The organism is Agarivorans sp. JK6 (genome assembly GCF_045277145.1).
GTDB classification, from domain to species: Bacteria; Pseudomonadota; Gammaproteobacteria; order Enterobacterales; family Celerinatantimonadaceae; genus Agarivorans; species Agarivorans albus.
This window is the reverse complement of the sequence record NZ_CP113525.1, coordinates 3575414-3632966: the sequence shown is the minus strand read 5'-3', so window position 1 is coordinate 3632966 and position 57553 is coordinate 3575414. Positions and strand designations below refer to the sequence as shown.

Below are 57553 nucleotides of genomic sequence, written 5' to 3'. Positions count from 1 at the left end.
TAAGCCGTAAAGCCGCAGGTGGTTTACTCGCGCTAACTCTATTCTCAGGCGCTTCTTTTGCAAGCTCCGATTTAGCCGTTCCCTATGTCGTAGGGGGAGAAGACGCCCCTAAAGGTGCTTATCCGTGGATGGCTCAACTTAAAGCGGGTAGCAGCCACTGTGGTGCTGTGTTAATTAACGAGCAATGGCTGTTAAGTGCTGCGCATTGTACTTTCGATCAATATGAAGAAGGGCAGCATACCCAAGCTGAAGATATCATCGCTTTTATTGGCGAAGATGAATTCAATTATTCTTATGATGACGGTTTGCCGATGGCAGAGGTATGCCAACATCCAGATTACGTTGATTTTGATAACACTGATGAAGGCAAGATTATTGGAGACTATGATCTAGTGTTGATACGTTTAGCTGACGCTACTTCTATTACGCCAATAACGATTAATCAAAGTGCTATTTTTGACCAATACTCACCGGGTTTTGGCGTGCGAGTAATAGGTTACGGCCGAGTAAACAATGATGCTGATAACCCCGAGTATCTTGATGAGCTTCAACAAGCCGATCTCTCTTTAACATCGGCCTCAGAATGTAGCCAGTTTTATGGCGCGGAGTGGTTAAGCGACCAAATGTTTTGTGCGGATAGTGATATAGCCGCCTCATGTTCTGGCGACAGTGGTGGTCCATTGTTTATTGATGAGGGCACCCAATACAAGCTGGCAGGCATTGTTAGCTGGGGAACACGCAGTTGTGCTAATGCGCCTGGGGTTTACGCAGATGTTGGCAAATTGTCAGGCTGGATTAACCAAGTAATCCTAGCCAGCGAAGCAGAGCGAGCAGACCCAAGTTTGTGCTCTCAACTAGCTGCGGTTCCTCGGCCTAGCTCTGGTGGTGGAGGGGCTGCTGGCGGTCTAGGTTTAATTGCTTTGCTGGTGTTACGCCGCTTTAGAAAAGCTAAAAATTAGATTTTTCAATTAGTTAATTAACGGAACAATTCTTCCGTAAAATTGTTTGAAAAATCCTCATGCATCGGCGGGCGTTTTCTGGTAGATTACGCCCGCATTTTTATATGCCACTAACAAGCTGTCTCATGGAGTGCTGTTAAACAGTTGAGAACGTCCACCCCAAGGATTGGGCCAGCAATTTGGACGAACATTTTTGCTTGTTAATGAGAATTTTATGCAAAGTATTTTTGCCGATATCGTTGGACTACTTGGTACTGCCTTAGTGGTAGGTTCGTTTTTTCTTTTACAGTTAGAGCGTTTAAACCCCAAGCAACTTGCCTACAACCTAATGAACTTAAGCGGTGCGATTTTACTGCTAATTAGTTTGTGCATTAATTTTAACCTAGCTAGCTTTGTTATTGAGCTATTCTGGATTGGTGCATCAGTGGTAGGTATTGTTAAGTACTTCAAACGAGAGCCTGCTGTCGCTCAAGCATAGTTTAAAATGACTTCGCGATAATTTAAGAGCTATTGCCTTTATTCGATGGTGATAGTTCTTAATAAACGATTGAAACTTTGTTTTTCCCTCCTGTAACTTACTCTGATACTTCCCGTTCAATTTGGCTAACTAAGCGCTGGCATATAAGCAACGAAAAGTGGCCTCTATGTGATAGCTGCCATCGAGGTTCTCAAATGGCGACAAGGCCTTACGATGCGCTTTGTCTAACGCATGATGACTAGTATTTTCAATGGCTTTTGCTGCAACTCCAGATGACGCTAAGCCGCGCAAGGCTGTTTCTAAATCAGCGTATTGCCAGGGGGACTCAACGTCGAAAATGTCTATAGGTTTTAGCCCAGATTCAAGGGCAAATTCACGCAATAAGGTTTTGTTGGATAGGGCAAAAGGCCCCGGAGCGCCTTTGGGAGGTGCTGGTAACAATGGTTTTAATGCTGCCACTAAAGAGGCCGCTTGCATTCCTTCTGGTTCACCCCAAGTCATAATTATTACTTTGGCGCCAGGCTTGGCAACGCGTTTGGCTTCGCTCAAGGCTGCAACAGGATCCCCCGCATATTGAAATGAGTTAAAGCCGGTAATACAAGAAAAACTGCCATCTTTAAATGGCAGCGTTTCTATATCAGACACATGAAACGATCCTTTTGGAGATCGCTGCTCGGCGATTTCTATTAAGGCTTGTGAAGCATCAACTCCATGCACAGTAGCACCTTGCTCACAGGCCAAAGCGGCGGCCATGCCAGAGCCACATCCAACGTCCAAGTAGTAGCTGGTCTCGTTGATGGCCAGTTTATCAAATGCTGCTAGATATACCGGGCGACAGGTTTGCTCTTGAATATTGGCCCAGTCTTGAGATGACAATCCCCATAAGCGCCCATTAGCCTTACCCGTTGTTGCGTGTTGGTGAGTATTCATCTCAAACTCCGCCATTTAACCTGCTTAGACTTTAGTCTAGTACGCTAGTCTTACAGTTAAACAAGGCAATAACGACAGTGGCTTGTGCAGCATTATCTTTACAGTTAAGGCTTTGGGTGGTTTGGCTGACTATGCCTTAGAGGGAAGTAGATAGTGGGCTTTCGGGCATCAATATTAGGTGAACTCCTCACAACAAATTTTCGACAAGAGCGATAAGTTTGACGACTTTGCCTGCACAAATGAGCAAAAGCTTTGTATGCTAGAGCGACTAAAAATAGGGCCTTTACTTATATGAATCAAATACATCCTCAATTAGCGCCAATTTGTGATTACCTTGAGCAACAATTGCTTGGCAAACCCAAAGCAGTGCGTTTGGCTTTGAGCTGTTTATTGGCCTCTGGCCATTTGCTGATTGAAGATCTGCCGGGTGCTGGGAAAACCAGTTTAGCTAAATGGCTTGCTGCTGGTTTTGGCTTAAGTTTTCAGCGAATTCAATTTACTAGCGATTTATTGCCTGCTGATATTATCGGTGTGTCGGTATTTGAACCGCCTACTCAGCAGTTTAAGTTTCATCCTGGGCCTATTTTTCACCATCTAGTTTTGGCTGATGAACTTAATCGCGCCAGCCCTCGCACCCAAAGTGCTTTGCTCGAAGCCATGGAAGAGCAACAAGTGAGTACCGACGGTGAGAGCTATCCTTTAAAAGCGCCGTTCTTTGTTATCGCCACCCAAAACCCGCGCGAACAACTTGGTACCTTTGACTTACCCGAGTCTCAGTTAGATCGCTTTGCCATGCGTTTAAGCATTGGCTTTCCTGATCTAGATTCAGAAATGGCAATGCTTAAACGAGGCAATCACCCTCCACAATCTTTAGCAGCGCTTTCGGTAGAGCAACTGTTGGAGTTGCAACAGCAAGTGAACGCACTGCATTGCAGTGATGCTTTGTTAGATTATTTATTGCGTTTGGTGCACTGCAGCCGAGTGCTGGAAGGGGCTAGTCCTTTGTCGCCGCGTTGCAGCTTAACCTTACTTGCTTGCGCCAAGGCGTGGGCATTTGTTCATCATAAGCAGCACGTTTCTCCAGAGGATGTGCAAGCGGTGTTTAGTGCGGTGAGTGCTCACCGTTTAGGGCGAGGAGATAGCGGTGAAGCCTATGCCAAACAAATATTGGCCGAAGTAGACCCCTATAGTGATTTGACTTAGGCATGAGACTCAAATTGCTAAAAGCGTTTAAACAGTGGAAGGGCGTGCGCAGCGAGGCTTGGTTAGCTAAACGCGTGCCTAGCAGTAGTAGTTTACGTTTAACTCGAAAAAATCTGTTTATTCTGCCCACTCGCTTTGGTTGGGTTTTTTTAGTCGCCTTAGTGGTGATGTTGATGATGGGCAGCAATTATCAAAATAACTTAATTATTGCCTTGGGCCTATGGTTGTTGGCGCTTTGGTTAGTGTGCTTGGTGTTATGCCATCAAAACATGTCGGGAAATACCGTGAGTTTATTGCAGCGGCCAGAAGGGCAATGTGACAAGCCGCTGCGTTTATTACTTAACATAGTTAACAACAAACAGCCCCAAGCCTTAGCTGCAGAAATAAAGAACTGGCCCAGTAAGCAAGCCTATCAACAACTCGATGGTCAGTTGGCGTTAGATCTAGAAGTACAGCAACGTGGGCGTCAACTACTGCCTCGAATAAGTCTCTCTAGTATCTTTCCACTAGGTTTATTTAGATGTTGGACGGTGGCTGATTTTAATTGTGAATTGCTGGCTTATCCTGCACCGCTGGCCGGTTTTGCTTGCCCTTCTCAAGAATGGGTAGAAGCCCATGATGTTGAGCGTGCGGCTAGTGATAGCCAGTTGCAAAGTGAATTTTCGGGCCTTAAGGCTTATCGTAGCGGCGAGCGAAAAAGCTTATTGGCTTGGAAGCAGTTTGCTGCGGGGCGTGGTTTACAGACTAAGGCATTTACTGGCAACCCTAGTATTGATTTACACCTTAGTGATCGCAGGCACAGCGGTTTGAATTATGAACAAACTCTTTCGGTATTGGCTTTTTGGTTGCGCCAGTTGGCGCAGCAACAACAGAGTTTTAGCTTACAAGTTGGTGCAAAGCAACTGGCCAGCGGTAGCGGTCAAACGCAACTAAAAGTGGGTTTAAGATTACTTGCAGAGGCGCCGAGCAGTGATGAATAGTCTCAACAGTTCGCATATTCGCATGTCGTTGTTGTGTTATTCGGCAACAGCCTTGTTATTGCTACAACAAGTGCCATGGCTGCTAGTGCTTGTAGGCTTGGCTGCGGGGTGGTGGCGCTTGCGGGTGATGCAAGGCTTAGCCACTTTACCTAAACCACGCTGGGTAAAGCTAAGCTTAGTGCTACTTATTGCGCTGGTGCTGTGGTTGGCGCGCTCCTTTGAGTTGTTTGATAAGCTGGTGAGCCTAGTAATGCTCGGCTACAGCTTAAAGTATATTGAGCTGCATAAGCGGCGTGATGTGGAAATGTTTAGTCTTACTGGCTTATTTTTGGTGGCATTTTCATTGGTTTTTTCAAGCCAGCCTTTAGCTGTTTTGTTGGCAGCGCTAGTGGCATTTTTACACTTGCTACTCTTGCTTAGCTTAGATGTGAAAATAAGCTTTAACTGGGCTAAGCGATTAGGATTATGGTTATTGGCAATTGCTCCCTTAGCTATCGCGCTATTTATTGTTGCTCCACGCTTAGCGCCTTTGTGGAAAATGCCTACCCCGAGCAGCGCGCAAACCGGTTTGTCTGATGTGGTTCGCCCTGGCGATATCAGCCAATTGATTCGCTCAGATAAGTTAGTGTTTCGGGCGGAGTTTAGTCGCGCGCCAGAACCCGATGAGCTGTATTGGCGAGCCATGGTCTTAGACGAATTTGATGGTGAGCAATGGACCCGCAGCCAGATAGCTCAACAGAAACAAGCTCCCGATAGCTCAAGTGCTATTAACCAGTATCAACTCTTGTTAGAACCCGCCGGCCAAGCGTGGTTAGCCACCTTAAACCCTAGCCAAGTTCGTGGTGGTGGCGCTAACTACGTGACCGATGGTAGCTGGCAGCGCGAAGGCGAGAGCTTTCCACGACAAATTCTAAATTTTAGTCAATTAGAGCCGCCTACCAGCAGCACAGTTCCACCTGCTTATTTGCACTTTCTCACCCGTTTACCGCAAAACATTACACCCAAAGTTAGCGAGCTTAGTGAGCACTTGGGGTCCGGCTTAAGCCCTCGAGCACCTGATTACCCAAAGCAAGTGATGACACGCGTGCAGCAGTGGTTCTTAAGTCAGCAGTTTAGTTATACCCTCAGTCCGCCGGCTTACCCTGGGCTGTTAGGCGTCGAGCGTTTTTTATTAGATCAGCAAAGCGGCTTTTGTGTTCATTATGCGCAAAGTGTGGTGATATTGGCGCGTTTACAAGGGATACCCGCTCGCATGGTTACCGGCTTTTTAGGTGGAGAGTGGGAGCAACAAGACAGCTTACTGGCTGTGCGTAACTACGATGCTCATGCTTGGATGGAGTATTGGGATGGCCAAGGCTGGGTGCGGCTTGATCCCACTGCCTGGATCGCCCCTGACCGGGTGGAAAATAATCTACAGCAAAGCCAAGCTACCGCTCAGCAGTGGCAAAGCATTAGCGGTTGGGGCCAAAAGATTTGGTACACCCAAGGCTTTAACCAACTGCGCTTATGGCTTGCCCAAGCCGATTATTGGTGGGCTAAGTGGGTACTTAACTTTGACCACAAACGTCAGTTAAGTCTGTTTTCTCAATTGCTGGCTTGGCTGCCGGGCAGCTCCTTAATAATGTTAACCGCCGGGATGATTTTGCTGGGTTTACTTGCCACTGTTTTACTTATGGCTAAACCTTGGCAATGGCGTCTGCCCAATAAACAAGTTGTCTCGCTTAAATGGCAGTGTTGGCTATTGGCAAGGCGGGGAGTTGTTCGGGCTAAAGGGGAAAGCTTTAGTCACTTCTTAAAGCGTGTAGAGCAGCAAGCTCCGCAGCGAGCATTGGCGTTAGACCGCGCTATTAATAACTATAATCAAAAGCGCTATCTACCTTAGGCTCCAATTTAGCTATAAACGAGCTACTCGTTGTGGTGGCTCGCTTAAGTTTTTGATTCCTTTCTATCACTCAGTTTCTCGCTAATCATTTGTGTTTATTCACTAGTTCTTTTCAACAAATACAGTGAGTTTCCTTAATTAAGGCTAATTTATTTGTCAATTTGTGTGAGCTAACCAGATTATTAGCATCGCTGCTCGTAAAGTGAGCGACACTAAAAGCTCAGGCAAAAGGAGATGATAATGGATTGGATTGAGTGGTTTGGTTACTTGGCGTCGGTGGTGGTGGCCATTTCGTTAACCATGAGTTCGATTGTAAAGCTGCGCTGGTTAAACATGGTTGGGGCGGCGCTGTTTTCTACTTACGGGTTTATTATTGGTGCTATGCCAGTGGCTTTGTTAAACCTATTTATTGTATTTGCTAACGTCTATTACTTGCAGGGTATTTACCGTAGCAAGGACCAGTTTAAACTAGTGGTAGTGGAAGCTAGCAGCCCATTGCTTGGTTTTTGGATTGAGCATTATCAATCTGATATCGAGAAGTATTTTCCGCAATTTTCGACAGATAGTTTGCTTGGGCAGGGCTGTTACATGCTAATGCGTAATAGTGAACCTGCAGGTATATTGGTGGGCAAACAGCAATTGTATGAGTTTGAAATAAAGCTCGACTACGTTTTCCCCGCTTATCGCGACTTTAAAACCGGCGATTACCTTTACCATAGCTCTGGTTTTTTTGAGGCCTTAGGTGTTAAGCAGCTAATTAGCTATACGGCGGTAGCGAGTCACCAGCAGTATTTAGTTAAAATGGGCTTCAAAGCTTCGGCGGATAACGCTGCTCTATATCAATATAAACTTAGCTAGCATTACGGCAGCAGAACAGCGCAACATGCTGTTAATTTTATGCTAGGGTGAGTTTTTTGATTTGCCTTTAGGTAACTGTAATATGCGTTTGAAATTGCTGCCATTTTTATTTCTGCCTTTGTTGTTTGCTTGTGTATCTGCTGAGCAAACTCGTGCTCCTGAAACACGTTCAACCACGGTGGTAACTGGGGACACCGAGTATTTGGAAAGCTCGAGTGGCCGATATGCTTGGCACCCAAGTTTAGGCCAAGCCCATCTCAATAAAGCTGAAAACGAAGACTTACTAATATCTGAGCTACGTAAAAGCATTAGCAAAGCGATGGCTGAAAAAGGTTATACGCAAGTCTCCTTACAGCAGCAACCCGACTTTTTAATTGGCGTGGGCGCAGCGCTTGAATCTCAAATGAGTGACCAGCAAATATTAGAACGCGCTGGTATGATGGCGGGGATGTCTAGTGATTCAATAGATCCGGAGCTCTACCAAAAAGGCTCAATTATGGTGGCGCTATTTCAAGCAGAAGATACTGGCCCATTTTGGCGGGTATTAGGCCAAGGTATGGCACCTACCGACATTCCACTTAGCGAACGAAAGTTGCGTATCGAATCAGCCATTGAGCGTTTGCTGCAATATCTACCTCAGCGATGAGTCGCTTTGGCAAATAGTTGACTAAGTTAGTGACTTAAGGACAAAAGCGATGGCCGAGAATACACCAAGTAGTTTTAGCGTAAAGCAAGCAGCAGAATTAGCAGGCATAAGCAGCGACACTTTGCGGTTTTACGAGAAAAAGGGGCTGCTGTTTACGGTTAATCGCTCACCTAGTGGCCATCGTCGTTTTAGTTCGCAAAACATAGAATGGCTGCGTTTTATTGTTTGTTTGAAGTCTACCGGTATGTCGCTTGATGCGATTAAGCAATATCGCGATATGCTGGACGAAGGCCCTAGCACCGAGCAACAGCGTTTGCAGTTGTTGCTCGATCATAAACAACAAACCGAACAACAAATAGCCTGCCTAAATCGAAATTTAGAACACGTACAGCGGAAAATAGAGCACTACCAAACCGGTAGCGAATTAAGCATTAAACTTAAGTCGCTTTAAACCGATTCAATCAAGGCGATGTCTTGTTTATCGAGGTTAAGGCTAGCGCCTTTTATTACCCCATCAGCTTGCTCAGGGCTACGCATGCCAACAATGGCGCCGGTAATTGCCGGGTGTTTTAAGGTCCATGCAATTGCAACTTCTGCTGCCGATACTTGATGTTTTTCTGCAACTTGCTGCAGGGCAGCAACTATTTTTAAGTTATGACTTAGCTTTGGTTCGTTGAAGTCATCGGCTTTTTTGCGCCAATCATCACCACCCATTGCAGCGATCCGTTCAGCGGTCACTTTCCCAGTAAGTAAGCCAGATCCCATTGGTGAGTAACAAATCACCCCGGCATTGTGTTGCTGGCAATAGGGCAGTAACTCAGTTTCACACTCCCGGTTTATTAGGCTATATGGTGGCTGCATACTGTTAATAGGGGCTATTTTTTGTAGGCTTTGCATCTGTTCGATGGAGTGATTAGAAACGCCTAAATATCGAATCTTCCCCTGCTGTTTTAACTCAAGCATGGCTTGCCAAGCTTCTTCAATGTCCTCGGCTGGGTTAGGCCAGTGAATTTGGTATAAATCGATGGTTTCTACTTGCAGACGTTTTAGGCTGTTTTCTACTTCCTGTTTAACGCTGGCTGCTTTAAGACACGGCTCAATATTATTTTGTGCATCCCAGTTAAAGCCACATTTGCTAAAGATAAGTGGTTTTTCACTCAAGCTTTTAATGGCTTTACCTACTACTTCTTCGCTGTGCCCAAGCCCATAAACGGGCGCAGTATCTATCCAATTAATGCCTAATGACAAGGCGTGTTGAATGGTAGCAATGGAGTCTTCATCTTGCTGAGCTCCCCAGCCCCACTGCCACTTTCCACCCATTGCCCAAGCGCCTAAACCAATACGAGAGATATCTAAATTGCTGTTGCCCAAACGTGCCAATTCCATGTTGACTCCTCAAAAGCCTGGTTGATTACTATGTAAACAAATAACTTAGGCGTGAGTGTAAATCTTGGAGTTAACTCCAAGTCAAGTGCTAATACTGAGTCGGTGAAATATCGCTTTGACTAGTGATATTTCAACACATTCGGCTAGGATTAAATTAAGCCCTAAACTTATTGAAAAAGAAGGCCTTATTTCGGTTAATCTAATTTGGCTTGCGACCTTGTGCTGACTACACTGAGGCGATAAATAAGTTATAAAAACGATGCAGGAATCTTCATGTTAAAACAATACCCAGTTACCGATTTACACCGCCACTTAGATGGCACCATTCGCGCAGAAACCATTTTGGAATTGGGTCGGAAGTTTAACGTAAGTTTGCCTGCTAACTCGCTACAAGAATTAATCCCTCATGTGCAAATTACCAAGCAAGAGCCTAACTTGGTGGCCTTCCTTTCTAAGTTAGATTGGGGAGTCAATGTATTAGGTGATTACGATGCTTGTGCGCGGGTGGCTGAAGAGAACGTTGAAGATTTAGTTAAAGCGCAGATCGACTATGCCGAATTACGTTTTAGCCCAGGCTATATGGCGATGAGCCACAAGCTTAATCCAGAAGGGGTGGTTGAAGCAGTTATCGAAGGTGTGCGCCGTGGCATGCAAAAGCATGATGTGCAAGTAAACTTAATAGGCATTATGAGCCGCACTTTTGGTCAGCAAAGTTGTAGCGATGAATTAGCTGCTTGTATGGCGTTTCGCGATCAAATCGTGGCGGTAGATTTGGCGGGTGACGAGTTAGGTCATCCGGGTAGTTTATTTGTGGAGCAGTTTTCACGTGCTCGAGATGCAGGTTTTGCTATTACGGTGCACGCTGGCGAAGCCGCTGGTTCAGAGAGTGTGTGGCAAGCGATTCGCGAACTAGGTGCAACCCGTATTGGTCATGGCGTTAAGATTGCCGACGATCCAGAATTAATGGACTATGTAGCAAAACATAAGATTGGTGTTGAGTCTTGTTTATCATCTAATTTCCAAACCAATACCACGCCAGACTTAAGCCAGCATCCACTCAAACGCTTTTTAGAACATGGTATTCGAGCTAGCTTAAATACCGATGATCCTGGCGTATCGGCGATTGATTTACCCGACGAATACCGCATTGCACGCGAGCAGTTGGGTTTTGGAGATGAACAGATCGCCAAACTGCAAAGCAATGGTTTAAAAATGGCCTTTATTAGTGAAAGTGCGCGTCAGGCCTTGCGGGAAAAAGCCTCAAAACGCTAAAGGAACCAAGCAAAAGCCCGTGTATTAGCACGGGCTTTTTTATGGGCGCCGCACACCCAAGCTTATCTGTGGGCCGGGGCAATCCATTACTGCTGCTATGCAGCGGATCATTTCGTTTTCTAGTACGGTAAGTTGTTTATCTAAACAAACACAGGCTACCAAGGCGCGCAAAATACGCTGCTTAATTTGCGGGTAGGCGTTGGCGAGCTTTTTCACTGCTGGGCCAAAATGCTCAACCTGACATTGCTCCAGAGGCAACAAGGTAATGGTATATAAACCAATGCTGTTGGCGCCTATCCCAAAGGCGCGCTGAGTCTCGGTATCATTATCATGGCCAAAGTAAGCGAGGCTCGATAATACGACTGAAAACGGCTCAGATAACGCTGGAATACTGCTATAGATCGGTTTGCTGTGCGTAACTTTTTCAAATTGATGAGATAAGTAGTGTTTTACCAAGTGGTACAAACACCATTCATACATATCCACTTGTTGGTCTGCCTTAATTAGGCTGCGTAGGTTGTCCATAAAACGCTGATATTGCTTAGCCGACATACACTTAAGCGCAGGAAAAGATAGTTCAAGCAAGGGTAAGCGGTAGCTTTTGTCCACCGAATTTATCCAATTCCATGCTTGGAGTGTTTCTTCAATTCTTGAAGATTTACTCAGGTTGTCTTTAATATCGTCTAGCTGTTTAGCGCGTTGTGCTTCGTCGTTGCTAAGCAGCAAGGCATAAACCACACTAATAACGCCACAAGGATCATGAGCCAAACTCAGCAATCCATCGGGTAAGTGGGCTAATTCGCCACTTACCGTTACAGTATTCTCTGACAGGGTAAACTCAGCTTTTTCAGATTTGTTATCTAGTGCGTCTATGGCCGCTTCTGCTGCCGCAGCTACAAACACGGTTTTTTTGAGTTGCTCCTGGCGTTGTTGTTTGGCTTGTTGTTGGCTGTTTTTACTGTAAATAGGTTTGGCTACTTTTTTAATATCGCGCTTGATTAGTGCACCATCCCAACGAGGAAGAATCCGTTTTATCCGTGATTTAATGGCTGGATGAGTAGCAAAAAAACTGCCTAAACGGCGAGCATCACCTATAAACATATGGCTGGTTTCTTGGCTAAGTGGGGTACGTAAACCCGAACCCGCATCATAACCGCCGATAATTTTTAGCGCATCGGCGATGCCATTAGGATTACGAGTAAACTGCACAGCCGATGCATCCGCCAAATACTCGCGCTGGCGACTGATGGCTGCTTTGATCATATTTGCAAAGAATAAACCTATCCACCCTAGAGCCAGTAAGCCAAATCCTGCAGCCGCCACCCGAGCGTCATTATTGTTAGAACGGCTCGATGAACGGTGGCTATAACGCTGAGTATGTAGAATAAATTCACCAAGGTTAGCGATAAAAACTATCCCGCTAAGCAAGGCAATTAAGCGCACATTTAGGCGCATATCACCATTTAGAATATGACTAAACTCGTGGGCGACTACACCTTGCAACTGCTCTCTATTAAGCTGTTCAAGTGCGCCTTGAGTAATGCCAATCACTGCGTCGGCAGGGGTGTGGCCTGCTGCAAAAGCATTAATGCCAATTTCATCTTTGAGCAAATATACCGAAGGCACCGGCATGCCAGAGGCTAGTGCCATTTCTTCAACAACATTGAGTATTTGTTGCTGCTCTGGGTGCTGGCTATTTGGTGGAATACGCTGACCACCTAAAGATTCAGCTATTCTTCTGCCGCCATCTTTTAACTGAAACCACTTAAAAGCAATCGCGCAGATAATGACGCTAGTCATTACCAAGCTAACAAATACCAAAATATCGGCAGAGAAGAAGCTGCGATTGTCTGGCAAGTTTAACTCACTGGTAGAGTCAAACATCCACAAACACGCTGCGATCAAAATATTACTTAGGCCAATTAAAATGATCACCGCGATAACAAATAATAAGATCAACCACTTGCTGTTACGACGAGCATGATCTTGTTCGGCAAAAAAGTTCATGGTGCTCCCCGGTGCTTAAAAAGACACTTTAGGGGCGTTTTGTATCTCGGCACTGTCGGCAAACTCGAGTAAGCTTGCATCTTTTTTATGGCCAAATTGGGCAGCAAAAAATACCGGTGGGAAAGATTGACGGTATTCGTTGTATTCGGTTACCGAGTCATTAAAGGCTTGGCGTGAAAACGCAACACGGTTTTCTGTAGTAGTAAGCTCTTCACTCACTTGCATCATGTTATCGCTGGCTTTTAGGTCGGGGTAGTTCTCCATCACAATGTTCATTTTGCTCATGGCACCTTGTAACGCCCCTTCGGCGCTGGCTAATTTGCTAAGCGTTGCACCAGTGGGATCACTTGCTGCAGCACGCAATAATGCCGAAGCATCGTTACGGGCGCTAATCACCGCCTCTAAGGTGTCTTTTTCATGTGCCATATAAGCTTTGGCTGTTTCAACTAAATTAGGGATAAGGTCGTAACGACGTTTTAGCTGAACTTCTATTTGAGCAAAGGCGTTTTGGTAGCGATTACGCAAGCTAACTAAACGGTTGTAGATACCAACAACATAAAAAATTAGTGCCGCAATAATTACCAAAATTACGATTAGTGATACATCCATTTGCCTAAGTTCCTTTATTTATTAAACACTTAATATCTGCATGATACGGATTTAGCCTAACAATGCTATGGCTTAACTAGCAGTTTACGCTTAAATGATTAAGTTAATTTTTACCAAGGTGTAAGTAAATGCTGCCAATACTTATTTGGTGAAAGCTGTGGAGCTGGGCTTGTTGTTTAGGCGTTCGCTAGCTTGGTGAAGTTGGCCACGTAAATAGAGCCGTTAAAGCTAGCTACAAAGCCACTGCATTGGCAAAAAAGCATTTTAGTTTAGCGACTAAAGCTGCGATGCTAGGTGAACACAAGGATGAAAATAATTGGGTAGATATCACCATGCATGAATTGGCGACACTCGCTATAACCGTATTTATGGGCTTTTTTGCGATGATGAACCCTATCGCAAATACTGCTGTGTTTGTTGGCCTAACAGGCGGCCAAAGTGCTGCTGAGCGCAAGCGAACTGCATTTCGCTCACTTGCAACGGCCTTTTGCATCGTGGCAGCTTTTTGTTTACTGGGAAAAGGGATATTTGAATTATTTGGTATTACTTTGCCTGCGCTGCGTTTAGCCGGCGGTATATTGGTTTTTCTGGTGGGCTACCATATGTTGCAAGGTGCGAGCTCTAAATTGCATTCTCACACTCCCAGCAATGATAGTGACGATGAGGAAAAAGACATTGCTGTATCTCCATTAGCGTTGCCTATTTTAGCCGGACCAGGAACCATTGCTACGGCGATGAATTATTCAGCTTCTGGAGGCGTTATAAACATCATCGTTACTGTTATCGCATTTGCCTTACTGTGTTTAATTACATTTATCTGCTTTTTATATGGCCCAAAATTGGTAGATAAAGTGGGCAAGGATGGGATAAACATTACTACCCGATTGATGGGGCTAATTCTTACCGTTATTGGCATGCAAATGCTAATTCAAGGCGTGCACGATGCCTATATGTTGTTCTCTAAATGATTTGCATAGAGTAAAAGCAAAAAACCAAGGCCTAGCCTTGGTTTTTTCACATTAGATGTTTTTAAGCGGGAATGTGTTCTGGTTTGGTTGAAAGTACAGCTAATAAACGTTGAGCGTGCTCGGCCACTTCAATGCCTAAGTCGGTGAGGTAACCGCCGTCGGGTAGGGTGCTTAAACCTTTATCAAACAGGCTTTGTGCTGCAGCGATAACTTCGGGTGCTGCATCATGGTGAACCTTAATCCCGGTTTGCAAACTGCTCATATCAAATTGCAGCAGTAAGTTGAGTTCGGCGATCGTATTGGGAGTAAATTTCATCGTGCCATCCTTTATGTTTTTGTTATCTCCACATTAGAAAGCCCACTCTTATTGCGCAAGCGGTCAGGATAAGAACTGATACCTTACGCACTGTTTTGTTTGCTTACGTGATGCCGCAAAAATCTCTCAATGACCTAGCGCAATTTTGTTCAATAAAGTTTATCGATGAATGCATATAGTTTGGTTTTGTTAGAAATACGGAGATCATAGTGAGTATATTTTTATCGATGTTGGTATTTGCATTTATTGGTGCTGTATCTCCGGGACCAGTTAATATTATTGCTACAGGTGCTGGCGCTAATTTTGGTTTTCGGCAAGCCTTGCCACATGTAGTTGGGGCAAGTGTTAGTTATAGCTTAGTGGTGCTTACAACGGGTTTAGCGCTAAATGCGCTGTTGTATTGGCTTCCCAGTTTAACGGAAGCTTTAAAATACTTAGGGGGCGCATTTTTATTGTATATCGCGGTGAAAATTGCTTGTTCACCAGTTGCTACTCAGGCGGAGCAGGCTCTGGTTAAGCCCCCTAGTTTATTACAAGGAGCGCTGGCACAAGGTTTAAACCCTAAGGCTTGGTTGGTTGCAATGTCTGGAGTAAGTTTATTTGTATCGGCACAGCAGCCAGCATGGTTATATCTGTTGGTTTTTTGCAGCATCTCTCTTATTGTTTGTTTGGCGGGAGTGGGAACATGGGCCGCGATAGGTTCGCTTATTGCCCGTTATTTGCAATCTCCAATGCGCATGCGAGTATTTAATGTGCTAATGGCGCTGCTATTGGCTGTTTCGGTATTGTCGCTTTTTGTGTAGCTCTATGAGTGAGGCTTTATGACAACTATTGCAAAGCATTTATTAAAGCGAAGTGCCCAGCTGCCATTTGTTGAGCTGCGCCAAGCTGAACATTCTGAAGCTTGTTACCATAGCCATTCTCACGATGAGTTTTCCTTTGGCATTATTGATACTGGCGAAGCCATCTATAAAAACATGCAACGCCAGCATCATATTAGCCAAGGACATAGCGTAACCATTAACCCAGGAGATGTGCATTCTTGTAATCCAAAACAAGGTGCTTGGTCTTATCGAATGTTGTTTGTGGAAACGGCTTGGGTAGCGCAACTGCAACAAGAGATGTTTGCGCGTTCTGCCAGTGACTATTTTGCATTCGAGAAGCATTACTTAAGTCATAAACAAGGCTACCGCTTATTAGAAAACTTATTTAATAGCATTAAACTAGAGCGAAATTCACTAGAGCAAGAAAGCTTGTTGATAGCTTTTTTTGAACAACAGTTTGCGGCAAAACACCCATTACGAGCAGACTTACGTTGTTTAGCTAAACCGCAATTGAAAAGGGTGAAAGAGTGTATTTCTGACCAGCTAGATAGTCAGCTAAGCTTGGGTGAACTTGCGGAAGTGGCCGAGCTTAGTCGTTTTCATTTAGTGCGCAGTTTCAAGCAGGTTTACGGATTGTCTCCGCATGCCTTTCAACTTAATCAGCGAATTAATCGCGCCAAAGCGTTGTTGCGCGAAGGAAGCAGTATTGCCGACACTGCCTTAGATTTAGGCTTTGCTGATCAAAGTCACTTTCAACGAAATTTTAAAAAGCGCTTGGCGCTTACACCTAAGCAGTACCAAGGCTTTTTTGTGTAGCATGCTCACCCTTGTAGGAGCACTGCAGAGTTAGTTCTTTAACGATTCCAACACTGGTAATAAATCACTCGGCTCTTGGCGCTTGGTGTAGTCTGGGTCGACAAAGGCACTCGCGATAGAACCATCTTGGGCAATGACATAGGTTACCGCTAGCGGTAAGTTAAATTGTCCTGCGCCGTTATGTTGTTCTACTTCAATACCAAATGATGAGTAAATAGGGCGTAGCTCTTCGGGTAGGGCAAAAACGATACCTAAGCTTTTGGCGTATTCTGCATTTTCATCACTTAACACCTGAAACTCCAACTCATTTTTCTCGGCGGTGCTTAACGATGCATCTGGTAGCTCAGGGGTGATCGCCACTAGGTTTGCTCCTAAGGCTTTAATTTTCGGCAAAATTTGCTGGTAGGCGCGTAGCTCTAAGTTGCAGTAGGGACACCAGCCACCACGGTAAAAAGTCACAATGGCCGGCCCTTGCTTGAGTAATTCAGCCAAACTAACCGAGTCACCATTTTGATTCGGTAAGGTAAACGCTGGTAGTTGTTGCCCTTGTTGAGGTGCCTTGGCTGCAATGCCACTCTCGGCTAAGTTTTTGGTGGCTTGTTTCATTAGTTGCTGCACCTCTAGTGGTGCTTTCGCTACAAAAGAAGCAATGTAATCGGCGATCTCTGTTTGTAAACTCATGGTCAATCCTTAGAAGTGTTAGCTTATTTTTGAATGTTCATTCAAGCAGTGTTTGAATGAACATTCAAGTTAATTTTGAATAAACGTTCAAAAAGATGTTTAATTGTTTACCTAAAGGTATACTTACACCGAGTTACCTAAGTAGAGTGGATAGATAAATGGCTAAGATGCAGTTTCAGCGTGACCAGGTATTGGAGCAGTCGGCTAACTTGTTTTGGCGAGTGGGTTATAACGCCACTTCTATGCAACAGGTGTTCAAACATACTGGTTTAAAGCCGGGTAGTGTTTACTTAGCTTTTGGTAACAAAGAGGCACTATTTAAAGAGTCTTTAAGCCATTATGCAGAAGCCTCTAAAGCGGGAATTACCAAAAGTTTAGATGCAGCAGAGTCGGTTGAATTGGGCATCTGTGAAATACTTGATGGCATGGTGTCCCAATCTGCTGCGACGGACTACTGCAGCTGCTTTTTGGTAAAAAGTCAGCTTGAGCTAAGTGATGAGCCAAACTTACAAAGTTTTGTGAGTGAGCAACTACAGCAAATAGAGCAGCTTTATGCTGGCTATTTACAAGCAAAGTATGGTGAACAAGACGCTAAAGCCAAAGCGTGTTGTATTATGCTTCACATCTTTGGCATTCGAGTTTATAGCTACCACCAAGGTAGTGAGTTAGCCATGCGCCAAGCCTTGCGTACCGGGCTTGCTTGGTTGCCGTGGCATGGCTTGAGCCACTAAACTTAGCTGTTAGCCAGTTAGTTATTACCAACTTAGCTCTTGGTCATCCCAAGACCAAAACTTGCCGCTTTGCTCTGGACTTAGTTGATATATTCTCTTCAGCAGCAATGTTGCACTGCGTTCGCTGGTTAACAGCTTGTGTTTGGCAACATTGGCTTGAAATGGTTTCGATAAGGCTGTGTCGGTAGTACCGGGATGCCAAGCCGCTACACATACCTTAGGGTGAGTGCGTTGCCATTCTATGGCGATATTTTTTAAGGCCATATTGAGTGCGGCTTTAGCGCAGCGATAACTATGCCAACCACCAATGCGATTGTCGCTAATTGATGCCAGCTTGGCCGAGATACTTAAAAATACGCCGGATTGGCTATGTTTTAGCGCCTTAGCGGCATGTTTTGCCAGTAGCAAACTGGGCAAGGCATTTAGCTGCATGCTCAGCATAAAGCTAGCCGCTTGGCATTGGCTTAAGCTTTTTTCAGGCTTTAACTGAGGCGAGTGTAATACTCCGGCGCAATTTATTAGCCAATCCAGTTGGTAAATATTGGCCATTAGCGCCGCTATCTCTGTTTCATCACTAAGGTCTAGTTGCTGCCAATTAAGCTTAGGATGCTGCAAGGCAGGTTTATTCGAATGCCAAGTGGCAGTGACACTTGTAATCGTTGCTTGTTCGAGCAGTTGTTTTACTAAAGCGAGGCCTATGCCGCCGCTGCCGCCAGTTACCAATACTTTCATGGGTAGAACTTTGTGGTTGGTTTTAGTTGGTTACGTGGCGAAGCGTAAATTAGTTTACAAATGCGAGTATTAACAGAGGGCTAGCGGAGCAAAAACGGTGAGAATTTTAGTGGCAAGCAGGCGCTTGCCACTGTTAGCCATGCTTAGAAAAGGTGGCTGTATTGCATAGAGTAGTAGATGGCGTCTGAGCGGGTATGGCCTACCACTGTGTTAGGGAAAGGGGTTTGACCTATTACTGCACTATCTTCTAATACTTCAACATCTTTACCGCGAACAAAGGCTAGGCCAAAGTCGATGCTTGAGTTTTTATTTATGTGATAACTGGCACCAGCGGTATACCAGTTACGATCTGAGTCTGGGATAGACAGTGAGCTAATCTCATCCACTACACCTTTGTCATGCATGTAACCGGCACGGGCGGTCCAGTTCTGATTGATAGTGTAAGTACCACCTACACTAAATAACCAAGAGTTTTTCCATTGGTAGCTTTTAACAATCGCGTCTGGGTTTGAACCGGTAACGGTAATATGTTCAAAATCACCCCAGCTAGTATGTTGCGCGGTGTAGTGCACCGCCCAACTTGGGCTTAACTCGTGATAACCAGCAAATTGGAAAATGTTGGGTAGAGGAATATGAATTTCATCATAATTTTGTGTTTGGTACTCTACTTTGCCATCAGCCTTAAAGGTTGGGCTAATACGGTAGCTCATGCCTAAGCGGTTTTTATCGTTGATCTCGTAGGTAGCACCCACTATACCACCCAAGGCCCAACCGTCGGCTTCGACATCCACCAAAGTAGCTTGGCTTAATGGGTCTGGAGTGATTTGACCGCTGCGTTTCAGTTTACCTTCTCCGTAAATCAAATCTACACCGGCACCAATGCTAAACTGTTGGTTAATCCGGTAAGACACGCTGGCATTGAAGTTAGAAGTAATAATCTCTGTTTCGCCAAATAAGTCCACAGGAGTGACAGGGGCTTCCCCTTTGTTTAACGAGCTAATATCAGTGCCCGTACCAAAGTTAGAAAAGGCACCTACACCAACGGCAAAGGAGTCGTTAATTGGGTGGATATAGTAGATGTTAGGAATAACTTTGTTGTCCGCTGCGTCTGGTTCGCTACCGTATTGAATGGTGCCACCTACAGCACTTACGTCCTTAATAGTTACATCAACGTCTGCGTAGGTTAAACCTAATGACAGCGCTTTGCGGTCGAACATCGCCATGGCTGCTGGGTTACGTGATAATACCGATGCATTATCAGCAATAACTGCGTCACCAGAAAACGCACGACCAATACCGGTGGCCGATTGGCTATTTAATTGAAAACCTGCCGCTAAACTTTGGCCAGTAAGTAATGAGGCGCTAATTGCAACTAGACTTAATTTACGTTTATCCATAACTTCTAATCTCTCGAATAAGTGTCTCAGTTCGCATGGCGTAACTGAATTGTTTTATTTTTGTAATATTTTCCGCATCTTAGGCAAGTGATCGGTCCTCTACAACTCCGACCAGAGCGAATATTCTAATGTTGAAATTGTTAAAAGCGGTGGTCTGACCTGAATGTTGCAAGCTAAGCGTCTGGTTTATAGTGCATAATTTTGTTAATTGATGGTGAAACTTAAATTACTGTTAGATTACTTGAGGTAGGAAGGAGTAAAACTAATGTTTAAAAATGAGAGCTTTATTCGCGGGAGCAAGCCATGATAAGACATATTCTTTTGATTAAGTTTAAGGCTGAAGTGAGTGATGCAAACATTCAGCAAGCTCGGCAAAATTTTTTAGATATTCCAAATAAAATCGAAGGAGTACTAGAGGTTGAATGGGGGCGAAACGATAGCCCTGAAGCCTTAAACAAAAACTATCAATACAGTGTAATAATGACCTTTGCTGATGAAGCAGCGCGCCAATACTATTTACCTCACCCAGAGCATGAGCGTCTTAAACACCATTTTGTTCCTTTGCTCGAAGACATCATTGTTTTTGATTTCACTCTATAAAGCATTTTAACGGCTGTAGTTTTTTGTGAGCAAACCTTAGCGACTAATGTGTAATAACCATTGTTTTAGGTCTAACCAGCTTAGATTAACTTGTTGCTGTGTTTTTAATCAATTATGCTTGGTTTATTAAACAACACCTTTGGTGTTGCTAATTTATGCGAGTAAATGCGTTGTTGTATGAGGCTTAGTTTGCAAATGAAAGTTGTAGTTGTTGGTCTGCTAGTCACTTGGTTGGTGGCCTGCGGTTCAGAGCAGGAAGAATCTGCCTCTGTAAGTATGGCTAATCCCGCATCAGTATATTGTGTAGAACAAGGTGGAGACCCACAGATTAAGAAAACTGCTGAAGGGGAGGTGGGCTATTGCCACTTTACTGACGGGCGGGTTGTTGAGCAATGGGACTTTTATCGCGCCAGTTTGGAGTGACAATAGCTTGGTCTAGCACTTTAGATGTTTAACCAGTTAATTTAGGTTTTTTACTTCGATTTTTACTGAGTTACAAGATATCTTACAACAATCGATGCGTGGCTGAACAAGCCTGTTTTATGTAGGTTGGAAATGATAAAGCTAAGTGCAACGGCAATGCTTATTGGCAGTGTGTTAAGCCTTACTGCTTGTGGAGAAAAGCCCAAGGTATATAGCGGGCGTTTTATTTTTGGTCATGAGGTGAGAGAGTTTATACCTTGCGGTCGCTCGGCATTATGGTGGCAAGCCGATCAAGACCTAGTAGCCGATCTCATCGAATTCTACCAACTCAATACCACTGAACCTTACCAAGCCATTTACGTTCAAGCCGAAGCTAAACTGCTTCCAGCCGCGACCGATGGATATGCACAAGACTACCCCGCAGTGTTACGTTTGGATAAAATACTCGATTGGCAACAGGCTGTGCCCGACAGTTGTAATGCCCCCTCTTCGTAATAAAGGATCGTCGTTTTGCTTGCGCGTTTATTTTTTTCTATTTGTACTGCGGTAACCAGTTTAAGCAGTTTGGTTATTTTTGGTTTGAGCTGGTGGCCGTCGTTGTTTTTGGCGCTAGCTTCTTTTGTCATCTTATCTTTGTATTTTAAAGGCTTAGATTACATAGCGATATTATTAGCAAGAATTTGCGGCGCATTAGCGCTGTTAGGTTTAGCCTTGTTAATGTTAGCGGCTACCGTAGGCGGCAGTTTTCATTTATCGCCTAGTAATTGGTTAATGGCGGGCTTAATGCTTACGATGAGTCTTTCGGGCCTTAGTGCCTTCTTTTGGCAACAGTCTGAGCCATCTATTACCGAGGAATAACCATGTTTAAGGCTTTTCATCATGTGGCGATAATCTGCTCCAACTATGCCCGTTCAAAACACTTTTATTGTGAGTTATTGGGCCTTCAAGTAATTGCTGAGCACTACCGAGAACAGCGAGATTCTTATAAATTGGATTTAGCCTTGCCCAGCGGCGAACAAATAGAGTTGTTTTCTTTTGCTAATGCACCTGCAAGGCCAAGTTACCCAGAGGCGCAAGGTTTGCGCCACTTAGCGTTTGTTGTGGAAGATGTAGAGCAAACGGCTGCTTTGTTAATAGCAAAAGGGATAGAGCTGGAGCCGGTAAGAATTGACCCTTATACCGGCAAAAAATTCACCTTCTTTAGTGACCCAGACGGCCTGCCTTTAGAGCTGTATCAACAATAGCTGTACCTTTAGCCACAGCCACAGCCACAGCTATTGTTGAATGCCCAGCAGTAGTTTAGTTTCTCCCGGCCATTACTCCGCCGTCTACATCCCAAATTGCTCCTGTTACCCAATCTGCTTTATCACTGAGTAAAAAGCTTACGGTGTTAGCTACATCCTCTACTTGGCCAATCCGACCAATTGGATGAAAGCCATCAAAAGAGGCTAGACTCTCATCTAAGGCTTCCGGCTCAATAAAAGCGTGGTAAATAGGGGTTTTAACTACCGCGGGCGCAACAGCGTTAACTCGAATCTTGTGTTCGGCTAATTCCATCGCTAGGTGTTGAGTTAGTGCATGTAATCCTGCTTTGGCCATTGAATAAGCCGAAGATGGGGTCGCTTTAATCGCTTGCTGGGCCCACATCGAGCCGATGTTTACAATACTACCGCCTTGATGTTTTATCATGTTTTTCGCCACGGCTTGGGTAATGAAAAACAAGGCTTGGTTAAGCTGCATGTATTGTTGGTAGTCGCTTTCGCTGTGTTGCAAAAAGGCAGTGGGCTTAAAGTAGCCAGCAGCATTCACTAGTTGCTTGATGGCACCAAAATTACTAATTTTTTGTTGTAGCTCGGCGACTTGTTCTGGCTGATATAAATCAAACTGCCAAGTGATAACCTCACCTAATGATGATAGCTCTTGCTTTGCTTTAGCCAGCTTTTGTAGCGAACGCCCAACAAGAATAACTGCTTTTTCTTTTGCTAAAAGCTGCTTGGCTGTGGCGTACCCAATTCCACTAGAACCACCAATAATTAAGCTATAAGACTGAGTAGGTTGTGTCATGATAAATCCTTTACAAGTGTTTGAGTTCAGGCTCATCTTATGGAACATTGAGTTATCAAGAAAAGTAGGCACAAACCAGTACCCTAGGTACTTTTGAGTACATCTTAATGAAAAATAAAGAATTATTATTTTCCCGAAAATCGGCACCTGAACGTAGTGCTCGTATGGTTGAAACTATTTATGGCTGTAAATGGTCGTTAACGGTGTATCAATTATTGGCAAATGGAATAAATCGTCCCGGAGAAATGGTGCGCAATGTGGAGGGTTTATCAACAAAAGTACTTAATGAATGCCTGCGAAAGAATCTCGAGTTTGGCATCTTACAGCGAATTGAATATGCAGAAGTGCCACCGCGAGTAGAGTATCAAGTGACGGCATTTGGCGATAAGTTCTTACGCATACTAGAGCAACTTGAAGAGCTGCAGCAAGAATTGGCTCAGTAGCTTAATTAATTGATCCCTTTAGCTTTTAGCTACGTTATAAGCAAGTTGACAAGATTATTATAGGTAGCCAATGAGCACGCAATTACTGTGGTTTAGAAACGATTTACGCAGCAAAGATAACCAAGCACTAAGCGCTGCGGTGGCTAGCGGAAAAGCCGTGTTAGCAGTGTATACGTTATGCAGTAAACAATGGCAGCAGCATGATTTAGCACCGATTCAAGCCGAGCTTATTCTGCGTCGCTTAACTCAATTACGCGAAGACTTAGCCGCGCTTAATATCCCTTTGTTGGTGCTTGAGTTAGAGGGCTACCAGCAGGTGCCAGAAAGTTTGATATCACTATGTCAGCAATACCAAATCACAGAGGTTTATTGCCATTATCAATACGAGCTAAACGAACAGCGCCGTGATCAAGCTGTTGAACAGGCTTTAAGCCAGCAAGCTATTGGCTTTCATCGTTACCACGGAGAATGCATAGTTCGGCCTGGGCAGGTGCTTACAAAAAGTGGCGAGAACTTTAAAGTATTCACTCCCTTTCGTAAGGCCTGGTTAGCAAGTTTAAGTGAGCAATCTTATAGCCCCTTAGGCAGCCCTAAAGCGATAGACAAATCCTTACTTAATGAGCAGTTGTTGAGCTTACTTAATCAACCGCAAACGATTAACTGTAATTACCCACGAGTAGATAGCAGTGCTTGGAGTTGCCAAGACCAACAAATCATTCAACAGCTGCGCGATTTTAGCACCAGCAAGGCCAATGATTATCACGATTTGCGTGACATGCCAGCGCTAAATGCAACCAGTAAACTATCGGCTTATTTAGCCTTGGGCATGCTGTCTGCGCGGCAATGTTTAGCCAGAATCCATCTAGACCATGCCGAGGCAATTGCCAGCCAGCATGGCGGAGCGTTTACTTGGTTAAGTGAGATTATTTGGCGGGAGTTTTATCGCCATTTAATGGCGGTTAATCCTCAGTTGTGCAAAGGCAGCGCTTACTTAACATGGACCGAATCGGTGGCATGGCAAGATGATGAGCACTTACTTAAGGCTTGGCAGCAAGGTAAAACCGGTTACCCAATTGTTGATGCCGCCATGTTGCAACTTAAACAAACTGGCTGGATGCACAATCGTCTGCGCATGGTGGTTGCCAGCTTTTTAACTAAAGATTTATTACTTAGCTGGCGTGACGGTGAGCGTTGGTTTATGCAGCATTTAATTGATGGTGATTTTGCTTCTAACAATGGTGGCTGGCAATGGGCAGCGTCTACTGGCACTGATGCTCAGCCTTATTTCCGTATCTTTAATCCGACAACCCAGGCACAGCGATTTGACCCGGATGGCGAGTTTGTTCGTGCTTGGTTGCCAGAACTGGCTAACATTCCTGGCAAGCATGCACATACGCCGCATACTTGGGCCAATAAACATGGGGTGTCTTTAAACTATCCCTTACCAGTGGTAGATCATGCAGTGCAGCGCAAGCAAGCTTTGCATTTATTCGAACAAGCAAAAAACAAGGCTTGACCTTCCTCTTACGGGAGGGTTGACACTATACTCCAAGTGCTAATGCTGTTGGAGTAGAAAATGACAGACTCGCTAGTCTTCCCCTTACAAGGTTTACGTTGTGCTGGCTGTGTTCGAAAGGTTGAAAAAATCATTTCGGAACATCCCGATGTAAGCGATGCATCGGTTAATTTGGCCTTAAATCAAGTTAGGCTTGATACCTCCAGCCCTGGTGCATTGCCGCAACTTCGTAAACAGTTAAGTGAGCAAGGTTTTGATATTCCTTTTGTTCGTCACTGTTGGCAAATAGAAGGGCTAAACTGCGCAAGCTGTGTGAGTAAGTTAGAATCCGCTTTAGCCAAGCAACAAGGCATCGATAAAGTAAGTGTTAACTTAGCTTTAAATCAGCTCAGCTTTGAGCTCTTACCAGATACACAAACTTTAGCTCAAGTGAAAAAAACGCTGGCTAGCAATGGTTTTAGCGTTAAACAAAGCACCGCAAGCTCCCAGCCTAGTGCCAAACAAGTCATACCTTGGCGTTTGTTATTCAGCATAGCCTTGTCAATTCCATTAGTCATGCCAATGATATTTAGCAGTTTGACGCTTCCCGCCCTGTGGCAGTTTCTGCTGGCCACGCCAGTGCAATTTTATGCGGGTTTTGCCTTTTATAAAGGCGCTTGGCAGGCCTTAAAGCAAGGCTCTAGCACCATGGATACCTTGGTGGTTATGGGCACCAGTACCGCGTACTTCTACAGTATTTACCTGTGGATGAATGGCCAAACCGGGCATTTATATTTTGAGGCAGCTGCGGTCATCATCAGCTTAATTTTGCTGGGCAAATATTTAGAAACACGCGCCAAACAACAAGCGGCTAAAAGCATTGCCGATTTAGTGAAGCTAAGCCCGCAACGTGCTTTAAAGCTGGATGCTAAAGGCATTGGTGAAGAAGTTGATGTAAGCGAGCTGTTGGTGGGCGATGTTATTTTGGTTAAACCAGGTGAGCAATTAGCAGCCGACGGCCAAGTAAGCTGGGGTAGCAGTGAAGTATCGGAAGCAGTGATTACCGGAGAAAGCCTGCCCTTACAAAAGGAAGTAGGGGACTCGGTGCTTGCGGGCAGCTTAAACGGTTCGGGTTTGCTGCAAGTTACTGTAAGCGCCGAGAATCGAAACAGCACGCTAAGTAAAATTATTCAGCTGGTAAGCGAAGCGCAATCGGGTAAAGCGCCCATTCAAGGTTTAGTCGATAAAATTAGCCACTATTTTGTGCCAGTGGTGTTGATAATTGCCTTGGCGAGTCTGCTAGTTTGGACAATCTACGGCGATGTTAATCAGGGTCTTATTGCTGCTGTGTCGGTGTTGGTAATTGCCTGCCCTTGTGCCTTAGGTTTGGCTACGCCAACGGCTTTGGTGGCTGGCACCGGCAGAGGCGCAAAGCTTGGGATTTTGTATCGTAATATTCAAGCCTTAGAACTTAGTCATAAAGTAAGCGATGTAGTATTTGATAAAACAGGTACCTTAACTCAAGGTAAACCGAGCTTGGTAAAAAGCTTTAGCAGCAGCAAACTAAACCAGCAAGAGCTGGTAACCCTAGCCGCGAGCGCTCAGCAAGGCAGCCAACATCCCTTAGCGAGTGCCTTGCTTAAAGCAGCCGAAGGCACGCCTTTACAGCCTTTACACTACTTTAATAGTTACCCAGGATTAGGCATAGAAGCTCAGTTAAGCAACGATAGCGGCTCTGAGCAGCGAGTATTTTTAGGAAATCAGCGCTTTGTGGCTCAGCAGTTAGCCGACAAGCTTATTGAACCTTTCTCTGCAGAACTACAAACGCAAGCTGAACAATGGCTGCAACAGGGGTTTACCGTTGTATATGTCGCAACAACCAAGGAGTTACTTGGTCTATTGGCGTTTAAAGACGTAATTCGCCCTAACGCAAAACAAGCGGTGAGTTCGCTGCAAAACCTAAATCTAAGGATTCATTTATTAAGTGGTGACGCTAAGCCGGTTACTAAAGCCTTTGCTAAACAAGTCAACATTAAACACTGGCAAGCTGAGTTACTGCCAGCGCAAAAGCTAGAACAGATAGGCAAACTGCAGGCGCAACATTCCACTGTTATGATGGTGGGTGATGGGGTTAACGACGCGCCTGCCTTAGCGCAAGCTGAGGTAGGCATTGCCATGGGTGGAGGCAGTGATATTGCCCTTAATAGCGCCGATGTGGTGTTGATGCGAGATGATCCTTTATTGATTGCTCAAGCCGTTGCGCTTGCCAAGCAAACTTGGCGAACCCTTCAGCAAAATTTGTTTTGGGCTTTTATATACAACGTAATTGGTATTCCTATCGCAGCGATGGGCTTGCTTAACCCAGCTTTTGCTGGGGCGGCCATGGCCTTAAGTTCGGTGTGTGTGGTAAGTAATGCAGTGCGACTTAATTATTGGCAAAGCCCAATTAAAGCACTAAAGCAGGAGCAGCAGTAATGTTTAAAATTGGAGAAGTGGCCAAGCTAAGCGGTCTGTCGGTAAAAACGGTTCGCTACTACCACGATGTTGGTTTGGTTAAAGCCATAAAAGCCGACAATGGTTACCGTTATTATCGCCAAGAGCAAGTCACTCATTTACGCTTTTTAGGCAATTGCCGAGATCTTGGTTTTAGCTTATTACAAAGCCAGCAGCTCTTGTCGTTGTATGTAGATAAGCAGCGCTGCGCCAGCGAAGTAAAGGCCATAGCCACCGAACACCTCACCGAGATTGAGCAACGTATCGAGCAGCTGCAGCAACTACAGCAAAGCTTAACCAGCATGGTGAATTGCTGTCGCGGTGATGCTCGTCCAGATTGTCCGATAATCGATGGCTTAGCGGCTAGCTAAAGTAATTTTCTCCAATAGCGCTGTTAGCGTTTAATCTAACATGTATGTTTAAACCAACTGCCAACCACGTCGATAATGTCTTGCTGCCACGGTTTTTTAAGGGCGCTTGAGGGGTAGAGTAAAACGTAACCAAGCCTTCCCGATTGCAATGCAAAATCAAGATCTAAAGGAACTAGTTCTGCGTGATGTTTTTCAACCATGTTGGTGGGGAGTAGGGCAAATCCCTCTAACTCAAGAAGCTTAACTAGGGCCGTAGCTTCACTCACCGAGCTCGTTTGCGATGAAATAAGGGTTTGTTGGCCAAACATGCTTTGTTCAAGATCTTCCAACACAAACTGTCGATGAAGCTGTAGTTCTGGTAACGATACCTGCTGCTTGTTAGCAAGCGGAGAGTGTTTATGAGCGTAATAGTTAAACTCTGGATAACCCAGATTGATGAAGCTTACTCCTGTATCTGGATGCAGAGCCCCTTGGTTTAGCGTGATGCAAAAATCAGCTTGTCCTTCTACCAATAGCGCTAATGCCATTTTTCGGGATCGTGACAGCCAATTGATTACCGTCATTGGGTGTTGAGAGCGAATTGCATGGTCCATTTGCTGTATTGCCGTGCTCGAAATGGAGGAGTCATGACAAATGGATATTTGTGTTTTATCGCCTAAATGTAGGCTATCGGTGGCAGATTCGAGGGCATTCATTTGATAAATGATCAGCCTAGCGGCGCGCACTAAGCTTTCCCCTTGCTCTGTCAACTTGGGGGCTTTTCCTTCTCTCTCAAAGAGAGCTATTCCCCAATCTATTTCAAGATCTGCTACTTGTCGATGCAGGGTAGAGCGGTCCTTATTTAGTTTTCTTGCTGCTTTACTAAATGCCCCTTCTTCAGCAACGGCAACAAATGCACTTAGTTGATCAAATGATGCTCTCGGCACACTTAGCTCCTCATCGACATCTTACTTATGTTGCATATTATACAACGTAGGTGATTTTATTTGTTGTGATTGGGTGGTTAAAGTCTTTTCAATATCGGAATGATTAAAAGGCGACAAAATGATAAGTAGCAAAAGCAAATTAATGGTAGCCCTGTTGGCTGCGTCGGCAGTTACTGCAATAGCAACTACGGCCGAGGCTTGTTCTCGAATTATTTGGGAGACCGAAAACCACGGGGTATTTGTGAGCCGTACGATGGATTGGATGGAAGAGAATCAACCGACCATAGAAGTTCGTCATTCAGGGCAGACTTACAAGGGGCATAGCAGTGAGCTAGGTAAAACTTGGACGTCTAAGTACGCCTCAATTGGCATGACACTAAATGGTATCGGAATTGTTGATGGGTTTAATGAGGTTGGCTTTTCTGCTAATGGCTTGTTCTTAGACGAAGAATCGGCAGGTGATTTAGAGGGCGAATTAGCGCAGGTTTCAAATGCGGTGTTTGTGGCTTATTTACTGGATAACTTTGCGACTGTTGAAGAAGCTTTAGAAAATATCAATGAGATTGAGATTCAACAGTTTTCGCACAATGGTCATTCGATGCGTGGTCATTATTCTATTCAGGACAAAAATGGCGATTCTGCAATTCTTGAATTTGTTGATGAGGGCTGGAAAATTTATCACGGCAAGCAGTATGACGTAATGACTAATAGCCCTACATTCCAGCAGCATCTTACCAACTGGAGTGAAGCTCAACCAGCCTCTGAAGACGTGATAGATGGCGAATACCCAATACCAGGAAATATAAACTCTGCGCAGCGCTTTGTTTGGAACAAGTATATGAAATCTCAGCTAAAAGAGCCTACGAGTTACACAAACGGCTTGGCTAAGCTAGATAGCGTTACTTATAAAATCCCATTAGATGCCGCTAATCGCCCAGATGCAGCAGGTGTAATGCGTGGGTATGCAACTATTTACTCTGTGGGCTACAACCTTGATCAAAAAGTGATGCAAATTCGCTATCAATTTGGTGACGTTTACACCCATTTCTTTGTTGATTTTGACAAACTGAATGACGGTAAAAATTACCACCTTGCCGCAGATAGCCCCGATTTATTTGGCGATGTGACGGGACAGTTTACCCAAAATAACGGTGTTATGGCGCACTACGCTACTCACTAATCCAGTCCTTTATTTGATTAGATACTGCGAAAAGTTTCGCGACTTGTTTCGGGGTTTCTATGACAGCAATTCTCTAGAAGTTCGCAAACCTATACAGGAGGCGTTTTCGCCTCCTTTCTTGGATAGTAAAATGACGTCAAAATACTTGGTACTGTTTGTATCACTCTCACTTTTTTCTTTAAATTCTTTCTCTGAAACCATCGATAAAGAGATTGATCCTTCAGACCTCACAAGGGTTTACACTCAAGCCGCACTCATGGTGAGTGGTAATAGTAATGTTATGCCTGTCGGCATGATTTCCGGTGGATACAATAATGGTCATCAATTCGCCCTGCTTGCTGAAGCAAAATTTGGTAAGAGTGGAGAGAATGCTGACAATGAGTTTGGCTTAGAATATGGCTCTTCTCGTTTTCAATATTTTCAGGTTGCTGATACCGGCTCAACCTTTATGCCAAGAGCAGGTCTCTCTGCTGACTATATCAATGTGCGCTCTGCCAGTATTAAGTCTGATTTACTCGCATTGGGTGGGGTTGCAGCAATAAATCAGCAGTTCACACCTGGGTTTATGTTATTCCCGATGGCAGGTTATGTTTTTGGGAACATGGATATTAACGGCATTAAAGAAGATGTGGATGGCGTTAACCTATCTATCGCGGCATCTATTCCAATTGGAGCCAATGGTGCATTTATGATGATTTGGCCTGAATACAGAAAGGTGAGCGGGAACAGCATTAAAACTGAGAATGTATCAACAAAACTGATCCTTAACTCACCTTTAACCAATGACCGGAAATGGTGGATAAATACCCGTATTGAATTAGACAATTCACAGTTGAAGCTTGGCGAAGATAGCTTAGTAAAGCAGCGAAATTCTGATGTATATATGGGGATTAGATATTTTTTCTAGTTTAGCCAAATGATACAGGTTAAAGGTTTAACTGCGTCGCAGTCTAACCACCTTCATTATCTCAAACTCAAAGCCGGCTCGCAGTTGGTGGCTGGGGTAGTAGCTAAGATTAACCCGTGCACCTTTTAAGTCTTGGTAGCGTTGCTTGCGTTTGTAAACAAAGGGTACGTCGTAGCCCGCTATCATTAGGGTATGTAAGATCCAGTCACCTTCTTCGCGTTGCACATGGGAGGCAACTTTCACATCTTCAGAATGGATTAGCGCTGGGCGCTTTTTGAGTAAGGTTTCTGGATCTTTTTTAAGCATTGTTAACTAGCCGTAAACACAAAGGTAAGCTGTTTCGGTTGGTACTTTTAGCTGAAACTTAGCATTGCCGGGTACGTTGAATTGTTGGCCGTCTTTAAAGCTTACCCATTCTGTTTCACCCGGAAGTTTAACAATCAACTCGCCAGCAACAACAACCATTAACTCAGGCTCAGCTGTACCAAATTCGTATTCACCTACAGCCATAACACCTACAGATGATGGCTTATCCTTGCCTGAAAACCCGATTGATTTTACTTGGCCGTCAAAGTACTCGTTGCTCTTTAACATCACATTTCCTTGTTTGAATCGATTGTGCAAAAACGCAGGCTAGCATAATGTTAGGCTATTTGGATCGACTAATGAGTTATTTGCACAATGAATGAACAGTTTCTATCGGCAAATGAGCCCTTTGATAAAACCTTATTGCTGAAGGTTGCCCGCCACAAAATGCCCTTTGGAAAATACGCTGGTCGAGAAATTATTCGCCTTCCCGAAGAGTACCTACTTTGGTTTGCCAACAACGATGGTTTTCCTAATGGAGAATTAGGTCAATTAATGGCATTAGCCCTTGAAATTCAAATAGCTGGCTTAGAAAAGATCATCTGGCCACTTATCGATACAAAACATCAATAACTTTCCTTGTTAACTGGTTGTTTTTCGTTCATCTCTTTGCTAGCGTGTTATTTCTAAATGCTTTTGTTCAGAACTTTAATCAAAATTTAACAGTTTATTGACGGTTTAGGGCTGATCTTATTGAGTATTTAGTAGAGAATGTAAAACGCTTTAGCAATGCTTGTTGATAGTCCAAAGTTTTTCCTGGTTCTAAATTTTTTAGGTGTGGTTAAATTTTTGTCGCTGGCTTGCCTAGCAAATACGTTAAATTGCACTTGGAATATGAGAGGACGATAATGTCAGGTCAGGGATTATCAGGAACCGTTAAATGGTTCAACGATGAAAAAGGTTTTGGTTTTATTGCACAAGAGAAAGGTCCGGACGTTTTTGTTCACTTTCGCGCTATCAACGGTAACGGTCGCCGTACCTTAACTGAAGGTCAAGCGGTAACGTTTGATGTTGTTCAAGGCCAAAAAGGCCCGCAAGCTGAAAACGTAACTGCCCTATAAACAACGCAGTTGTCTGTTTCAGTTAAAACGCTATCACTTAGATAGCGTTTTTTTTTGTTTACAGATACGACTAAGGTTGAATACTTATTGTATTGTCAGCTAGTTAGCTGCTTTGTTAATCTGATCCAGGGTCTGTTGACCTTTCGAACAAAGTTAATCGCGAAAGATCAACAGACCCTCGTAACAAATTGAAAGATTTTATAGCTGTTCAGGTCTGTGTAGGGCGATCAATTTCGACCATATTCATTTTAAAAGGATAGGTTAGACCGTGATTTCAAAATCTTGTTTGGTGCCAGAGATGCAAACTATTGCCGATAGTTTTTGGCATTATTCGGAGCAGGTTTATTCAAGACCTGAAGTGAAGAAACTGTGTTTATGGTTACAAGAGCAACACACCCGTAATGTAAACCTGCTGCTTTGGTTGAGCTTTTGCCAACAGCAACGCTGGACAGTTAATTTAGAGCTATTGCTCAGCCAAATTAATAATAGCGAACAGAAAATTACTGAGTTCCGCCGTTACCGGAAAAAGATGAAGCCCTACCTGAGTGAAACTCAATACCATCTATTACTCAAACATGAACTAAAGCTTGAGCGTCGCCAGCAGCAATTGTTAGTACTCAGCCAGCAGCGCCACCCCGGGCGACAAACTGCTGACGTAGCCCTGACTAACTATCTTAATCAGGCTGAGGCTTCCGCCCAGTACTTAGCAACAATGAACTTAGTCACTCTGGATGGCAAGCTGCATAGTTAAGACTAATTCGCGTAACTAGATTGAGGCTTCCGCCCAGTACTTAGCTGCTATATATTTAGTCGCAACGAACTTAGCCATTCTGGATGGCAAGCTGCATAGTTAAGACTAATTGGCGTAACTATGCAGTTACAGCCCAGTACTTAGCTCTGATGTTGGTACAAGGTTTTGTATAAGCCAGTTTGTTCAATTAGCTGCTGATGTTCACCTACTTGGCTAATGGCGCCATCATCTAATACATAAATTAGATCGGCTTGTTTAATTGCACTTAAACGGTGAGCAATAATTAGTGTTGTTCGCTGGTCTAAAAAGCCTTGCAGGTTACGATGCAGTTTGGCTTCGGTATCTGTATCTAAAGCCGAGGTGGCTTCATCTAATACCACTACTTGCGGTTTAGCCAAGATCATTCGGGCTATCGCTAGACGCTGTTTTTGTCCTCCCGAAAGTCTTACCCCACTTCTGCCCACTATTGTGTCTAAGGTGTCTGGCAGTTTTTCAATGGTTGTTTGTAGCTCGGCAATAGCCAAGGCTTGCCACAGCTCATCATCACTGTGTTGGCGACCCATGTTGAGGTTTTCTCTAACCGTAGTATTAAACAGTATCGGCTGTTGTAATACTGTGGAGATATTACTGCGGATGGTGGAATAACCAACTTTTTCAATCGGGGCTTTATCTAACAAGATTTGGCCACTGTCTTTTTGGTATAGCCCCAGCAGCAGGTTCACCAAGGTAGATTTACCGCCGCCACTTACCGACACTACAGCGACTTTTTTACCTGCTGGCAGCGTTAGGCTAATGTCTTTTAGTACTGGGGATTCTACTGAGTAACTAAAGTTGACGTTCTTGAATTCAATGTCAAAGTTCTGTTGTTTAGCAAAGGGGTCTACTTCGCAAGGGTAGTGAGGTTCTTGTTTTAGCTCAAATAGTTGATTCAAGCGCGCTAACGCTGCGTTGGCGCTAAAGTAGCTGTATTGAATGCTTAATATTTCTTGCACTGGTCCCATCATAAACCACAAGTAGCCAAATACCGCGAAGATTTGCCCTACGGTTAAATCAGAAAAAACCACCATTAACATGGCTATTGCGCGAAACACCTCGAAGCCAACAAGGAAGATGGTGAAGCTAAGGCGGTTTACTGCATCGGTCTTCCAATGCGAGGCAATGGCGTGATCTTTTAGCTCGCCAGCGGCGCTAATTACTCGCGAAAAGTAATGGCCTTCTCGCTGAGTTGCTCGCAGCTGTTGAATGCTGTCTAAGGTTTCAATTAAGGCAAGTTGAAAGGCTTCAAAGGCGGCATTCTCTTTTTTCTTTAGCTCTTTTACATGGCTGCCGAAAGAGCGCGAGAAATAGATAACAGCTGGGTTGAGCAGCAAAATAATTAAGCCTAGTTGCCAATCAATCCACAGCAAAATAACTGCCGTACCAACAATGGTGAGCAAGGCTACTAAAAACTTGGACAGGCTTTCGCTAATAAATTTATCTAGGGTTTCTACATCGGTAATGCAACGGGCGCTTATGCCACCTGAGCCCTGAGTTTCGTATTCACGTAGTTCAACCTTGGGCAAGTGTTCGACCAAGCGTTGGCGGATCAAAAAGCTAATCTTCTTACCAATGAAGGTGAATTGCCTAGCCTGCAATACACCAATCACTAGTGATGATAAACGTAAACAAACCACCACCAATAAAATAGTAAGAATATAACCAGTGGCGGTATGCCAGCCTTCGGGAAGTACTTGTTGAAGTACAGATATGGCTTTGCCTGGTTTTTCTAACAATACCTCGTCAACCAACAAAGGCATCATAAGTGGGATGGGTACACTCACTAAGGTAGCCAAAATGGCAATAAGGTGAGCGTAAACCAAGGGCTTTTTATAGTGGAAAATTTGTTGGCGAATGGTTGCCCAAGTAAAGGCCGCCGAGGAGACGTTTGAATGCATAATCTAAATAAGAATCTTTTTCATCTGTAATTTGGCAAGTCTACGGAGACTGAGATAAAAAAGCTAGAGGCTGCAAGCATTCTGGCTTGCAGCTAATTTGGCAAGTTGCTGTAAGACGCTAAGCCTTATTCTTCGCTAGTATCAATATCGCTGGCTTTTTGCGCCTTTTTCTGGCGAATAATAGGTGCATCGCCCATTTCGGTGCCGGCAGCAAAGGTTTTGTTGGTTTTCACCTTAGGTTTGCTGGTCTTCGCTTTTTTCTGGGTCTTCGCTTTTTGGGGATTTTTACTAAAGCTAGGCTTGGCATATTTAGGGCGTAAACCTTTAAATTTAGCGGCTAGACCCTCTAGGCTTATAAACTCAACTTTTTGCTCCAATAGTGCTTCTAGGGTTTTGAAGCTATACCAGTCTTTTGGTCCAACCAAGGAATAGGCTTGCCCAAGATTGCCTGCTCGGCCAGTTCGGCCAATGCGGTGCACATATTCTTCTACATGCTTAGGCATATCGAAGTTAATCACATGAGAGACTTGCACAATATCCAGGCCGCGTGAGGCAAGGTCGGTGGTAAATAATACCTTTTGGTGACCACGGCTAAATTCATCCATGATTTTGTTGCGCGCACCTTGGCTTAAATCGGCATTTAAGGCTGAACAGCTGATACCTTGCTCGGTAAAAGCGTCGGCAAGGCGCTGGGTATCGGCTCGTGTTGCAGTAAACACAATGGCTTGATTTACAGTGTCTTGTTTAAGTATCTCAGCAAGTTGTGCTTGTTTATGGTCGAGGTGATCACTTAGCAAAAACTGCTGATTAATGTCTTGATGCTGGGTAAAGCTAAAACCTACCGCTATGCGCTCGGGTTCATTGAGCAACTCAAGGGCGAACGAGTTAATGGCTGCATCATCTAAGGTGGCCGAGAACATTAAGGTTTGACGCTTACGGTGGTTCGCCGCTTTGTTCACAAAGTTAAGTTGCTCGGCAAAACCTAAATCTAACATTCGGTCGGCTTCGTCGAGGATTAGTAACTCAAGCCCGTCTAAAAACAAATGGCGCTTACTAAGGTGGTCGGCTAGGCGACCTGGCGTTGCTACGACAACCTGTGGATCTTTACGTAGCAACTTACTTTGGTCGTTAAAGTTTTCTCCGCCGGTGATAAGGCAAGCACGTGTTTGTGTATTGGCAATAAGTAAACGCAGCTGAGCAAATACTTGCTTAGCCAGCTCACGAGTGGGGGTTAAAATTAGCGTGCGTGCATCGCGCTTAGAGAGAGCTCGCGTTTTTAGCATACGCTGCATGGCTGGCAGCAAGTACGCTAGGGTTTTACCTGAACCTGTTTTAGATGATGCCAGTAGATCTTTGCCTACCATTGCCGCGGGAATTGCCCGAGCTTGGATCTCGGTGGTTTCACTAAAGCCAAGGTGCTCAATGGTTTTATTTAGGCGGGGATCTAAGCCCAGTTCAGTAAACTGCAAGTTGTAACTCTCTTCAAATGTATGTGATTGAGATTATAACCGTAAATGCTCTGGCTCACATTAAGGATTAGAGCTTTATTGAATTACTTAACCAACAATTCAGTTTTTTTGCGAAAAAAATGTAAGCAGTGATGAAAATGTTTACTTCATTAGCTAATTTATCCTTAGTTATTGATTTATAGCATAACAGTTTAAAAAACAGGCACTTTTACTTGCTTAAGCGGGGTTGCCTTGCCATAGTTGAAAGCTGCAAGGATTAGCTTTAGCAAAGGATTGATAATGGCTGGTATTTCCGAAAAAGCGGCAAGTACGAAGCGGCGATTTTCGTTTCATATTCATCTCGTCAGTGTGATGATTTTAATGCTGATTACCAGTGGCCTGGTGATTGGCACTCTTAACTATTTTCATACCAGTGATATTGTTGCCGAGAATCAAGCTAGGGCCTTAGAGCAAGTAGGTCGCGCCACTGTCTCTGAGCTGGAAGGCGTAATGTTTCCAGCACAAAATTTTGTACATAGCTTGGCTGCTATGAATCTTACAATGGCTCAGCTTAACAACAGCCAACGTAGCTGGTTGCCAATGCTGTATTCAAGCTTAAGCCAACAGCGCGGATTATCAGCTGTTTATATGGGCTATGCCAATGGCGATTTCTACCTAGTTCGCCCCTTAGATACCTTAGAAAAACGTCAGCAAGTGAGCGCCCCAATCGGCTCGGTTGTATTAGTTACAAAGATCGTTAATGGATATTCTAGTAACGTATTTTACGATAATGAATTGAGACCGCTTCGTGACCAAATAGATCGCAATTATCAGTTAGATCCACGTGAGCGCCCTTGGTACAAATTGGCCATTAATAGCCCCTCAATTGTTGCCACCGATCCCTATGTTTTTTACACCACCAAGGAAGTGGGGGTGACTTTTGCTCATGCCAATAAGCAGCGCAACATGGTAGTGGGTGCAGATCTTACCTTAGCCAGTGTTTCTAAAAGCTTAGGTAAAAATAAGCTTAGCGAATCCTCGTTACTGGTGATGTTTAACAGTGACTATTCGGTACTGGCACACCAGCAATCCTCGTGGATAGCAGATAACCTACAAGTCACCGAAGAAGAAGTTATTTTACCGCGTTTAGATAAACAAAATTTAGGGGTTCTTTCTCAGTTCTCTGATCATTCTGGAGCTGTTGATGGCGGCAGCTTTATTATTAACGGTGAGCATGAAGATTGGATTGGTCAAATTATTGAGCTTACCTTAGAGGTCAATGCCGATAGGGAAAACGTAAAAATAGATAAACTGTTTTTAGGGCTGGCTTCACCTGAGGACGAAATATTGATGGATGCTCGAGCTGCCCGCGATCAATCGGTTGTTTTTAGTATATTCATTGTGCTGGTTTCAATACCTATTGCTTGGTATGTGTCGCGCTTAGTGGCTAAACCGTTACGTGAGTTAATGAATCAGAATGAAGCCATTATGGCCTTTGATTTTGATGCCACTAAGCAAGTTAACTCGGTGGTTTTAGAGGTTCATCAACTAAGCCGAATTACGGAGCAGCTGAAGAAAACCATTAAACAGTTTTCTGATGTCTCCACCATGCTCGGTGAAGAAGATAACTTTGGTCGCTTGCTCGATAAAAGTGTGCAAGAAATGCAAACCATATTAGACATGGAACAAGGCGCTATTTGGCTGAAGAATGATCAATTGTTCGAGCTGCAAACCAAAGCTCTTGAGGGCATGCAGCTGCCACAAACCTTTACTTATGCCGATACTTTAACTCAGCCTTTGGTTAAGTATTTACTCGACACCACCACCAGTTCAACCACCAAGTTTACCAGCCTAGATTACCAAGGTAAGCCGCTCAACTTGGTCGTATCTCCGTTGATCAATCGAGAAAACAAACTAGTGGGCATGATTGCAACATTTAGCCATCATCAAGCCAATGTCTCGCCACGTGTATTGTCGTTTATTGATGCCTTAAGTAGCGTGGTGACTATCGCCATTGAAAATCGTCATTTAATCGAATCACAAAAGAACTTATTGGAATCCTTCATCAAGCTTACCGCTGGAGCGATTGATGCCAAATCTCCCTATACAGGTGGCCATTGCCAACGCGTTCCAGAGCTCACTAAGATGTTAGCCAATGCAGCGGTAGAGCAGCAGCACGGAGTATTTGCCGACTTCTCGATGAATGAAGCGCAATGGGAAGAGTTGTACATCGCCAGTTGGTTACATGACTGCGGTAAAGTTACCACCCCCGAATACGTAGTGGATAAAGCCACCAAGTTAGAAACCATTTACGATCGAATTCATGAAGTTCGTATGCGCTTTGAAGTACTTAAACGAGATGCTCAGTTGAGCTACTGGCAGCAGGTAGCAGGTGGGCTGCCGGAGCAAGAGCAAGAAACTTTGCAAGCCCAATTAGAACAGCAGTTAGCCACCTTAGATGAAGAGTTTGCCTTTGTGGCAAAATCTAATATTGGTGGTGAGTTTATGGGCGCTGAAGATATTGAGCGTTTGCATCAAATTGGCCTACGAACTTGGCAACGCACCATTGATGATAGTCTTGGTTTATCCCATATGGAGCTCGATCGTCGCGCTTCGAAAAGTACTCATTTACCGGCTACTGAAAAGCTCTTGGATGATAAACCAGAGCATATTATTTATCGTCGCGAAGATGAGAAGATTGATGCCGATAACCCTTGGGGCTTCAAACTTAAGGTACCCGAGTATAAATACAACCGTGGTGAACTTTATAACTTAAGCATTGCGCGTGGCACGCTTAGCGAAGAAGAACGCTACAAAATTAACGACCATATTGTGCAAACCATTATTATGTTGGAGAAACTACCGTTCCCTCATCACTTAAGAAGAGTGCCAGAAATTGCCGGAGGACATCATGAGAAAATGGATGGTACTGGCTACCCGAAACAGCTTACCAAAGAGCAAATGCCTACCACTGCTCGAATGATGGCGGTGGCAGATATTTTTGAAGCCTTAACGGCAGTGGATAGGCCTTATAAAAAAGGTAAGAGCTTGAGTCAGTCGCTGAAAATTATGCGCTTCATGTGTGATGACAAACATATTGATGCCGACATATTCAGGCTATTTTTACACTCGGGGATTTACTTAGAGTACGCTAAAACGTTCTTAAAACCGGAACAGATAGATGAGATAGACATAAACGACTACTTGCCCGATCAAGCTTAGGTTTTCTCACCATTTATAATGAGTTAGTAAAAAGGGTGCTTAGCTTATTTAGCCTGCACCCTTTTTTGTTCTTCATATGCACTAACAGCGACAACACTCGGCAGCTAGTTAATACTGGGGCTAATCTCCAACGACAATATTGCGCCCGGCATCTTTTGCGTTATATAGCAGCTCGTCTGCTCGGTTGAGCTGCGCATCTAAATGTTCTTCAAGGTTATTGGTCACACCGATGCTAACGCTTATCGACAGTGGGGTATCGTTGTAAATAAATTCTGTGGTTGCTACTTGCTCACGAAATGCATCTAACAGTTGGTAGGCTTGTTCATTGTTTAGTCCCGCCATCGCCACACTAAATTCTTCGCCACCGGTACGGGCAAACAAAAAGTTAGACAGGCCTGATTTCATTAAGCTAGAGAAATGAATGAGTACTGCGTCACCTGCTTCATGGCCGTATTGGTCGTTAAACTTTTTGAAGTGGTCAATATCGAGTACTGCTACCGCAAGTTGAGAGTTTTTGTCCTCGGCTTTTTGGTGCAGTTTACGGCCGTGTTTAATAAAGAATCGGCGATTAGGAATCGCGGTTAGATAGTCTTGGTAAGCGGCTTTTTCAAGCTTTTCTACCAAGGCTAAAGTATGCAGGCTATGATTGACTCGACATTGAAACTCCTCAATAGAGAAGGGTTTGTGTAAGTAGTCGTTAGCCCCATTTTTAATGAACTTACTCGATACAGTCGCATTATCGGCAGAGGATAAACCTAGAATGCTTATTCGTCGTTGACCCATTTCGTGGCGCACTTTTTGAACCAGTTGGAAGCCATCCATATTTGGCATTTGATAGTCACTAATTAGCAACTTAATATCCGGGTCATCTTGTAAGTGCTTAAAAGCTTCCTGTCCGTCGTTCGCTTCAATTACTTGAAATAGGTGACGTTTTAGTAATCCACAGATATGTTTCCTAGCTAGCTCCGAGTCTTCGGCAACCAATACTTTGGTATTTTGGTTTAGGTAGAGTTGATTTAAGGTATCAAAGGCCAGTTCGTAGGAGTAACGTCCTTCTTTTAGCACATAGTCAACCACACCTTTTATAATTAACAGGGACTGGGTTTGTTCATCAAAGGAGCCTGAAAGCACCACTGTTGGAATTTTGTTTTCCAATAGATAATCAACCAGTTCACCGTTTGGCGCATCGGGTAAGTTAAAATCCGCCAGCGCGGCAAAAAAGCTACTTGGGTCGGCGCTGTAAATCTGCTTCGCTTGTTCTAAGCTAGAGGCAAAAATCGGCTCAAGATGGTTTAAACGTGAAGACAAATGGCGGAGAATTTTTAGTACTGTTGGGCTGTCTTCTACTATAAGAATTTTCTGCATAGCTTGCTTTCCTAAAAACTCACTTGATTATTGTGCTTTGGGTCAAATAAAACTGAATTTTGAAAAACTAATATAACAAAATAACTGTTTGATGCAGCGCAGTTTTTTAAATAAGTAATAACAAAAACTTACTAAGCTTTATTGTTTTATACCTACTAAATACAATTGTAGATGGATTTATGGCTGCTGGTTTTGTTTAATCAATCAGACGTGAATATTGTCACTGATCGTTTCTTTAAGGAGATAGCGTGTACTGGGCTGAATTTTTAACCGTGGTTGTGGTGCATTTGTTAGCCGTGGCTTCGCCGGGGCCAGACCTAGCAGTAGTGCTAAAAAATAGTATTTCCCTTGGTCGTAGAGCCGCTATTTTTACCTCCCTTGGTGTAGGTTGTGGGATTATGGTTCATGTGATTTATTCGGTGCTGGGAATCGGCTTAATCATCTCTCAATCGATTTGGTTGTTTAACGTGATTAAATGGCTAGGCGCTGCTTATTTGATTTGGATTGGTATTCAAGGCTTGCGAGCTAAGCGTCGTGATGCCGCAGATATTGAAGTCGATACGGGCCTTAGGCTTAGCGATAAAAGTGCCTTTTTAAGTGGTTTTATGACTAATGGCTTAAACCCTAAAGCGACCTTGTTTTTCTTGTCTTTATTTACGGTAGTTATTAGCCCAACCACGCCAATGCTGGTGCAGTTAGGCTATGGTTTATATATGGTTTTTGCTACAGCCTTATGGTTTGCCATGATCTCCTGGTTGTTTAGTACTGCCCGAGTTCGCCGTAAGTTTTTGCAGGTAGGACACTGGTTTGATCGCAGTATGGGTTTTGTTTTAGTGAGTTTGGGAATTCGTTTGCTTTTTAGTAGTCGAAACTAATAAGCATCATCAAAGACGCGGGAGATCTATGAAGGCAGCCATAAGGATAGGGCAAATAAAAATGCGCTGGCAGCAGGCTACAGCTTGGCAAAAAGCTGGGGTGTATTTTGTAATAGTCTTTATGCTTTATGTTGTGCTGTCACTAAGCTTGTTACCTTGGGTGATCAAGCAGCAAGTAGAAAAGCAATTTACCGTTCTCACCGGTCACACTGTGACTCTGCAACAAGCAGATTTTCATCCGCTTAAGCTTTCATTAACGCTGCGCCACTTTGCCATTAAAGAGCTTGATGAGCAGCAAACCCAGCCTTTGGCGAGCTTCGAGCGCCTCTATGTCGATTTCACCTTAAGCTCCTTATTCTACTGGAGTTGGAATTTTGAAGCCTTAGAGTTAGACGGTTTGTTTTTCCACCTTAGCCGACTAAAAAATGGTGCACTAAATGTAGACAGTTTGTTTCCTAATACTGGCGAACCACAAGAGGCTGAACCTGAAAATAGTGAACAAGCTAGCGTTCCCCGTTTGCGGGTTAAACAATTTATGTTGCGCAACGCTCAATTAAAGCTGAGTGACTACCTGCCAGAGCAAGCTGTAGATTTCTCTATCTCTGATTTTGATTTATTGCTTAACGACTTTTATACCCAAAGAACCGGTGATGCAGCTAATGCCTATCGTATTGAAGCGCAGGTAGGCGAGCAGGGCCGTTTGGCCTGGAGTGGTGAAGTGGATTTGCCAGCTTCGCAGGTATCGGGTCAATTCTCTTTAGAAGAGTTTCAGCTGCCGCGGGTTTTTGCTTTTTTACGCCCTTATACCGATTTGCGAATCAACCAAGGCGCGGTAACGCTTAGCACTGATTATCTAATTGATTACCAACAACAGTTTCAGTTTATTACCAAACAAGGGCAGTTGAGCATTGAACAATTTGAGCTGAGCGCTCTTGAGGAAACTCGCGCTAAGTTCGAACAGCTCTCGCTTAATAACATTACTTTTGATTTGAACCAGCAACACCTTAGCTTAGGGGATATAGGCCTCAATCAAGGTTTACTTGCTGCCAACTTTGACCAGCACTCTCAACTAGATTGGCTCTCATGGTTTCATTTTGAAAAGCTGGTGGCTGAAACTCAAACTCCTGAAGCTCAAACACTTGAAGCTGGCGAGCAAAGTGATGCTACACCGACGGTTGAGCAGGAAGAACCGGCTACCAGTGAGTCTTCTTGGGTGCTAAGCAACAGCAGCATTAAGGTGAATGACTTTGAACTAAGGCTAGGTGAAGCTTGGTTAGGCAGCACTAAACAGCATCAATTATTGTTACAAGCGCTTAGCCTTAGCGGGTTCTCTAGTGATATGCAGCAAACCACGGAATTAACGCTTGATGCTAGTTTGTACCAGCAGAGTCCACTCAATGCAAAGTTAGCCTTTAGTGGCCCAGAGCAGCGTTTAACTGGTCAAGTAAGCCTTAGCCAACTGGCGCTAACGCAACTTGAAAAATGGTACTCCCCCTTTATTCGCTTAGACATAAACAGTGGGCAACTGGCCTTAAGTAGCGAGTTAGATATGCAGCTGGCAGACAGTTTTGCTCTTACTAGCTCCAAGGGGCGTTTAGCCTTATCGCAAGTTAATCTGGCGGTGCCACAACATCCAGAGAATTTGCATTGGCTGGCGGCCAATGAGGTTGTTGCCGACGGTATAGGTGTCAATCTAACTAAGCAAACTGTTGATATTGAGAGCCTTAGCAGTGAAGCCTTAGAGTTTATTGCCAGCCTCGACGAGCAAGGCAACTTGGACATTATTGAATACCTAGGTTTTGCAGCAAGTGAAAACAGCGAAAACAGCCCAACCGACATCGAGCCTGAGCCGCAAAGCGATCAAACCTTAGAGTCTGAGGCAACTAATCTTGATGAAGCCAATGACGTTTCTTTAGATACGCAAACTAAGCCAGAACTTGCACAAAATGCAGCGGCAGCAGAAGAAGAAACAGACGCTACTACACGTGAAGAGCAAGTGGGGTGGTTGGTTAACATTGCCCAGTTAAGCGCAGCTGATTCACGTTTTAGTTTGAGCGAGATGTATTCTGGGCAAGAGCTTAAACACCAACTAAACGCCCCTTTAATTGAGCTTTCAAATATAAGCTCCGATATGAGTTCTTCGATGACGATAGCCGCCAAGCTGCAAGCCGAGCAGGGAGGGGAGCTCACTATTGATGGGGAAATTGCCCTTGCCAATAAACAAGCTGATTTAACGCTTAACGCAACGCAGTTTGGTTTGGCTTTTTATCAAGCCTACTTGGCGCAATACACTGAGTTAAAACTAGAGTCGGCCAAGTTTAATACCGACATGCAAGTGCAATTAGATTGGCAAGAGCAATTTGGATTGGCTTTAAAAGGCCCGCTCAGCATTGATGAACTGCATTTAAAAGACGCAAGGGCGCAGTCAGATTTACTCAAATGGTCTGAATTCAACCTTAGCCAATTGGATCTAGATACTCGCCAACGCCGCCTTGCTTTGGGTGAGCTTAACTTTATTCAACCCTACTTTTTAATTGAAGTATCAGAAGACTTTTCCACTAATTTGGCGGGGATTGTAAAGTCACCCGAAGAGGGTGAGAGCACCGCAGAACAGCAAACCAAAGAGCTTGACGAACAAGCCAGTGAGCCCGGAGCTGACAGTGATTCAGCCAGTTGGCAAATTAGCATTGCGCAAACGCAGTTTAGCCAAGGCTTGGTCGACTTTGCTGATTACTCCTTAGACCCCAACTTTGCCGCCAAGATTGAAAAGGTAGAGGGTAAAATTGGCAGCTTAACTCAAGACGCTAGCCAGCCTGCCGAAGTGAGCCTAAGCGGTGAAGTGGACGGTTATGCTCCGGTAAGTTTTGCTGGTGAAATTGCCCCTCTTGCTGCTGACCCCGCCTTTGATGCGGCACTAGATTTTAAACACTTGGAACTTACTCGCTTAAATGCCTATTCGGGCACCTATGCAGGCTATGTGATTGAGCGTGGGCAAATGTCTTTAGCCCTGGCTTATAAACTTAAGCAAAGCCAACTACAGGGAAGTAATCAAGTTTACATAGAGCAACTGCAATTAGGGAAACGCACCAATAGTGAGAAGGCTACCTCGCTACCGGTGGAGCTTGCGATTGCGTTACTAGAGGATGACCAAGGCGTGATAGACCTAGGTTTAGAAGTTAGCGGCGATGTTAATGATCCAGACTTTAATGTCGGTGGACTAGTGTTTAAGGCCTTAGGTGGCGCGCTGAAAAAAATCGTTACTTCGCCCTTTGCCTTGATTGGTTCGCTAATTGGTAGTGACGAAACCTTAAATGAAGTGAGTTTTGTTGCTGGCAGTAGCGAGATTGAGCAGCAACAGCTTACTCAGCTAGGCCAATTGGCCGAGGGCTTAAAAAAACGCCCGCAGCTAAAAATTGCTTTAGTTGGCTCCATCGATCCCGCTCAAGATATTCCAGCCCTCAAAAGACAAGCTCTCGCTGAGCAGCTTAATCAACAGGCTAATTTGGATATAGCGCCGCAAGATATCAGTTTAAGTGCAGTACTCGAGAATCGCAGTTTGCGAACTGCTCTTGTTAACTTGGCACAAGTTAACATAGAAGAAGCAAGCCGTAATGAAGACCGACAACAGCTAACCCAAAGCTTACAAGAGCAAGAGCAGCTTAGTCCCGAGCGTTTAAATCAAGAGTTACACAGCTTGTGGTATCAGCGTCTAGTTGACCAACAAACCCTTAATGATGGCGATTTAGAAAGCTTCGCGGAGCAACGAGCGATTGCGGTGAAAGATGTTCTCACCGAACAAAACGAATTAGCCATTGATCGCGCTTTTGTACAGCGCCAAGCGCTCGACAAGCAAAGCGGCAAGATGTTGGTAACCTTAAGCATTATTGCTGATTAATCGCGAAAGCTTGTTTTAAACCTTGTTCGGGCGATAATGTCACAGATTTTGTAAGGAAAAGCAGTATGCAAAAGCTCCTACTCGTGGCCGAACACAGCGATTTTATAGTGGTGAATAAACCCAGCGGTATTAACTTTCATACCGAGTCTGGCGAGTTGGGGCTGGTCGAGTTGGCGCGCCAACAATTTGCCTTAGAGTTATGGCCAGTACATCGTTTAGATAAGCTAACTTCTGGCTTGTTACTGCTAGCCAAAAATAAGTCGGCAGCTGCGCGTTTTCAAGAGCTGTTTAGCCAAGGCTTAGTCAATAAATTCTACTTAGCCTTAGCCTCTAACAAACCTAAAAAGAAACAGGGCTTGATTAAAGGGGATATGCTGAAAGCGCGCAACGGCAGTTGGAAGCTTGGGCATACTAACGATAACCCAGCGATTACCCAGTTTTTTAGCTTTGCGCTGTTACCCAAACGTCGTTTGTTTTTATTAAAACCTCATACTGGGCGTACCCATCAATTGCGGGTTGCCCTTAAAAGTTTAGGCGCGCCAATACTGGGTGATACGCGCTATGGTGGCGAAGCGGCAGAGCGAGGTTATTTGCATGCTTTTGGCCTGCAGTTTAATTGGGGTGAACAGTCTCTTCATTATGCAGCTTTAGATAATCTTGATGGGGATTTTGAGCGTTTTGAAATAGCCGAAAAAATTGCCAGTTTAGCTAAGCCTTGGGAAGTGGCTTTCCCACAACTCAAGCGCAGTTAAGCTAACAGCTCTTGTCGTTTCCTAAGCCTAAAAAAAGAGCCGCATAAAGCGGCTCAAAGCTTAGGGGCTGTTGATCTTTGCTGATGGTTTTTACAGCAATTTATTAGCCATTTAGGCAAGGCAGTGAGTGTGCAGTTAAGTGAGCTTAATAATCACTCGCTAACGCTGAATAAATGGCTAAGAAATGCTGCCCGAAGGGTTCAGATAAGCGAACTTTACTCTTTGTTGAACACTTCTCGCTTAGCCCACTAGGCTTCTAAGTGCTCGCCGCGATTAAAGCCCGCTTATCTCGAACAAAATTTCAACACCAAAGATCAACAGACCCTAAGGATGTTATTAGGCTTCTTTGGCCGAATTTAGTTTAGTTATTTCGTCTAACTCTTCATCCAAATCGTCTTCACCAATGCCTTTTAGTTTGGCTATTAGCAAACCGGTAATCACTAAGGTAGTCACTACCCCTGCCACCGTCGAAATAGTCATTGGTAGCCCAAAGCCCAAGGTGCTTGAGTTTAGGATGAAGGTCACCACTACTGTTGTCATAAACATGGCGGGAACAGTGGTTATCCAGTGGAATTTGTCATTACGCAATAGGTAAGCGGTTGCCGTCCATAACATCATTACAGCGGTTGTTTGGTTAGCAAAGCCGAAGTAGCGCCAAATTACCCCAAAATCTACTTGAGTAAGAATGCCACCAATAATGAAAATTGGCAGGGCAATCATTAAGCGGTTTTTAACGGGTTTTTGAGACAGGTTAAAGTACTCTGCCAAAATTAAGCGGCTTGAACGAAACGCCGTATCGCCAGAGGTAATAGGTAAAATCACCACACCTAAGAAGGCTAAGATACCGCCAAATACACCTAGTAAACCAAACGATGCGTCGTAAACAACTTTACCAGGCCCACCGCTGGCAACCGCTGCTTGTAAACCTTCCATTGAATTGAAGAAAGACAGTGCAATAGCACACCAGATTAAGGCAATGACACCTTCGCCAATCATTGCACCGTAAAATACAAAGCGGCCATTTTTTTCATTCTCTACACAACGAGCCATTAACGGTGATTGCGTGGCATGAAAGCCTGAAATTGCGCCACAAGCAATGGTAATGAATAAGGCCGGCCATAACGGTAAGTCATTTGGATTCATGTTGGTGAACATTTGGCTTACTTCAAAGCTGCCCATAACTTGGTGCTCACTCGAGAAAGCCACTGCGGTAATTAGGCCTACCGACATAAAGATAAGTAATGCACCAAACAGTGGGTAGAAGCGGCCAATAATTTTGTCGATGGGCACGATGGTGGCAATGATGTAGTAAACAAAAATGATACTAACCATAGTGCCTAAACCAAGGCTGATACCAGCTTGGTCGTTAATAAGGTTAGTTAACATGCCTGCTGGAGCGGATACAAATACTACGCCTACCAGTAACAACAGCACAATGGCAAAAATATTCATGAAGTGGCGAGCACTTTTACCTAGGTAACGCCCAGATAATGCCGGTACCGATGCTCCGCCATTGCGAACCGACAGCATGCCTGAGAAGTAGTCGTGAGTTGCGCCAGCAAAAATACAGCCTACCACAATCCATAACATCGCCGCGGGGCCGTATAAGGCACCCATTATAGGACCAAAAATAGGGCCCACGCCGGCAATGTTAAGCAGCTGGATTAAATAAACTTTTTTCTTCGACATTGGCACAAAGTCCACACCATCTTGCTTCGCGTAAGCGGGTGTTTGTCGCTGTTCTTTAATGCCAAAAACCTTCTCTACAAAGGCGCCGTAAATGAAGTAGCCGCCGAGCAACGCTGCGACGCAAAATAGAAACCAAAGCATGTCATCCTCTCAGTACTTAGTTGTAATCAAGGCCAGTGTATTTATTCGCAAGTCGCTATTCAGTAGTCGCTTTGGTGAATGGTGCTATTTCTTGGTAAGTGGTCGAAATAGCACTTAAGTGGTGTTGGCTAATTTAACAATGCTGTAAGCCAAAGTGCTCTTTGATTGTTTTGAAGTAGCGACGGCTAACGACTAACTGTTAACTGTGCGCCACTATTAGTAAACAGCACCGTTTCTTGGCTAGTCGTTGAGATAGCACTTAAGTGGTGTTGGCTAATTGAACAATGTTATAAGCCAAAATGCTCTTTAATTGCTTTGAAGTAGCGACGACTTACCGGTAACTGCGCACCACTTTTAGTGAACAACACCGCACCGCCATTATCTTCTAAAGAGATTTCGGAAATGGCTTCCACGTTAACCAAGTGTTGGCGATGGCAACGTAACAAAGGGGATTTGTCTTCAAGTACTTTTAGCGTTAGCTGGGTATGGTAGGTGCCATTTTCGGTGGCAACATGCACACCGCTTATATCGCTTGAAGCATGCTCGATATCTTCTAAGCGGATCAGTTTTACTCGTTGTTGGTAATAACAGGGTATTAATCTAAGTTGTTGCTCTTTGAGCATGTTTTGATAAGAGTGATTGGAGGGCGCATCAGCTTCGGTTTGCTTGATGGAAGGCAAGCGCTCTTTTAAGCGTTTAATCGACTTACACAAACGGTCCGAGTCAATCGGCTTGAGTAAGTAATCTACGGCATTTTGTTCGAAGGCATCTAGCGCGAATTGATCGTAAGCGGTCACAAATACAATCGCTGGCGCGTTGTCGCTGTCAATCATATTCGCCAGTTCTAAGCCGCTAATTTGTGGCATTTCTATGTCTAAAAACAATACCTCGGCTTGCAGTTGCTTAAGGTGCTTTAAACACTCTATGGCGTTGCCAAATTGCGCGACGACTTCAATTTCAGGGTAGCTTTGTAGCATCTCCTGAAGCTCTTCTCTGGCTAAGGGTTCATCGTCGACAATGATTGCTCTCATTGGTTAGGCTCCTTGGGCAGCGAGATAATCACGCGGGTATATTGGTTTAGCTGGCATTCAACTTGCAACGCGAAAGACGCGCCAAAGGCATTACGTAAGCGAGTATCCACAATATGCATGCCTAATCCTTCGCTGGTGGCTTGCTCTGGTTTTTGATAGAGGCCAGCGTTGTCTTCAACTACTAATTGTTTCACCCCATTATTTACGCGGCTATAAATGGTTATTTCCCCGGTTTCTAGTAAATGGGCTGTACCGTGTTTAATGGCGTTTTCTACTAAAGGTTGCAAGGTGAATGTGGGTAATTCAAGCAGCATAAATGCTTCGTCGATGTCTTGTTTTATCACCAAACGATCGGCAAAGCGCACTTGCTCAATATGCAGATAAGCATTTACATGTTCTAGCTCGGCACTCACCAAGCTGGTTTGCTGATTGCGTTTTAAGTTAATCCGCAAGAACAAGGCTAAATCAGCAATGAGCTGACGGGCAGAGCTGGCGTCGCGTTTTACCACCGCGCTGATAGTATTTAAGGCGTTAAACAAAAAGTGTGGGTTAATTTGGGCGCGCGCCAGTTTTAGCTCAGCTTCGGTGAGTAGTTGTTGCTGTTGCTGAACATGGCTATCACGTAATTGTTCGGCAATCACCTTGGCAATACCTTCGCCTAAGGCGCGGTTAATGTGTAAAAACAAGCGGCGTTTCGACTCATAGAGTTTCACTGTGCCAATCACATCGTTCTCGCTGCCGCGAATCGGCACCACCAATGATGAGCCTAGTGGGCACTTATCGCTGGAGCTGCATTGATAAGGCTCTTCAACACCGTCGGCAAATACTACTCGGTTTTCGTTAATTGCTTGGTGAGTTTGTTTGGATGCAATAGGGCGACCCGCGTGGTGGTGATCACTTCCTAAGCCTTTAAAGGCTAAAACCTGTTGGGTATTGGTAATGGCGACCGCAGAAACCCCAGTTTCTTCATGAATGATATTAGCGATACGCACCGCATCTTGTTGTTTGAAACCTTGGTGAAAGATACCCACCATGCGTTGCGCAAGGTTAAGCGCTTTAGCTGAAGAATGACTACTAAATTTGTCATAAAGCCGGCGGCGGTCGCGAATCATCATCATGAATAAAGCGGCGCCAACAGAGTTGGCTAAAACCATAGGAAGGGCGATAACTTCTACTAAGGCTAGTGCCTGCTCAAAGGGTTTAGCAATCAGCAAAATTAATAACATTTGCAGGGTTTCGGCGATTAAGGTTGCAACAAATGCAATAGTGGGCGAAAACAAATGTTCGTTGTGCAAGCTGCGCCTGCGGATCCATAAATGAAATAAGCCGCCAACTAAACCTTCAAGCGTGGTTGAAACTGCGCAGGCCACGTCGGTAAATCCGCCCATAAAGTAGCGATGCATGCCTCCGGTAAAACCTACCAGCAAACCCAGCACTGGACCGCCAAACAAACCACCAAGCACGGCGCCAACTGCGCGAGTATTGGCAATGGCGTCGTCAATCGCCAAACCAAAATAGGAGCCTAGAATACAGAAGCCCGAAAACAAGCAATAAATGGTGAGCGTATTAGGTAAACGTGGCGACAGATTAGTAAGCGGAAGAAAGGCTGGCGTTTTACTCAGCAGGTAGGCAATGACCAGAAAAACGCTCATTTGTTGGGCTAAAGACAATAGCAGGGAAAAATCACTCAATATCATCAGCTATTAAAGCCTCGCTAGTTGGCGAAAGGATATCTGGCATTCACAGTAGATAGCAGCATATTAGCATACTGTTTACAGCAACTAATAGGACTTACCAAAATCGCTGGTAATGCTCTTAACAAGCTGGTAACGCTTGACCGCTTGCAAATGGTGCAAGCACTGGTATTGTGATGGGTTTCTATAATAATTAATCCCAAAATGGGAAAGGAAATGTGTGGCTAAATCCGCCACCGGAGTAAAAGAGCAAATGCAAAAAGATCCAATTAACGATATTCATATCTCGTCAGAACAAGTCCTTATCACACCAGAACAGTTACGCGAGAAGCTTCCTGCTTCTGATGAAGCATTACAATTTGTACTGCAGTCACGCAAAACTATCGCCGATATTTGCCACAAACGTGATTCACGTTTATTGGTTATTACTGGCCCTTGTTCTATTCACGATTTAGAACAGGCGAAGGAATATGCTTCACGCCTGAAGAAACTTCATGATCAATATAGCGATCGCCTATTTATCGTTATGCGGGTGTATTTTGAAAAACCTCGTACTACCGTAGGTTGGAAAGGTTTCATCAACGATCCTCACATGGATAACTCTTTTGATGTGGAAACTGGTCTTCACAACGCCCGTGAACTGCTAACTTGGACCGCCGAGTTAGGTTTACCAGTGGCCACCGAAGCGCTAGATCCAATTAGCCCGCAGTACCTATCAGAATTGTTCTCTTGGGCTGCTATTGGTGCACGTACTACCGAGTCACAAACTCACCGTGAAATGGCCAGTGGTTTGTCTATGCCTGTTGGCTTTAAAAATGGTACCGATGGCAACTTAGGTACAGCAATTAATGCAATGCAATCGGCTGCTCACTCGCACCGTTTCATGGGTATTAACCAACAAGGTCAAGTGTCTTTGTTGCAAACTCAAGGTAACCCAGATGGTCACGTTATTTTACGTGGTGGTAAACAGCCTAACTATGATTCAGTAAACGTGGCACTGGCTGAGCAAGCGATGGAAAAAGCTGGTTTAGCGCCTACTCTTGTAGTGGATTGTAGCCACGCTAACTCTAGTAAGAACCACGAACTTCAGCCTTTGGTTGCGGCTAACGTGATTAATCAAATTGAAGAAGGCAATAAATCAATTATTGGCTTAATGTTAGAAAGTAACTTGGAAGCGGGTAACCAGCCGAGTGAAGCACCTAAGTCAGCACTTAAATACGGTGTATCGGTAACCGATGCGTGTATTGATTGGGATGCAACTGCAACGTTGATCGACAAAATGTTCAACGAACTTGGCGACAGCCTAGCTAAACGCCTAGAAAAATAATAACGGAAACAACATGGTTCAAGCTCTAAATCTTTTACGTGATCAAATCGATGAAGTGGATCAACAGCTTCTAGATTTGCTACAGCAACGTATTCAGCTGGTTCATAAAGTAGGTGAAGTTAAAACCCAGCACGGTTTACCTATTTATGCACCGGATCGCGAAGCAGCCATGTTGGCTAAGCGTCGCGCCGAGGCTGAAAGCAAAGGTGTACCGCCAGCGTTAATCGAAGACGTATTGCGTCGAGTGATGCGTGAGTCGTATACCAGTGAAAAAGACAGTGGTTTTAAAACGATAAATCCTGAGCTTGGCAATATTGTTGTGATTGGTGGTCGTGGGCAACTAGGCCGTTTGTTTGTACAAATGTTTACTTTGTCTGGCTACCAAGTTGATGTAATTGGCAAAGAAGATTGGGATAAAGCCCCCGAACTATTTGCTACCGCCGGTTTAGTGTTGGTTTCTGTGCCAATCAACCTTACAGAGACAGTGATTGCCCAATTAGGTAATCTGCCTGAAAACTGTATCTTGGCCGACATCACTAGTATTAAGTCTGCGCCGCTAAACAAAATGTTGGCTGTGCACAAAGGCCCAGTAGTGGGCTTGCATCCAATGTTTGGTCCAGATGTACCAAGTCTTGCTAAGCAGGTTATTGTTTACGCCGATGGTCGTGGCGGTGAGCAGTACCAGTGGCTATTGCAGCAAATGGGCATTTGGGGCGCACGTTTACATGCCGTAGAAGCAGAAAGCCATGATAAAGCGATGACCTTGATTCAGTCTTTGCGTCACTTTACGTCTTTTGCTTATGGCATGCATTTAGCGCAGGAAGATGCAGACTTAAAACTGTTACTAGACTTAAGCTCTCCGATTTATCGCTTAGAGCTGGCCATGGTTGGACGCTTATTTGCCCAGTCTCCTGATTTGTACGCCGATATTATTATGGCATCAGAGCAGAGCACTGCGATGATTAAGCGTTATCACCAACACTTTGGTGAATTGGTTGAGCTGGTAGAGAATAAAGATCGCGCAGGTTTTATTGCGTCTTTTGAGCGAGTGAGTGACTGGTTTGGTGATTACTCGCAAGAGTTCTTAAAAGAAAGCCGCAGCCTATTACAGCAAGCTAACGACAGCCGACGCTCTTAGGTTTTGTAGTTAGTGATTAGCCAGCCCTAAGGGCTGGCTTTTTTATGCACTTTATTAGTTTGTTTTTATAGATGATCTTCGAAAGCCGCTTGCTGTTCATATTCAGCAATTTTTTGTTTTAACCAGCTCAGCGCCTCACCCTTATCAGTAAATATTTGTACCGTTTCCCCTGCCTGTATATATATTTGGCTTAAATGCCATTTAGCGAGCTCTGGTACGCTGGCGTGGGTAAGGATTAAGGCGGTGGCAACTCGACCACGCTGTTTTTCAACTTTTAGCCACTCAATTAATTGGTTTGCTGCATCTTCGGTATAAAAGGTTTCTCCATGAAATGTGGCTAAAACTCCCCATGGCGAATCTAATAACTGGTCTAATATAGGAGCTGCAGCACCGCCGCTTTCTTCCATTTGTTCAAGATTCCAAGGACCTGTGCCCTCAATCTCCATTATCTGTCCATTAAGTGAAAACTCAATAGAACCATGTGCTTCTCGCAATGCCGTCTCCCACAAACACTAAACCGACGAAATTGTATTGGCTTGTTAGTTTAAGTTAATGCTAGATCTCCAGTTCAGCAAGTTTCAGTTAACGAATTCGACTAATTTATAATCCCAACAAAATTGAAAAAAAGCTGAAGCTGTTAACAAAAAGCCGCTTTGGCATTAGCTATAAAGCTCCTTAGTTTATGGAAATACTGGCAAATTGTGGGTTAGCTAAAGCTGCGATTCACCGAGATAACAAAAAAACTGGTTTATTTAGCCTATTCATTGCGCCTAACTATGTTTATTCCCCGCTATATTGGTTAAAATTGCGCGTTTTTGGTACTTCGACGTAGGTCATTGCAGGATGTTTGAAATTAATTCGGTGAACAACTCACTAGCAGATATTAAAGAGCGCACAGAAGTGCTCCGGGGGTATCTTTGACTACGATGCAAAAGCAGAGCAGTTAGAAGAAGTCAGTCGCGAATTAGAACAACCAGAAATTTGGAATGACCCAGCGCGCGCGCAAGCCTTAGGCAAAGAACGCTCAGCGCTAGAGTTGGTGGTAAAAACCATCGACAACCTTACTCAAGGCATCGAAGATGTTGCTGGTTTGGTTGAGCTGGCGGTGGAAGCAGAAGATGAAGAAACCTTCGAAGAAGCTCAAGCCGAAGCCGAAGACTTAGTTAAACAATTAGAGAAGCTTGAATTTCGCCGTATGTTTGCCGGCGAGATGGATGAGAGCGATTGCTACATCGATATTCAATCTGGCTCTGGTGGCACCGAGGCTCAAGATTGGGCCAATATGATGCTACGTATGTATTTGCGTTGGTGTGAAGCCCACCAGTTTAAAGCTGAGTTAGTTGAAGTCTCTGATGGTGATGTTGCTGGCATTAAAGGCGCAACGATTAAAGTAAGTGGCGAGTATGCTTACGGCTGGCTAAGAACAGAAACCGGCGTGCACCGTTTGGTACGTAAATCTCCCTTTGATTCTAGCGGGCGTCGTCATACCTCGTTTGCATCAGCGTTTATCTACCCAGAAATTGATGACAGTATTGAAGTAGACATTGACCCAGGTGATTTGCGCATTGACGTATACCGAGCCTCAGGCGCGGGTGGTCAGCACGTAAACAAAACCGAATCGGCGGTGCGAATTACCCACTTGCCTACCAATACAGTGGTGCAGTGCCAAAGCGGTCGTTCGCAGCACAAGAACAAAGACGAAGCGATGAAGCAGCTTAAAGCTAAGTTGTTTGAGCTAGAGTTGCAAAAACAGAATGCCGAGAAAAAAGCGGCGGAAGACAATAAGTCGGATATTGGCTGGGGCAGTCAAATTCGATCTTATGTATTAGATGATTCAAGAATTAAAGATCTTCGAACCGGTATTGAGAACCGTAATACTCAAGCCGTGTTAGATGGTGATTTAGATAAATTTATAGAAGCTAGCCTTAAGTCAGGGCTGTAACGAGCAAGGTTTTCACATGTCGGAACAAACAGAACAAAGTCTGGAACAAGCAGCACAAGAAGAAAATAAACTGATCGCAGAGCGTCGCGCTAAGTTAGACAAAATTCGCGAAACTTGCTCGGCTAACGGCCACCCAAATGACTTTAAACGTGAGCACCTAGCTGACGATTTACAGCAGCAGTTTGGCGAACAATCTAAAGAAGATTTAGAAGCAGCCGGTAACGTAGCCGCTATTGCTGGTCGTATTATGGCTAAGCGTGGACCATTTTTGGTGATTCAAGATGTATCGGGTCGCATTCAAGCTTACGCGCCTAAGCCGGTGCAAAAAGAGCTAAAAGAAATTGGTGGCTTAGACATCGGCGACATCATTGGTGTTAAAGGTGCGCTGCACAAATCAGGTAAAGGTGACCTTTACGTGAACATGGACGAGTATGCTTTGCTAACTAAAGCCTTGCGTCCATTGCCAGAGAAATTCCACGGTTTAACCGATCAAGAACAGCGTTACCGCCAGCGTTATGTTGATTTGATCGTGAACGACGATTCACGCCAAGCCTTTATGGTGCGTTCTAAGTTGGTAGCCGGCATTCGCCGCTTTATGGAGTCTAAGAACTTTATGGAAGTGGAAACGCCGATGATGCAAGTGATCCCAGGCGGCGCTACTGCACGTCCATTTATCACTCATCACAACGCGCTAGATCAACAGATGTTCCTGCGTATCGCACCAGAGCTTTACTTGAAGCGTTTAGTGGTAGGTGGCTTTGAGCGCGTATTCGAAATTAACCGTAACTTCCGTAACGAAGGCCTGTCGCCGCGCCATAACCCAGAATTCACCATGATGGAATTCTACATGGCCTACGCCGATTACAACGATTTAATGGATCTAACCGAAGAAATGCTGCGCACTGTAGCAGTTGAGGTTCTAGGTTCTTCTTCTATGCCTTACGGCGACGAGACGGTGGAGTTTGCTGGTAGCTACCCACGCTTGAGCATGTTGCAAGCGATTAAGCAGTACAACCCAGAGCACGCCGATATTCAAGCTTTAGATTACGACAAAGTGCAAGACCGCGAGCACATGGTTAGCATTGCTAAATCAGTTGGCGTTGAAGTAGAGAAGTTCTGGACGTGTGGCCAGCTACTTGAAGAAATCTTCGGTGAGACTGCTGAGCCTAAGCTAATTCAGCCAACCTTTATTACCGAATACCCAGCAGAAATTAGCCCGCTAGCGCGTCGTAACGACGACAACGCCTTCATCACTGACCGTTTTGAGTTCTTCATCGGTGGTCGAGAAGTGGCTAATGGCTTCTCTGAGCTTAATGATGCAGAAGATCAAGATGCGCGCTTTAAGGCGCAGGTTGAGGCTAAAGATGCTGGCGATGATGAAGCGATGTTCTACGACGCTGACTACATCACCGCTCTAGAGCACGGCCTACCACCAACGGCTGGCCAAGGTATTGGTATTGACCGCCTAGCGATGCTCTTCACCAACACGCACACTATTCGCGACGTGATTTTATTCCCAGCGATGCGTCCTCAAGCTTAAGTTCACAAATAAGCTATTAAAGGCCATACACTTTTTATAGTGTGTGGCTTTTTTTTTGTGCTTTTTCGTTATAGTAGCGATAACGAAGGCTAAGCTCATTGAGAGTAAGCTTGGTTTAGTCAAAAGTAATTAGCGTAATTAAGGGAGAAAGGTAGTGAAGATGCTGTTGTCTGGAATAGTAGTGATTGTACTGGTTATAGTTGGGTTTATGGTTTACAAAAACCTTAGCACTCCAAGTGACCTAGGTTTGCAATCGGGTCGATTGGCGCCATTAGCCAGTTCTCCAAATGGGGTGTCTAGTTATGCCGAAGGCGATAAAAAAGTAGCTGCCTTGCCATTTAAAGCCGATTTGAAAAGCACCCAACTAGCCGCCTTACGCGCTTTTGCTCATATGCCAAATAATCAAGTCATTAGCCGAGACGAGCAATATGTACACGCGGTTTTTTATAGTCCAACAGTAGGTTATCGCGATGATGTAGAGTTACACTTCGACCAAGCCGAGCAGTTAGTTCATTTTCGTTCTCAATCGCGGGTTGGCTACTCCGATATGGGTATAAATAATCAGCGATATCAAGAGTTTGCTAAGTTATACCTAGAAGCGGAATAATTACCATAAAAGCGTGAGCCAAGTTGCAGTTAGCGCAGCTTGGCTTTACCTAATGGACTTTATTGGCTTAGCTTAAGGGTATTCTCATTGGTAGTTGGTGATGCCGTGAAAGCATGTCTGTTTAGTCTGTTGATTCTTGTAAGCTGTCAATCTCTTGCAAATGAAGTTTCCTCAAAACCCCGTTTTTTAGTGGTTCCC

56 protein-coding genes (2 of these 56 cut by a window edge) are annotated in these 57553 nt (G+C 44.4%); 37 read left to right on the top strand and 19 right to left on the bottom strand.

Annotation, left to right across the window (positions count from 1 at the left end; genetic code table 11):
- Together OV592_RS16795 and OV592_RS16790 are read left to right on the top strand one after the other, a co-directional pair.
- Nucleotides 1–959: the 3' portion of a S1 family peptidase gene (locus OV592_RS16795; RefSeq protein WP_406609373.1), read on the top strand. The gene continues 7 nt to the left of window position 1, outside the view; 959 of the gene's 966 nt are visible here — the last part of the coding sequence; the start codon falls outside the window, past its left edge; its stop codon occupies nt 957–959.
- A 214-nt stretch (nt 960–1173) separates the two neighbouring features.
- Nucleotides 1174–1437, top strand: a complete 264-nt coding sequence (locus OV592_RS16790) for a hypothetical protein (protein ID WP_016400397.1) — start codon at nt 1174–1176, stop codon at nt 1435–1437.
- 129 nt (nt 1438–1566) lie between these two features.
- On the opposite strand, the gene OV592_RS16785 is transcribed toward OV592_RS16790, so the two are convergent.
- Nucleotides 1567–2382 (bottom strand): class I SAM-dependent methyltransferase, encoded by an 816-nt coding sequence (locus OV592_RS16785; protein ID WP_406609372.1) that lies wholly within the window; start codon nt 2380–2382, stop codon nt 1567–1569.
- 276 nt (nt 2383–2658) lie between these two features.
- Here OV592_RS16785 and OV592_RS16780 point away from each other — a divergent pair, with 276 nt between their 5' ends.
- The 6 genes from OV592_RS16780 to OV592_RS16755 all read left to right on the top strand — a co-directional run bounded on the left by OV592_RS16780 (nt 2659) and on the right by OV592_RS16755 (nt 8387).
- Complete coding sequence (locus OV592_RS16780) at nt 2659–3570, top strand: AAA family ATPase (RefSeq protein ID WP_406609371.1); 912 nt, start codon at nt 2659–2661, stop codon at nt 3568–3570.
- Nucleotides 3571–3572: 2 nt separating this feature from the next.
- On the top strand, nt 3573–4550 hold the full coding sequence (locus tag OV592_RS16775; protein ID WP_406609370.1) for a DUF58 domain-containing protein: 978 nt from the start codon (nt 3573–3575) through the stop codon (nt 4548–4550).
- Nucleotides 4543–6432, top strand: coding sequence for a transglutaminaseTgpA domain-containing protein (locus tag OV592_RS16770; protein WP_406611441.1), 1890 nt, complete (start codon nt 4543–4545; stop codon nt 6430–6432). The genes OV592_RS16775 and OV592_RS16770 overlap by 8 nt, the downstream gene beginning before the upstream one ends.
- Before the next feature lie 240 nt (nt 6433–6672).
- Nucleotides 6673–7290, top strand: a complete 618-nt coding sequence (locus tag OV592_RS16765; protein ID WP_406609369.1) for a hypothetical protein — start codon at nt 6673–6675, stop codon at nt 7288–7290.
- A gap of 82 nt (nt 7291–7372) precedes the next feature.
- Complete coding sequence (locus tag OV592_RS16760) at nt 7373–7936, top strand: DUF4136 domain-containing protein (protein ID WP_406609368.1); 564 nt, start codon at nt 7373–7375, stop codon at nt 7934–7936.
- 49 nt (nt 7937–7985) lie between these two features.
- Nucleotides 7986–8387 carry a MerR family transcriptional regulator gene (locus tag OV592_RS16755; protein WP_221076216.1) on the top strand — a complete coding sequence of 134 codons (402 nt, stop codon included), beginning with the start codon at nt 7986–7988 and terminating at the stop codon, nt 8385–8387.
- Here OV592_RS16755 and OV592_RS16750 read toward each other — a convergent pair.
- The gene (locus tag OV592_RS16750; protein ID WP_406609367.1) at nt 8384–9322 is read right to left on the bottom strand and encodes an aldo/keto reductase; all 939 of its coding nucleotides are present in this window, start codon (nt 9320–9322) and stop codon (nt 8384–8386) included. The two genes, OV592_RS16755 and OV592_RS16750, sit on opposite strands and share 4 nt — an antisense overlap.
- Nucleotides 9323–9595: 273 nt before the next feature.
- Here OV592_RS16750 and add point away from each other — a divergent pair, with 273 nt between their 5' ends.
- On the top strand, nt 9596–10594 hold the full coding sequence (add, locus tag OV592_RS16745; RefSeq protein WP_406609366.1) for an adenosine deaminase: 999 nt from the start codon (nt 9596–9598) through the stop codon (nt 10592–10594).
- A gap of 39 nt (nt 10595–10633) precedes the next feature.
- Here add and OV592_RS16740 read toward each other — a convergent pair whose 3' ends face one another.
- On the bottom strand, nt 10634–12601 hold the full coding sequence (locus OV592_RS16740) for a M48 family metallopeptidase (protein ID WP_406609365.1): 1968 nt from the start codon (nt 12599–12601) through the stop codon (nt 10634–10636).
- A 15-nt stretch (nt 12602–12616) separates the two neighbouring features.
- On the bottom strand, nt 12617–13210 hold the full coding sequence (locus tag OV592_RS16735) for a LemA family protein (RefSeq protein ID WP_152780112.1): 594 nt from the start codon (nt 13208–13210) through the stop codon (nt 12617–12619).
- 248 nt (nt 13211–13458) lie between these two features.
- Between OV592_RS16735 and OV592_RS16730 the strand changes: the two genes are divergently transcribed.
- Complete coding sequence (locus tag OV592_RS16730) at nt 13459–14178, top strand: MarC family protein (RefSeq protein ID WP_406609364.1); 720 nt, start codon at nt 13459–13461, stop codon at nt 14176–14178.
- Nucleotides 14179–14239: 61 nt separating this feature from the next.
- Here the strand turns inward: OV592_RS16730 and OV592_RS16725 are convergent, their stop codons facing one another.
- A complete protein-coding gene (locus OV592_RS16725) occupies nt 14240–14494 on the bottom strand; it encodes a TIGR02647 family protein (RefSeq protein WP_016400383.1) in 255 nt (84 codons plus the stop codon).
- 209 nt (nt 14495–14703) lie between these two features.
- Between OV592_RS16725 and OV592_RS16720 the strand changes: the two genes are divergently transcribed.
- Together OV592_RS16720 and OV592_RS16715 are read left to right on the top strand one after the other, a co-directional pair.
- Complete coding sequence (locus OV592_RS16720) at nt 14704–15297, top strand: LysE family translocator (RefSeq protein WP_406609363.1); 594 nt, start codon at nt 14704–14706, stop codon at nt 15295–15297.
- A gap of 18 nt (nt 15298–15315) precedes the next feature.
- Nucleotides 15316–16134 carry a helix-turn-helix domain-containing protein gene (locus tag OV592_RS16715; RefSeq protein ID WP_406609362.1) on the top strand — a complete coding sequence of 273 codons (819 nt, stop codon included), beginning with the start codon at nt 15316–15318 and terminating at the stop codon, nt 16132–16134.
- Between the two features lie 30 nt (nt 16135–16164).
- Here the strand turns inward: OV592_RS16715 and OV592_RS16710 are convergent, their stop codons facing one another.
- A complete protein-coding gene (locus OV592_RS16710) occupies nt 16165–16815 on the bottom strand; it encodes a peroxiredoxin-like family protein (RefSeq protein WP_406609361.1) in 651 nt (216 codons plus the stop codon).
- Between the two features lie 158 nt (nt 16816–16973).
- On the opposite strand from OV592_RS16710, the gene OV592_RS16705 reads away from it, so the two are divergent.
- Nucleotides 16974–17546, top strand: a complete 573-nt coding sequence (locus tag OV592_RS16705; protein ID WP_406609360.1) for a TetR/AcrR family transcriptional regulator — start codon at nt 16974–16976, stop codon at nt 17544–17546.
- A 24-nt stretch (nt 17547–17570) separates the two neighbouring features.
- Here the strand turns inward: OV592_RS16705 and OV592_RS16700 are convergent, their stop codons facing one another.
- Together OV592_RS16700 and OV592_RS16695 are read right to left on the bottom strand one after the other, a co-directional pair.
- Complete coding sequence (locus tag OV592_RS16700) at nt 17571–18278, bottom strand: SDR family NAD(P)-dependent oxidoreductase (protein WP_406609359.1); 708 nt, start codon at nt 18276–18278, stop codon at nt 17571–17573.
- Nucleotides 18279–18421: 143 nt separating this feature from the next.
- Complete coding sequence (locus tag OV592_RS16695) at nt 18422–19675, bottom strand: OmpP1/FadL family transporter (RefSeq protein WP_406609358.1); 1254 nt, start codon at nt 19673–19675, stop codon at nt 18422–18424.
- Nucleotides 19676–19978: 303 nt separating this feature from the next.
- Between OV592_RS16695 and OV592_RS16690 the strand changes: the two genes are divergently transcribed.
- The 5 genes from OV592_RS16690 (at nt 19979) to OV592_RS16670 (ending at nt 21942) form a co-directional block, all read left to right on the top strand.
- Nucleotides 19979–20275 carry a Dabb family protein gene (locus OV592_RS16690; RefSeq protein ID WP_406609357.1) on the top strand — a complete coding sequence of 99 codons (297 nt, stop codon included), beginning with the start codon at nt 19979–19981 and terminating at the stop codon, nt 20273–20275.
- A gap of 195 nt (nt 20276–20470) precedes the next feature.
- Entirely contained in the window at nt 20471–20698 is a 228-nt protein-coding gene (locus OV592_RS16685; RefSeq protein ID WP_406609356.1) for a DUF333 domain-containing protein, read from the top strand.
- A gap of 132 nt (nt 20699–20830) precedes the next feature.
- Entirely contained in the window at nt 20831–21193 is a 363-nt protein-coding gene (locus tag OV592_RS16680; protein ID WP_406609355.1) for a hypothetical protein, read from the top strand.
- Between the two features lie 15 nt (nt 21194–21208).
- Entirely contained in the window at nt 21209–21556 is a 348-nt protein-coding gene (locus OV592_RS16675) for a hypothetical protein (RefSeq protein ID WP_406609354.1), read from the top strand.
- A gap of 2 nt (nt 21557–21558) precedes the next feature.
- Nucleotides 21559–21942 (top strand): VOC family protein, encoded by a 384-nt coding sequence (locus tag OV592_RS16670; protein WP_406609353.1) that lies wholly within the window; start codon nt 21559–21561, stop codon nt 21940–21942.
- 55 nt (nt 21943–21997) lie between these two features.
- Here OV592_RS16670 and OV592_RS16665 read toward each other — a convergent pair whose 3' ends face one another.
- Complete coding sequence (locus OV592_RS16665) at nt 21998–22762, bottom strand: SDR family NAD(P)-dependent oxidoreductase (RefSeq protein WP_406609352.1); 765 nt, start codon at nt 22760–22762, stop codon at nt 21998–22000.
- Between the two features lie 107 nt (nt 22763–22869).
- Here OV592_RS16665 and OV592_RS16660 point away from each other — a divergent pair, with 107 nt between their 5' ends.
- The 4 genes from OV592_RS16660 (at nt 22870) to OV592_RS16645 (ending at nt 27564) form a co-directional block, all read left to right on the top strand.
- Nucleotides 22870–23205, top strand: a complete 336-nt coding sequence (locus OV592_RS16660; protein ID WP_152780087.1) for a helix-turn-helix domain-containing protein — start codon at nt 22870–22872, stop codon at nt 23203–23205.
- Between the two features lie 70 nt (nt 23206–23275).
- Entirely contained in the window at nt 23276–24721 is a 1446-nt protein-coding gene (gene phrB / locus OV592_RS16655; protein WP_406609351.1) for a deoxyribodipyrimidine photo-lyase, read from the top strand.
- 60 nt (nt 24722–24781) lie between these two features.
- Nucleotides 24782–27175, top strand: a complete 2394-nt coding sequence (locus OV592_RS16650; protein WP_406609350.1) for a heavy metal translocating P-type ATPase — start codon at nt 24782–24784, stop codon at nt 27173–27175.
- On the top strand, nt 27175–27564 hold the full coding sequence (locus OV592_RS16645; protein WP_406609349.1) for a MerR family DNA-binding protein: 390 nt from the start codon (nt 27175–27177) through the stop codon (nt 27562–27564). Before OV592_RS16650 ends, OV592_RS16645 begins: the two co-directional genes overlap by 1 nt.
- Nucleotides 27565–27599: 35 nt before the next feature.
- Here the strand turns inward: OV592_RS16645 and OV592_RS16640 are convergent, their stop codons facing one another.
- Nucleotides 27600–28490, bottom strand: coding sequence for a LysR family transcriptional regulator (locus tag OV592_RS16640; protein WP_406609348.1), 891 nt, complete (start codon nt 28488–28490; stop codon nt 27600–27602).
- A gap of 118 nt (nt 28491–28608) precedes the next feature.
- Between OV592_RS16640 and OV592_RS16635 the strand changes: the two genes are divergently transcribed.
- Both OV592_RS16635 and OV592_RS16630 read left to right on the top strand, forming a co-directional pair.
- Nucleotides 28609–29670 carry a linear amide C-N hydrolase gene (locus OV592_RS16635; protein ID WP_406609347.1) on the top strand — a complete coding sequence of 354 codons (1062 nt, stop codon included), beginning with the start codon at nt 28609–28611 and terminating at the stop codon, nt 29668–29670.
- Nucleotides 29671–29800: 130 nt separating this feature from the next.
- Nucleotides 29801–30577 (top strand): hypothetical protein, encoded by a 777-nt coding sequence (locus OV592_RS16630; protein WP_406609346.1) that lies wholly within the window; start codon nt 29801–29803, stop codon nt 30575–30577.
- Nucleotides 30578–30604: 27 nt separating this feature from the next.
- Here the strand turns inward: OV592_RS16630 and OV592_RS16625 are convergent, their stop codons facing one another.
- Both OV592_RS16625 and OV592_RS16620 read right to left on the bottom strand, forming a co-directional pair.
- Nucleotides 30605–30883, bottom strand: coding sequence for a hypothetical protein (locus OV592_RS16625; RefSeq protein WP_016400363.1), 279 nt, complete (start codon nt 30881–30883; stop codon nt 30605–30607).
- Between the two features lie 6 nt (nt 30884–30889).
- Nucleotides 30890–31171 (bottom strand): pyrimidine/purine nucleoside phosphorylase, encoded by a 282-nt coding sequence (locus OV592_RS16620; RefSeq protein ID WP_016400362.1) that lies wholly within the window; start codon nt 31169–31171, stop codon nt 30890–30892.
- Between the two features lie 87 nt (nt 31172–31258).
- Here OV592_RS16620 and OV592_RS16615 point away from each other — a divergent pair, with 87 nt between their 5' ends.
- The 3 genes from OV592_RS16615 (at nt 31259) to OV592_RS16605 (ending at nt 32755) form a co-directional block, all read left to right on the top strand.
- Nucleotides 31259–31516: a DUF3820 family protein gene (locus tag OV592_RS16615; RefSeq protein ID WP_016400361.1), complete on the top strand. Its 258-nt coding sequence runs from the start codon at nt 31259–31261 to the stop codon at nt 31514–31516.
- Between the two features lie 275 nt (nt 31517–31791).
- Entirely contained in the window at nt 31792–32004 is a 213-nt protein-coding gene (locus OV592_RS16610) for a cold-shock protein (protein WP_016400359.1), read from the top strand.
- 268 nt (nt 32005–32272) lie between these two features.
- Entirely contained in the window at nt 32273–32755 is a 483-nt protein-coding gene (locus OV592_RS16605) for a DUF2390 domain-containing protein (RefSeq protein WP_406609345.1), read from the top strand.
- 140 nt (nt 32756–32895) lie between these two features.
- On the opposite strand, the gene OV592_RS16600 is transcribed toward OV592_RS16605, so the two are convergent.
- A complete protein-coding gene (locus OV592_RS16600; protein ID WP_406609344.1) occupies nt 32896–34689 on the bottom strand; it encodes an ABC transporter ATP-binding protein in 1794 nt (597 codons plus the stop codon).
- A gap of 125 nt (nt 34690–34814) precedes the next feature.
- A complete protein-coding gene (locus OV592_RS16595; RefSeq protein WP_406609343.1) occupies nt 34815–36158 on the bottom strand; it encodes a DEAD/DEAH box helicase in 1344 nt (447 codons plus the stop codon).
- Nucleotides 36159–36437: 279 nt separating this feature from the next.
- Here OV592_RS16595 and OV592_RS16590 point away from each other — a divergent pair, with 279 nt between their 5' ends.
- Nucleotides 36438–39359 carry an HD domain-containing phosphohydrolase gene (locus OV592_RS16590; RefSeq protein WP_406609342.1) on the top strand — a complete coding sequence of 974 codons (2922 nt, stop codon included), beginning with the start codon at nt 36438–36440 and terminating at the stop codon, nt 39357–39359.
- 120 nt (nt 39360–39479) lie between these two features.
- On the opposite strand, the gene OV592_RS16585 is transcribed toward OV592_RS16590, so the two are convergent.
- Entirely contained in the window at nt 39480–40724 is a 1245-nt protein-coding gene (locus OV592_RS16585) for a diguanylate cyclase (protein WP_016400354.1), read from the bottom strand.
- 248 nt (nt 40725–40972) lie between these two features.
- Here OV592_RS16585 and OV592_RS16580 point away from each other — a divergent pair, with 248 nt between their 5' ends.
- The 3 genes from OV592_RS16580 (at nt 40973) to OV592_RS16570 (ending at nt 46246) form a co-directional block, all read left to right on the top strand.
- Nucleotides 40973–41599 (top strand): LysE family transporter, encoded by a 627-nt coding sequence (locus OV592_RS16580; RefSeq protein ID WP_406609341.1) that lies wholly within the window; start codon nt 40973–40975, stop codon nt 41597–41599.
- Between the two features lie 28 nt (nt 41600–41627).
- Complete coding sequence (locus OV592_RS16575; protein ID WP_406609340.1) at nt 41628–45494, top strand: DUF748 domain-containing protein; 3867 nt, start codon at nt 41628–41630, stop codon at nt 45492–45494.
- Between the two features lie 65 nt (nt 45495–45559).
- Nucleotides 45560–46246 (top strand): TIGR01621 family pseudouridine synthase, encoded by a 687-nt coding sequence (locus OV592_RS16570; protein WP_406609339.1) that lies wholly within the window; start codon nt 45560–45562, stop codon nt 46244–46246.
- Nucleotides 46247–46582: 336 nt separating this feature from the next.
- Here OV592_RS16570 and OV592_RS16565 read toward each other — a convergent pair whose 3' ends face one another.
- The 3 genes from OV592_RS16565 to OV592_RS16555 all read right to left on the bottom strand — a co-directional run bounded on the left by OV592_RS16565 (nt 46583) and on the right by OV592_RS16555 (nt 50804).
- Nucleotides 46583–48076, bottom strand: coding sequence for a carbon starvation protein A (locus OV592_RS16565; protein ID WP_016400348.1), 1494 nt, complete (start codon nt 48074–48076; stop codon nt 46583–46585).
- A gap of 287 nt (nt 48077–48363) precedes the next feature.
- A complete protein-coding gene (btsR, locus tag OV592_RS16560) occupies nt 48364–49107 on the bottom strand; it encodes a two-component system response regulator BtsR (RefSeq protein WP_406609338.1) in 744 nt (247 codons plus the stop codon).
- Complete coding sequence (locus OV592_RS16555; RefSeq protein WP_406609337.1) at nt 49104–50804, bottom strand: LytS/YhcK type 5TM receptor domain-containing protein; 1701 nt, start codon at nt 50802–50804, stop codon at nt 49104–49106. Before OV592_RS16555 ends, btsR begins: the two co-directional genes overlap by 4 nt.
- A 250-nt stretch (nt 50805–51054) precedes the next feature.
- Here OV592_RS16555 and OV592_RS16550 point away from each other — a divergent pair, with 250 nt between their 5' ends.
- Both OV592_RS16550 and tyrA read left to right on the top strand, forming a co-directional pair.
- On the top strand, nt 51055–52128 hold the full coding sequence (locus OV592_RS16550) for a 3-deoxy-7-phosphoheptulonate synthase (protein ID WP_040306856.1): 1074 nt from the start codon (nt 51055–51057) through the stop codon (nt 52126–52128).
- A 13-nt stretch (nt 52129–52141) separates the two neighbouring features.
- A complete protein-coding gene (tyrA, locus tag OV592_RS16545) occupies nt 52142–53266 on the top strand; it encodes a bifunctional chorismate mutase/prephenate dehydrogenase (protein ID WP_406609336.1) in 1125 nt (374 codons plus the stop codon).
- Nucleotides 53267–53331: 65 nt separating this feature from the next.
- Here the strand turns inward: tyrA and OV592_RS16540 are convergent, their stop codons facing one another.
- Nucleotides 53332–53760 (bottom strand): hypothetical protein, encoded by a 429-nt coding sequence (locus OV592_RS16540; RefSeq protein WP_215426336.1) that lies wholly within the window; start codon nt 53758–53760, stop codon nt 53332–53334.
- 349 nt (nt 53761–54109) lie between these two features.
- Between OV592_RS16540 and prfB the strand changes: the two genes are divergently transcribed.
- From prfB to OV592_RS16520, 4 genes are all read left to right on the top strand, one after another.
- Nucleotides 54110–55208, top strand: a protein-coding gene (gene prfB / locus OV592_RS16535) for a peptide chain release factor 2 (RefSeq protein WP_215426335.1) whose coding sequence is annotated in 2 segments (ribosomal slippage) — nt 54110–54184 and nt 54186–55208 — 1098 coding nt in all. Because the reading frame shifts where the segments join, the coding sequence is not laid out codon by codon here.
- Nucleotides 55209–55224: 16 nt separating this feature from the next.
- Nucleotides 55225–56748, top strand: coding sequence for a lysine--tRNA ligase (lysS, locus tag OV592_RS16530; RefSeq protein WP_016400339.1), 1524 nt, complete (start codon nt 55225–55227; stop codon nt 56746–56748).
- A gap of 160 nt (nt 56749–56908) precedes the next feature.
- Nucleotides 56909–57355, top strand: coding sequence for a DUF1499 domain-containing protein (locus OV592_RS16525; RefSeq protein WP_051147561.1), 447 nt, complete (start codon nt 56909–56911; stop codon nt 57353–57355).
- A 105-nt stretch (nt 57356–57460) separates the two neighbouring features.
- On the top strand, nt 57461–57553 hold the beginning of the coding sequence (locus tag OV592_RS16520) for a substrate-binding domain-containing protein (protein ID WP_406609335.1). Its footprint extends 897 nt past the window's final position; only the first 93 of its 990 coding nucleotides appear in the window; the start codon lies at nt 57461–57463; its stop codon lies off the right edge, out of view.

Coding starts and splice junctions, on each gene's coding strand:
- phrB (WP_406609351.1), top strand. CDS start 23,276: ATGAGCACGCAATTACTGTGGTTTAGAAACGATTTACGCAGCAAAGAT.
- OV592_RS16750 (WP_406609367.1), bottom strand. CDS start 9,322: ATGGAATTGGCACGTTTGGGCAACAGCAATTTAGATATCTCTCGTATT.
- lysS (WP_016400339.1), top strand. CDS start 55,225: ATGTCGGAACAAACAGAACAAAGTCTGGAACAAGCAGCACAAGAAGAA.
- OV592_RS16565 (WP_016400348.1), bottom strand. CDS start 48,076: ATGCTTTGGTTTCTATTTTGCGTCGCAGCGTTGCTCGGCGGCTACTTC.
- OV592_RS16710 (WP_406609361.1), bottom strand. CDS start 16,815: ATGAGTTTACAAACAGAGATCGCCGATTACATTGCTTCTTTTGTAGCG.
- OV592_RS16660 (WP_152780087.1), top strand. CDS start 22,870: ATGAAAAATAAAGAATTATTATTTTCCCGAAAATCGGCACCTGAACGT.
- OV592_RS16690 (WP_406609357.1), top strand. CDS start 19,979: ATGATAAGACATATTCTTTTGATTAAGTTTAAGGCTGAAGTGAGTGAT.
- OV592_RS16570 (WP_406609339.1), top strand. CDS start 45,560: ATGCAAAAGCTCCTACTCGTGGCCGAACACAGCGATTTTATAGTGGTG.
- OV592_RS16615 (WP_016400361.1), top strand. CDS start 31,259: ATGAATGAACAGTTTCTATCGGCAAATGAGCCCTTTGATAAAACCTTA.
- OV592_RS16575 (WP_406609340.1), top strand. CDS start 41,628: ATGAAGGCAGCCATAAGGATAGGGCAAATAAAAATGCGCTGGCAGCAG.
- OV592_RS16635 (WP_406609347.1), top strand. CDS start 28,609: ATGATAAGTAGCAAAAGCAAATTAATGGTAGCCCTGTTGGCTGCGTCG.
- OV592_RS16700 (WP_406609359.1), bottom strand. CDS start 18,278: ATGAAAGTATTGGTAACTGGCGGCAGCGGCGGCATAGGCCTCGCTTTA.
- OV592_RS16770 (WP_406611441.1), top strand. CDS start 4,543: ATGAATAGTCTCAACAGTTCGCATATTCGCATGTCGTTGTTGTGTTAT.
- OV592_RS16790 (WP_016400397.1), top strand. CDS start 1,174: ATGCAAAGTATTTTTGCCGATATCGTTGGACTACTTGGTACTGCCTTA.
- OV592_RS16785 (WP_406609372.1), bottom strand. CDS start 2,382: ATGGCGGAGTTTGAGATGAATACTCACCAACACGCAACAACGGGTAAG.
- OV592_RS16765 (WP_406609369.1), top strand. CDS start 6,673: ATGGATTGGATTGAGTGGTTTGGTTACTTGGCGTCGGTGGTGGTGGCC.
- OV592_RS16665 (WP_406609352.1), bottom strand. CDS start 22,762: ATGACACAACCTACTCAGTCTTATAGCTTAATTATTGGTGGTTCTAGT.
- OV592_RS16630 (WP_406609346.1), top strand. CDS start 29,801: ATGACGTCAAAATACTTGGTACTGTTTGTATCACTCTCACTTTTTTCT.
- tyrA (WP_406609336.1), top strand. CDS start 52,142: ATGGTTCAAGCTCTAAATCTTTTACGTGATCAAATCGATGAAGTGGAT.
- OV592_RS16555 (WP_406609337.1), bottom strand. CDS start 50,804: ATGATATTGAGTGATTTTTCCCTGCTATTGTCTTTAGCCCAACAAATG.
- OV592_RS16725 (WP_016400383.1), bottom strand. CDS start 14,494: ATGAAATTTACTCCCAATACGATCGCCGAACTCAACTTACTGCTGCAA.
- OV592_RS16780 (WP_406609371.1), top strand. CDS start 2,659: ATGAATCAAATACATCCTCAATTAGCGCCAATTTGTGATTACCTTGAG.
- add (WP_406609366.1), top strand. CDS start 9,596: ATGTTAAAACAATACCCAGTTACCGATTTACACCGCCACTTAGATGGC.
- OV592_RS16525 (WP_051147561.1), top strand. CDS start 56,909: ATGCTGTTGTCTGGAATAGTAGTGATTGTACTGGTTATAGTTGGGTTT.
- OV592_RS16670 (WP_406609353.1), top strand. CDS start 21,559: ATGTTTAAGGCTTTTCATCATGTGGCGATAATCTGCTCCAACTATGCC.
- OV592_RS16775 (WP_406609370.1), top strand. CDS start 3,573: ATGAGACTCAAATTGCTAAAAGCGTTTAAACAGTGGAAGGGCGTGCGC.
- OV592_RS16650 (WP_406609350.1), top strand. CDS start 24,782: ATGACAGACTCGCTAGTCTTCCCCTTACAAGGTTTACGTTGTGCTGGC.
- OV592_RS16585 (WP_016400354.1), bottom strand. CDS start 40,724: ATGCAGAAAATTCTTATAGTAGAAGACAGCCCAACAGTACTAAAAATT.
- OV592_RS16625 (WP_016400363.1), bottom strand. CDS start 30,883: ATGCTTAAAAAAGATCCAGAAACCTTACTCAAAAAGCGCCCAGCGCTA.
- OV592_RS16760 (WP_406609368.1), top strand. CDS start 7,373: ATGCGTTTGAAATTGCTGCCATTTTTATTTCTGCCTTTGTTGTTTGCT.
- OV592_RS16550 (WP_040306856.1), top strand. CDS start 51,055: ATGCAAAAAGATCCAATTAACGATATTCATATCTCGTCAGAACAAGTC.
- OV592_RS16620 (WP_016400362.1), bottom strand. CDS start 31,171: ATGTTAAAGAGCAACGAGTACTTTGACGGCCAAGTAAAATCAATCGGG.
- OV592_RS16645 (WP_406609349.1), top strand. CDS start 27,175: ATGTTTAAAATTGGAGAAGTGGCCAAGCTAAGCGGTCTGTCGGTAAAA.
- OV592_RS16600 (WP_406609344.1), bottom strand. CDS start 34,689: ATGCATTCAAACGTCTCCTCGGCGGCCTTTACTTGGGCAACCATTCGC.
- OV592_RS16715 (WP_406609362.1), top strand. CDS start 15,316: ATGACAACTATTGCAAAGCATTTATTAAAGCGAAGTGCCCAGCTGCCA.
- OV592_RS16740 (WP_406609365.1), bottom strand. CDS start 12,601: ATGAACTTTTTTGCCGAACAAGATCATGCTCGTCGTAACAGCAAGTGG.
- OV592_RS16610 (WP_016400359.1), top strand. CDS start 31,792: ATGTCAGGTCAGGGATTATCAGGAACCGTTAAATGGTTCAACGATGAA.
- OV592_RS16755 (WP_221076216.1), top strand. CDS start 7,986: ATGGCCGAGAATACACCAAGTAGTTTTAGCGTAAAGCAAGCAGCAGAA.
- OV592_RS16680 (WP_406609355.1), top strand. CDS start 20,831: ATGATAAAGCTAAGTGCAACGGCAATGCTTATTGGCAGTGTGTTAAGC.
- OV592_RS16590 (WP_406609342.1), top strand. CDS start 36,438: ATGGCTGGTATTTCCGAAAAAGCGGCAAGTACGAAGCGGCGATTTTCG.
- btsR (WP_406609338.1), bottom strand. CDS start 49,107: ATGAGAGCAATCATTGTCGACGATGAACCCTTAGCCAGAGAAGAGCTT.
- OV592_RS16705 (WP_406609360.1), top strand. CDS start 16,974: ATGGCTAAGATGCAGTTTCAGCGTGACCAGGTATTGGAGCAGTCGGCT.
- OV592_RS16695 (WP_406609358.1), bottom strand. CDS start 19,675: ATGGATAAACGTAAATTAAGTCTAGTTGCAATTAGCGCCTCATTACTT.
- OV592_RS16685 (WP_406609356.1), top strand. CDS start 20,471: ATGAAAGTTGTAGTTGTTGGTCTGCTAGTCACTTGGTTGGTGGCCTGC.
- OV592_RS16735 (WP_152780112.1), bottom strand. CDS start 13,210: ATGGATGTATCACTAATCGTAATTTTGGTAATTATTGCGGCACTAATT.